General features: G+C 68.9%; 54 protein-coding genes and 2 tRNA genes (1 of these 56 only partly in view). 18 read left to right on the top strand and 38 right to left on the bottom strand.

Annotation, left to right across the window (positions count from 1 at the left end; translation table 11 throughout):
• Positions 1-50: 50 nt before the first annotated feature.
• On the bottom strand, positions 51-1,163 hold the full coding sequence (gene cobC, locus IU449_RS21645) for an Rv2231c family pyridoxal phosphate-dependent protein CobC (RefSeq protein WP_267468383.1): 1,113 nt from the start codon (positions 1,161-1,163) through the stop codon (positions 51-53).
• Here cobC and IU449_RS21640 point away from each other — a divergent pair.
• Positions 1,157-1,657: a low molecular weight protein-tyrosine-phosphatase gene (locus tag IU449_RS21640; RefSeq protein ID WP_195003938.1), complete on the top strand. Its 501-nt coding sequence runs from the start codon at positions 1,157-1,159 to the stop codon at positions 1,655-1,657. The two genes, cobC and IU449_RS21640, sit on opposite strands and share 7 nt — an antisense overlap.
• Positions 1,657-2,616, top strand: a complete 960-nt coding sequence (locus tag IU449_RS21635; protein WP_195003937.1) for an SURF1 family protein — start codon at positions 1,657-1,659, stop codon at positions 2,614-2,616. Before IU449_RS21640 ends, IU449_RS21635 begins: the two co-directional genes overlap by 1 nt.
• A gap of 52 nt (positions 2,617-2,668) precedes the next feature.
• Here the strand turns inward: IU449_RS21635 and IU449_RS21630 are convergent, their stop codons facing one another.
• The gene (locus IU449_RS21630) at positions 2,669-3,595 is read right to left on the bottom strand and encodes a cobalamin biosynthesis protein (protein ID WP_195003936.1); all 927 of its coding nucleotides are present in this window, start codon (positions 3,593-3,595) and stop codon (positions 2,669-2,671) included.
• Positions 3,596-3,753: 158 nt separating this feature from the next.
• Here IU449_RS21630 and sigJ point away from each other — a divergent pair, with 158 nt between their 5' ends.
• Positions 3,754-4,683, top strand: coding sequence for an RNA polymerase sigma factor SigJ (gene sigJ, locus IU449_RS21625; RefSeq protein ID WP_416382208.1), 930 nt, complete (start codon positions 3,754-3,756; stop codon positions 4,681-4,683).
• 15 nt (positions 4,684-4,698) lie between these two features.
• Here sigJ and ald read toward each other — a convergent pair whose 3' ends face one another.
• Positions 4,699-5,814: an alanine dehydrogenase gene (gene ald, locus IU449_RS21620; RefSeq protein WP_195003934.1), complete on the bottom strand. Its 1,116-nt coding sequence runs from the start codon at positions 5,812-5,814 to the stop codon at positions 4,699-4,701.
• A 142-nt stretch (positions 5,815-5,956) separates the two neighbouring features.
• Between ald and IU449_RS21615 the strand changes: the two genes are divergently transcribed.
• The 3 genes from IU449_RS21615 (at position 5,957) to IU449_RS21605 (ending at position 7,656) form a co-directional block, all read left to right on the top strand.
• The gene (locus IU449_RS21615) at positions 5,957-6,472 is read left to right on the top strand and encodes a gamma carbonic anhydrase family protein (protein WP_195003933.1); all 516 of its coding nucleotides are present in this window, start codon (positions 5,957-5,959) and stop codon (positions 6,470-6,472) included.
• Between the two features lie 168 nt (positions 6,473-6,640).
• The gene (locus tag IU449_RS21610) at positions 6,641-6,805 is read left to right on the top strand and encodes a hypothetical protein (protein WP_228805469.1); all 165 of its coding nucleotides are present in this window, start codon (positions 6,641-6,643) and stop codon (positions 6,803-6,805) included.
• Between the two features lie 131 nt (positions 6,806-6,936).
• Positions 6,937-7,656 (top strand): TetR/AcrR family transcriptional regulator, encoded by a 720-nt coding sequence (locus IU449_RS21605; RefSeq protein ID WP_228805468.1) that lies wholly within the window; start codon positions 6,937-6,939, stop codon positions 7,654-7,656.
• Here the strand turns inward: IU449_RS21605 and IU449_RS21600 are convergent.
• Positions 7,611-9,323, bottom strand: coding sequence for an Eco57I restriction-modification methylase domain-containing protein (locus IU449_RS21600; protein ID WP_195003932.1), 1,713 nt, complete (start codon positions 9,321-9,323; stop codon positions 7,611-7,613). The genes IU449_RS21605 and IU449_RS21600 overlap by 46 nt on opposite strands.
• A 141-nt stretch (positions 9,324-9,464) precedes the next feature.
• Between IU449_RS21600 and IU449_RS21595 the strand changes: the two genes are divergently transcribed.
• Positions 9,465-10,157: a nitroreductase gene (locus tag IU449_RS21595; protein ID WP_195003931.1), complete on the top strand. Its 693-nt coding sequence runs from the start codon at positions 9,465-9,467 to the stop codon at positions 10,155-10,157.
• A gap of 48 nt (positions 10,158-10,205) precedes the next feature.
• Here the strand turns inward: IU449_RS21595 and IU449_RS21590 are convergent, their stop codons facing one another.
• The 7 genes from IU449_RS21590 to aceE all read right to left on the bottom strand — a co-directional run bounded on the left by IU449_RS21590 (position 10,206) and on the right by aceE (position 19,411).
• Entirely contained in the window at positions 10,206-10,670 is a 465-nt protein-coding gene (locus tag IU449_RS21590) for a winged helix-turn-helix transcriptional regulator (RefSeq protein ID WP_195003930.1), read from the bottom strand.
• A 146-nt stretch (positions 10,671-10,816) separates the two neighbouring features.
• Entirely contained in the window at positions 10,817-12,250 is a 1,434-nt protein-coding gene (locus IU449_RS21585; protein ID WP_195003929.1) for an acyl-CoA carboxylase subunit beta, read from the bottom strand.
• A 145-nt stretch (positions 12,251-12,395) separates the two neighbouring features.
• Complete coding sequence (locus IU449_RS21580; RefSeq protein ID WP_195003928.1) at positions 12,396-13,646, bottom strand: KasA/KasB family beta-ketoacyl-ACP synthase; 1,251 nt, start codon at positions 13,644-13,646, stop codon at positions 12,396-12,398.
• Positions 13,647-13,656: 10 nt separating this feature from the next.
• Entirely contained in the window at positions 13,657-13,956 is a 300-nt protein-coding gene (acpM, locus tag IU449_RS21575) for a meromycolate extension acyl carrier protein AcpM (protein WP_040795229.1), read from the bottom strand.
• A 156-nt stretch (positions 13,957-14,112) separates the two neighbouring features.
• Complete coding sequence (locus IU449_RS21570) at positions 14,113-15,042, bottom strand: ACP S-malonyltransferase (protein ID WP_195003927.1); 930 nt, start codon at positions 15,040-15,042, stop codon at positions 14,113-14,115.
• 128 nt (positions 15,043-15,170) lie between these two features.
• Positions 15,171-16,502, bottom strand: coding sequence for a PucR family transcriptional regulator (locus IU449_RS21565; RefSeq protein WP_228805466.1), 1,332 nt, complete (start codon positions 16,500-16,502; stop codon positions 15,171-15,173).
• A gap of 11 nt (positions 16,503-16,513) precedes the next feature.
• Positions 16,514-19,411 carry a pyruvate dehydrogenase (acetyl-transferring), homodimeric type gene (aceE, locus tag IU449_RS21560; RefSeq protein ID WP_195003925.1) on the bottom strand — a complete coding sequence of 966 codons (2,898 nt, stop codon included), beginning with the start codon at positions 19,409-19,411 and terminating at the stop codon, positions 16,514-16,516.
• Between the two features lie 261 nt (positions 19,412-19,672).
• Here aceE and IU449_RS21555 point away from each other — a divergent pair, with 261 nt between their 5' ends.
• From IU449_RS21555 to IU449_RS21535, 5 genes are all read left to right on the top strand, one after another.
• Positions 19,673-20,209, top strand: a complete 537-nt coding sequence (locus IU449_RS21555) for a hypothetical protein (RefSeq protein ID WP_195003924.1) — start codon at positions 19,673-19,675, stop codon at positions 20,207-20,209.
• Between the two features lie 134 nt (positions 20,210-20,343).
• A complete protein-coding gene (locus IU449_RS21550; RefSeq protein WP_067859530.1) occupies positions 20,344-20,766 on the top strand; it encodes a DUF3052 domain-containing protein in 423 nt (140 codons plus the stop codon).
• 76 nt (positions 20,767-20,842) lie between these two features.
• Positions 20,843-21,322, top strand: coding sequence for a peroxiredoxin (locus tag IU449_RS21545; protein WP_195003923.1), 480 nt, complete (start codon positions 20,843-20,845; stop codon positions 21,320-21,322).
• 32 nt (positions 21,323-21,354) lie between these two features.
• Positions 21,355-21,426 (top strand) — tRNA-Val (locus tag IU449_RS21540).
• Between the two features lie 269 nt (positions 21,427-21,695).
• The gene (locus tag IU449_RS21535) at positions 21,696-22,541 is read left to right on the top strand and encodes a hypothetical protein (protein ID WP_228805464.1); all 846 of its coding nucleotides are present in this window, start codon (positions 21,696-21,698) and stop codon (positions 22,539-22,541) included.
• Between the two features lie 145 nt (positions 22,542-22,686).
• On the opposite strand, the gene IU449_RS21530 is transcribed toward IU449_RS21535, so the two are convergent.
• From IU449_RS21530 to IU449_RS21510, 5 genes are all read right to left on the bottom strand, one after another.
• Positions 22,687-23,226 (bottom strand): DUF3145 domain-containing protein, encoded by a 540-nt coding sequence (locus tag IU449_RS21530; RefSeq protein ID WP_195003922.1) that lies wholly within the window; start codon positions 23,224-23,226, stop codon positions 22,687-22,689.
• Positions 23,227-23,386: 160 nt separating this feature from the next.
• Positions 23,387-24,202, bottom strand: a complete 816-nt coding sequence (locus IU449_RS21525) for a serine hydrolase domain-containing protein (RefSeq protein ID WP_195003921.1) — start codon at positions 24,200-24,202, stop codon at positions 23,387-23,389.
• Positions 24,203-24,282: 80 nt separating this feature from the next.
• A complete protein-coding gene (locus tag IU449_RS21520) occupies positions 24,283-25,413 on the bottom strand; it encodes an NDMA-dependent alcohol dehydrogenase (protein ID WP_195003920.1) in 1,131 nt (376 codons plus the stop codon).
• A gap of 145 nt (positions 25,414-25,558) precedes the next feature.
• Positions 25,559-26,194 (bottom strand): DinB family protein, encoded by a 636-nt coding sequence (locus IU449_RS21515; RefSeq protein WP_195003919.1) that lies wholly within the window; start codon positions 26,192-26,194, stop codon positions 25,559-25,561.
• 84 nt (positions 26,195-26,278) lie between these two features.
• Entirely contained in the window at positions 26,279-27,343 is a 1,065-nt protein-coding gene (locus IU449_RS21510) for a phosphotransferase family protein (protein ID WP_195003918.1), read from the bottom strand.
• Positions 27,344-27,423: 80 nt separating this feature from the next.
• Between IU449_RS21510 and pabB the strand changes: the two genes are divergently transcribed.
• Positions 27,424-29,694, top strand: a complete 2,271-nt coding sequence (gene pabB / locus IU449_RS21505; RefSeq protein WP_195003917.1) for an aminodeoxychorismate synthase component I — start codon at positions 27,424-27,426, stop codon at positions 29,692-29,694.
• Here pabB and IU449_RS21500 read toward each other — a convergent pair.
• Positions 29,639-30,130, bottom strand: a complete 492-nt coding sequence (locus tag IU449_RS21500; RefSeq protein WP_228805463.1) for a hypothetical protein — start codon at positions 30,128-30,130, stop codon at positions 29,639-29,641. The genes pabB and IU449_RS21500 overlap by 56 nt on opposite strands.
• A 185-nt stretch (positions 30,131-30,315) precedes the next feature.
• Here IU449_RS21500 and IU449_RS29205 point away from each other — a divergent pair, with 185 nt between their 5' ends.
• Complete coding sequence (locus IU449_RS29205; RefSeq protein ID WP_416382207.1) at positions 30,316-32,592, top strand: TerD family protein; 2,277 nt, start codon at positions 30,316-30,318, stop codon at positions 32,590-32,592.
• Positions 32,593-32,613: 21 nt separating this feature from the next.
• Here the strand turns inward: IU449_RS29205 and IU449_RS21485 are convergent, their stop codons facing one another.
• Together IU449_RS21485 and IU449_RS21480 are read right to left on the bottom strand one after the other, a co-directional pair.
• Positions 32,614-33,342, bottom strand: a complete 729-nt coding sequence (locus tag IU449_RS21485; RefSeq protein ID WP_195003916.1) for a TetR/AcrR family transcriptional regulator — start codon at positions 33,340-33,342, stop codon at positions 32,614-32,616.
• Between the two features lie 49 nt (positions 33,343-33,391).
• A complete protein-coding gene (locus tag IU449_RS21480; protein ID WP_195003915.1) occupies positions 33,392-33,685 on the bottom strand; it encodes a hypothetical protein in 294 nt (97 codons plus the stop codon).
• Between the two features lie 193 nt (positions 33,686-33,878).
• Here IU449_RS21480 and IU449_RS21475 point away from each other — a divergent pair, with 193 nt between their 5' ends.
• A complete protein-coding gene (locus IU449_RS21475; protein WP_195004121.1) occupies positions 33,879-34,172 on the top strand; it encodes a hypothetical protein in 294 nt (97 codons plus the stop codon).
• A 42-nt stretch (positions 34,173-34,214) separates the two neighbouring features.
• Here the strand turns inward: IU449_RS21475 and IU449_RS21470 are convergent, their stop codons facing one another.
• The 9 genes from IU449_RS21470 to IU449_RS21430 all read right to left on the bottom strand — a co-directional run bounded on the left by IU449_RS21470 (position 34,215) and on the right by IU449_RS21430 (position 43,104).
• The gene (locus IU449_RS21470) at positions 34,215-35,486 is read right to left on the bottom strand and encodes a vWA domain-containing protein (RefSeq protein ID WP_195003914.1); all 1,272 of its coding nucleotides are present in this window, start codon (positions 35,484-35,486) and stop codon (positions 34,215-34,217) included.
• 149 nt (positions 35,487-35,635) lie between these two features.
• Positions 35,636-36,100: a MarR family winged helix-turn-helix transcriptional regulator gene (locus tag IU449_RS21465; RefSeq protein ID WP_324188367.1), complete on the bottom strand. Its 465-nt coding sequence runs from the start codon at positions 36,098-36,100 to the stop codon at positions 35,636-35,638.
• Positions 36,101-36,201: 101 nt separating this feature from the next.
• Entirely contained in the window at positions 36,202-36,870 is a 669-nt protein-coding gene (locus IU449_RS21460; protein ID WP_195003913.1) for an MspA family porin, read from the bottom strand.
• 90 nt (positions 36,871-36,960) lie between these two features.
• Positions 36,961-37,632: an MspA family porin gene (locus IU449_RS21455; protein ID WP_195003912.1), complete on the bottom strand. Its 672-nt coding sequence runs from the start codon at positions 37,630-37,632 to the stop codon at positions 36,961-36,963.
• A 285-nt stretch (positions 37,633-37,917) separates the two neighbouring features.
• A complete protein-coding gene (locus IU449_RS21450; protein WP_195003911.1) occupies positions 37,918-38,613 on the bottom strand; it encodes a type 1 glutamine amidotransferase domain-containing protein in 696 nt (231 codons plus the stop codon).
• Between the two features lie 210 nt (positions 38,614-38,823).
• Positions 38,824-40,014, bottom strand: coding sequence for a phospholipase D-like domain-containing protein (locus IU449_RS21445; protein WP_195003910.1), 1,191 nt, complete (start codon positions 40,012-40,014; stop codon positions 38,824-38,826).
• Positions 40,015-40,386: 372 nt separating this feature from the next.
• On the bottom strand, positions 40,387-40,755 hold the full coding sequence (locus tag IU449_RS21440) for a VOC family protein (RefSeq protein ID WP_195004119.1): 369 nt from the start codon (positions 40,753-40,755) through the stop codon (positions 40,387-40,389).
• Between the two features lie 148 nt (positions 40,756-40,903).
• Complete coding sequence (locus IU449_RS21435) at positions 40,904-41,140, bottom strand: hypothetical protein (RefSeq protein ID WP_195003909.1); 237 nt, start codon at positions 41,138-41,140, stop codon at positions 40,904-40,906.
• Between the two features lie 743 nt (positions 41,141-41,883).
• The gene (locus IU449_RS21430; RefSeq protein WP_195003908.1) at positions 41,884-43,104 is read right to left on the bottom strand and encodes a cytochrome P450; all 1,221 of its coding nucleotides are present in this window, start codon (positions 43,102-43,104) and stop codon (positions 41,884-41,886) included.
• A gap of 188 nt (positions 43,105-43,292) precedes the next feature.
• On the opposite strand from IU449_RS21430, the gene IU449_RS21425 reads away from it, so the two are divergent.
• Entirely contained in the window at positions 43,293-43,838 is a 546-nt protein-coding gene (locus IU449_RS21425) for a TetR/AcrR family transcriptional regulator (protein ID WP_195003907.1), read from the top strand.
• Between the two features lie 201 nt (positions 43,839-44,039).
• Here the strand turns inward: IU449_RS21425 and IU449_RS21420 are convergent.
• Positions 44,040-44,113, bottom strand: a tRNA-Ile gene (locus IU449_RS21420).
• 981 nt (positions 44,114-45,094) lie between these two features.
• Between IU449_RS21420 and IU449_RS21415 the strand changes: the two genes are divergently transcribed.
• Together IU449_RS21415 and IU449_RS21410 are read left to right on the top strand one after the other, a co-directional pair.
• Positions 45,095-45,655, top strand: coding sequence for a hypothetical protein (locus IU449_RS21415; RefSeq protein WP_416382206.1), 561 nt, complete (start codon positions 45,095-45,097; stop codon positions 45,653-45,655).
• A gap of 9 nt (positions 45,656-45,664) precedes the next feature.
• Positions 45,665-47,107, top strand: a complete 1,443-nt coding sequence (locus IU449_RS21410) for a WS/DGAT/MGAT family O-acyltransferase (RefSeq protein ID WP_195003906.1) — start codon at positions 45,665-45,667, stop codon at positions 47,105-47,107.
• 94 nt (positions 47,108-47,201) lie between these two features.
• On the opposite strand, the gene IU449_RS21405 is transcribed toward IU449_RS21410, so the two are convergent.
• The 9 genes from IU449_RS21405 to IU449_RS21365 form a co-directional block, all read right to left on the bottom strand.
• Positions 47,202-47,513, bottom strand: a complete 312-nt coding sequence (locus IU449_RS21405; RefSeq protein ID WP_195003905.1) for a pyrimidine/purine nucleoside phosphorylase — start codon at positions 47,511-47,513, stop codon at positions 47,202-47,204.
• 83 nt (positions 47,514-47,596) lie between these two features.
• The gene (locus IU449_RS21400; protein ID WP_195003904.1) at positions 47,597-48,277 is read right to left on the bottom strand and encodes a response regulator; all 681 of its coding nucleotides are present in this window, start codon (positions 48,275-48,277) and stop codon (positions 47,597-47,599) included.
• The gene (locus IU449_RS21395) at positions 48,274-50,781 is read right to left on the bottom strand and encodes a DUF4118 domain-containing protein (protein WP_195003903.1); all 2,508 of its coding nucleotides are present in this window, start codon (positions 50,779-50,781) and stop codon (positions 48,274-48,276) included. Before IU449_RS21395 ends, IU449_RS21400 begins: the two co-directional genes overlap by 4 nt.
• 7 nt (positions 50,782-50,788) lie before the next feature.
• Positions 50,789-51,445 (bottom strand): potassium-transporting ATPase subunit C, encoded by a 657-nt coding sequence (locus tag IU449_RS21390; protein ID WP_195003902.1) that lies wholly within the window; start codon positions 51,443-51,445, stop codon positions 50,789-50,791.
• A gap of 5 nt (positions 51,446-51,450) precedes the next feature.
• Positions 51,451-53,538 (bottom strand): potassium-transporting ATPase subunit KdpB, encoded by a 2,088-nt coding sequence (gene kdpB, locus IU449_RS21385; protein WP_195003901.1) that lies wholly within the window; start codon positions 53,536-53,538, stop codon positions 51,451-51,453.
• A complete protein-coding gene (kdpA, locus tag IU449_RS21380; RefSeq protein ID WP_195003900.1) occupies positions 53,535-55,235 on the bottom strand; it encodes a potassium-transporting ATPase subunit KdpA in 1,701 nt (566 codons plus the stop codon). The genes kdpB and kdpA overlap by 4 nt, the downstream gene beginning before the upstream one ends.
• 7 nt (positions 55,236-55,242) lie before the next feature.
• A complete protein-coding gene (gene kdpF, locus IU449_RS21375) occupies positions 55,243-55,341 on the bottom strand; it encodes a K(+)-transporting ATPase subunit F (RefSeq protein WP_195003899.1) in 99 nt (32 codons plus the stop codon).
• Entirely contained in the window at positions 55,338-55,511 is a 174-nt protein-coding gene (locus IU449_RS21370; RefSeq protein ID WP_195003898.1) for a hypothetical protein, read from the bottom strand. Before IU449_RS21370 ends, kdpF begins: the two co-directional genes overlap by 4 nt.
• A gap of 448 nt (positions 55,512-55,959) precedes the next feature.
• Positions 55,960-56,069: the 3' portion of a hypothetical protein gene (locus IU449_RS21365; protein WP_195003897.1), read on the bottom strand. The gene runs 73 nt beyond the window's last position; the window shows 110 of its 183 coding nt (coding positions 74-183); its start codon lies beyond the right edge, outside the window; the stop codon is at positions 55,960-55,962.

Here is a 56,069-nt window from a genome sequence, read left to right as displayed (position 1 = left end):
GGTGCGCACCGGCGTCACCACGCCTGTGCGGTCGAGGCCGGGCTACCCGATCATCCGCGTAAGCCGGGCGCCGACAGCCGCATCGCCGTCCGCAATCCCGCGATCAACAGATCCACCTCGGCGTCACCTCGCACAGCTACGCGCAGATGGTCGGCGCCGAGTCCGGGGAAGGTGTCCGCGCGCCGGACGGCGATGCCCTGCTCGCCGAGCCGGGCACGCACGGCCTCCCCCGCGGGGACGCGCAACAACAGGAACGGGCCCGCCGCGGGGGTGTGCACCTCGACATCGAGGGCGGCGAGACGTTCGATCATGCGGGCGCGGCGGATCGCGAGGGTGTGGGCGCGGGCGTCGGCTTCGGCGAGAGCGTCGGGTGTCGCGGTCGCGCGGATCGCCTCGAGGGGCAGGGTGCCCAGCGGCCAGTGCGGGCGGCCGTGGGCGAGACGGTCGAGCAACGCCGGGTCGCCGAGGAAGTAGCCGCAGCGCAGACCGGCCAGCGCCCAGGTCTTGGTGAGGCTGCGCAACACCAGGATGTCGGGTCCCGCGGTGCCTGCCAGCGACTCGGGTTCGCCGGGGATCGCGTCCATGAAGGCCTCGTCGACGACGATGACGCGGCCGGGACGGCGCAGGGCACGGATGGCCCGCGCCGGGTGCAGGACCGAGGTGGGATTGGTGGGATTGCCGAGGACGACGAGATCGGCGGTCTCGGGCACAGCGGCGGGATCGAGGGCGTAGGGACTGTCGAGGAGCACACGGGTGACCGGGATGCCCGCCTCCCGCAGGGCCAGCTCCGGTTCGGTGAACGAGGGGTGCACCAGCGCGGCCAGGCGCGGGGTCAGGCGCGGCAACAGCGCGAAGCCTTCGGCCGCGCCGGAGAGCAGCAGGACCTCGTCGGCGAGGCGGCCGTGACGTGTGGCGACGGCGGCGCGGGCGGCGTCGTGATCGGCGGCGCTCGGGTAACGGCCGAGGTCGTCGAGGCGAGCGGCCAGACGCGCGCGCAGCCACGGCGGCGGCGCGCTGCCCTGCACGTTCACCGCGAAATCGAGCATTCCCGGCCGCGCGTCGACGTCGCCGTGGTGGCGCAGCAACGCGTGATCGACTGTGTCGGAGGGCACGACCGAACACCCTACGTGGCGGGCTCGGGCAGGCGACGGCCAGAATGGCAGATGTGGGTGAGCTGCACATTTCGTTCGTCTGTACGGGCAACATCTGTCGTTCGCCGATGGCGGAGAAGATGTTCGCCCACCACCTCGACCTGGCCGGGCTCGCCGACCGGGTCCGGGTCAGCAGCGCGGGCATCGAGTCCTGGCACGTCGGGCGCGACGCGGACCGCCGCACCACCGCCACGCTGAACCGATACGGATATCCGATCGGGCACGTGGCCGCTGCCGTCGGCGCGGAGCACCGCGATGCCGACCTGCTCGTCGCCATGGACACCGGCCACGAGCGGGAACTCGCGCGGCTCGGCGTGCCCGTCGAACGCAGGCGGCTGCTGCGCAGCTTCGACCCCGCCGCCGACGGACCGGACGTCCCCGATCCCTACTACGACGACGAGGCCGCGTTCGAACTCGTCCGCGACCAGATCGAGGCCGCCCTGCCCGGACTGCTGGACTGGACGCGGGCAGCACTCGGCGCAATCGGTGTGGACGGGCGGCCGTGATGCGCAAGCTGACGTTCCTGCTGCGGCCGAGCTGGGTGATCCTCGCGGTGGTCGTCGTCGCCTTCGCCTACTTGTGCTTCACCGTGCTCGCTCCCTGGCAGCTGAACAAGAACACCTCGACCGAGGAACGCAACGATCTGATCGCCGAGTCGGTGCGTGCCGACCCGGTGCCGGTGACCGAGGTCCTCGCCGCCTCCACCGACAGCCGGGCGGAATGGCGGCGCGTCGTCGCCTCCGGTGAGTTCGTGCCCGGTTCGACCGTGCTGGTGCGGCTGCGCCATCTCGACGGCGCGCCCGGCTACGCGGTGCTCGCGGGGTTCCGGCTCGACGACGGCCGGATGCTGCTGGTCGACCGTGGACTCGTCGCCGGGGTCGACGGCTCGCGCGCGCCACGGATCGACGAGCCGCCGACCGGTCCACTCCGCCTCGAGGCGAGAGTGCGCAATTCCGAAGGCGTCAGCCCGGACCGGTTCCCGCTGACCGAGGACGGCTACCGCCAGGTCTACTCCATCGACGTCACCCAGGCGGGCACCGTCATGGACCTGCCGCTCACCCCGCTGCCGGTGAGCGACCGCGGTGGCTACCTGCAACTGTCGCAAGACCAGCCGGGCGCCTTCGAGCCCACCCCCCTCCCCCAGCTCGACGCGGGCCCCTACCTGTCCTACGGCCTGCAGTGGCTGGCCTTCGGCATCATGGCACCGCTCGGACTCGGTTATTTCGTCTATGCCGAGATCCGTGAACGCCGCCGGAGCAAGAGCGTCGAAGGGCCGGCCACGCCGACCGAACCCCTGTCGGCGAAGCCCGGGCCACCCGAATCGCGGGCCGAGTCGACGCCCTCCGCATCGCCGAACCCCGGCTCGGACTCGCCTGCGCCCGACACGTCCGACACCACGCGGGCCCGGCCCGCCCCCGCGACCACCGAGGCTCGCCTGGCCGACCGCTACGGCCGCAACCGCTGACCCTCGCTCGCGCCCGACGACAGGTCACCGCGGCCACCTGGCAGGCGTCCCGTCAGCGACGAAACGCCGCGACCGCGGCGGCGCAGACCACGGCCGCGGCCTGGATCGCCTCGGACAACCGCACGGCGCGACGCAGGTCGGCGACCGTGGGCGCGGGGCCCTCACCGAGGGTGGGTCGCAGTTCGGTGCCGTGGCGGTAACGCGTGCGCCCGCCCAGCTGGATGCCGAGCGCACCGGCAGCCGCGGCTTCGACCACCCCGGCATTGGGGCTCGGATGCGCTGCCGCGTCACGTCGCCACGCCCGCCAGGCAGCGCTGGGGCGGCCGCCCACCAGCGGGGCGAGAGCGACGGTGAGCAGCCCGGCGACGCGCGCGGGCACCAGATTCGCCAGGTCGTCGGTGCGGGCGGCGGCCCAGCCGAATCGTTCGTAGCGCGCATTGCGGTAGCCCACCATGGCGTCCAGGGTGTTGATCGCGCGGTAGCCGAGCAGTCCGGGCACTCCGGCGACGGCGCCCCACACCAGCGGCGCGACGGCCGCGTCGGAGGTGTTCTCGGCGATGGATTCCAGCGCGGCGCGGGCCAGACCGTCGGTGTCGAGCACCGACGGGTCGCGACCGCACAGCGAGGGCAACAGTGCGCGGGCGCCGTCGATGTCGTCGTGCTCGAGGCACTGCGCCATCCGGTGACCGGTGCGGGTCAGACTGCGGCCGCCCAGCACGGTCCAGGTGGCCAGTGCCGTCACCGCCACGCCGCCCCCGACGACGCGGCGCAGCGCCACCCCGAGACCGACGACGGCGCCGACCGCCACCGCCTCGTGCAGGACACCGGCGGGGCGATTGTCGGTGTAGGTCACCGACTCCAGGGCGATCGCCGCCGCACCGAATCCGGCGACCGGATGCAGCCGCACCGGATCGGCGAACACTCGGTCCAGCGCGAAGCCGAGCAGCAGACCGGTCGCGGTCGAAATCCCCGTACGCACCGGGCGAGCCTAACGACCGGCCGCGCGCGAACCATCGTGGGCCGGGTCGATGTCACACTGGGTGCCGCAGCGTCGTCGTCCTGGAGAGAAACCAGCACAGCCGAGACCGCCACAGCAGAATTGCCCGGGGTCCAGCTCTCACGAAACGGTGGCACATGATGACCTTCCCCGACTCCGGCGCCGACACCGCCGAACTCGCGCGACGCTTCGAGGAACACCGCCCCTACCTGCGCAGACTCGCCTACAGCACGCTCGGCAGCCTCTCCGACGCCGAGGACGTGGTGCAGGAGGCCTGGCTGCGGCTGCAACGTCAGCCGCGGCCGGAGGAGATCGACAATCTGCGCGCCTGGCTCACCACCGTCACCGGCCGCCTCGCCCTCGATCAGCTCGGTTCCGCGCGCGCCCGTCGCGAGCAGTACGTCGGCGAGTGGCTCCCCGAACCGCAGGTCTCCGCCTGGGACGATCCCGCCGATCGCGTGAGCCAGGACGAACGGGTGACCACCGCGCTGTTGGTCGTGCTCGAATCGCTCTCCCCCGCCGAGCGCACCGCCTTCGTGCTGCAGGACGTGTTCGGCATGAGCGGCCCCGAAGTCGCCGAAGTGGTGGGCCGCACCCCGGCCGCCGTGCGCCAGCTCGCCTCCCGCGCCCGCAAACACGTCGAGCAGGGCACCCCCCGTTTTCCCGCCTCGCTGGACGAGCAGGAGAAGGTGGTCTCGGCGTTCTCGGTCGCGTGGCGCAGCGGCGACCTGAGCGCGCTGCTGAGCGTCCTCGACGCGAACGTCACCCTCACCGCCGACGGCGGCGGCAAGGTGCCCGCCATCCGCAAGGCGGTGTCCGGTGCCGAGATCATCGCCAAGCTGCTGCTCGGCTGGTACAGCGGGCCGTCCTCGGCGAACGCCTGGGGTCGCCCGGTGCTGGTCAACGGCGAACCGGGGCTGCTCGTCTTCGACGGCACGCACACCGGGGTGTGGGCCTTCACCATCGACGCGGGTCGCATCGTGGCCATCGACGTGGTCCGCAACCCCGACAAACTGCGCGACCTGCCCACCGACGGCGAGCCGAACTGGTTCCTGCACAGCGCGCCGTAGGGCCGACGCGGCCGGTCAGCCCGCCAGTCCGACCGGCCGCGTCATGGCGATACCGTGCGCCTCGGCCACCTGCGGCGACAGCAGCAGCCCGTCCTCGGCGGTCAGGCCCGCCGCCAGATCGGGACGCAACGCGCAGGCCTCGCGCCAGCCTTTGTCGGCGATGAGGAGCACGTAGGGCAGGGTGGCGTTGGTCAGGGCGAGCGTCGAGGTGTGCGGCACCGCGCCCGGCATGTTCGCCACGCAGTAGTACAGCGCTTCGGCCACCGGGAAGGTCGGCTCCGCGTGCGTGGTCGGGCGCGAGCCCTCGAAGCAGCCGCCCTGATCGATGGCGATGTCGACGAGCACCGCACCGGGCCGCATCGCCGCGACCATCGCCGCGGTCACCAGTTTCGGCGCACGCGCGCCCGGCACCAGTACCGATCCGATCACCAGGTCCGCGGTCCGCACGGCCCGCTCCACCTCGGCCGCGTTGGACGCCGAGGTGGTGATCCGGCCGTGGAACGCCGCGTCGAGGTGGCGCAGGCGGACGAGGTCGGTATCCAGCACGCTCACCTGGGCGCCCATACCCGCCGCCACGGTGGCGGCGTTGGTGCCCGCGACGCCGCCACCGAGCACCACGACCTGGGCGGGCCGCACCCCCGGTACGCCGCCCAGCAGCACGCCCGCGCCCCCGAGCGGCGCCATCAGGTGATAGGCGCCGACCTGGGCGGCCAGTTTGCCCGCGACCTCGCTCATCGGCGCGAGCAACGGCAGCGAACCGTCGGCCGCGCGCACTGTCTCGTAGGCGATCGCGGTGATGCCGGACCGCAGGATCGCCTCGGTGCACTCACGCGAGGCGGCCAGGTGCAGGTAGGTGAACAGCGCCTGATCACCTCGCATCAGCTCGTACTCCGGCTCGATGGGCTCTTTCACCTTCAAGACCAGTTCGGCCTCGGACCACACCCGGTCGGCGTCGTCGGCCAGCCGCGCGCCCGCGGCCGCGTAGGCGTCGTCGGTGAATCCCGACCCGAGGCCCGCACCGTGCTGCACGAGCACCTGGTGCCCGTGCCGCACCAACTCTCCCGCGCCCGCCGGTGTCAGCGCGACGCGGAACTCCTGTTCCTTGACCTCCCGTGGCACACCGATTCGCATATCGCCATCGTGTACCTCCGGCAGGCGTTTCGCCACGACCACATGCCGGGCCGGCCGGGACGACCTCGGACCCGCCGATCGGCGGAATCTCGATCATCGAGCCGCCGCGCTTCCCACGACGGCGGCCGGTTACCTTCGACCCATGAGGATTGAGGTCGGCGGTTTCGCGCCGGAGATCGACGAGGGTGCCTGGCTGGCGCCGAACGCCACGGTGATCGGGCGGGTGCGCCTGGCCGCCGACGTGAGCATCTGGTACGGCGCGGTGGTGCGCGGCGATCTGGAGCAGATCAGCATCGGCGAGCGCACCAACATCCAGGATGGTTGCGTGTTGCACGCCGATCCCGGCTTCCCGCTGACCATCGGCAGCGGAGTTTCGGTGGGACACAACGCGATCCTGCACGGCTGCACCGTCGGTGACGACGTGCTGGTCGGCATGGGCGCGACAGTGCTCAACGGCGCGGTGATCGGCGCGGGCAGCCTGATCGCGGCCAACGCGCTGATCCCCGAGGGCGCGCAGATTCCGCCTGGATCGCTGGTCGCGGGTGTGCCCGGCAAGATCCGCCGCGAACTCGACGACGCGGGGGTGAACGGCATCCGGCTCAATGCCGCGGTCTACGTGCACAACACCGACACCCACCGCAAGGCCACGATACTGTGACTTTGCGACACTGTGATTGATCGCACAATGATCAAGCGACCAGTTGGTACCGCTGATACCATTTTCCCTGCATGCGTCGCTATTTCGCGACTCGGCGAGTCGTCCGGAATGGCGCGCATGATGCGTTGACGGGCAGGAGGTACCACGGTGTCGTACCAGGATTCGAGTATGCACCGTTCCAAGGGGCGGATCAGCGTGGCCGATATCGCGGCCCAACCGGGGGGAATCGAGGCGTTGCATCGCCGGGTTCACGAATTACGCGCGCGCGGCGTCGATTTCGCCGCGAACGCGATCGAACGAGAGATGGCGGATCTGGACCTTCCGCAGGGCTGAGCGACGCGGGCGTGACCACGGGCCGCGGGTGGGTGAAATAATGATTCTCCATCACCCGCAGCGTCGCGCCGCCGCGCCTGGCCTCGGCCGCGCCGAAGGACTGGAGACCCCGAATGCCTGCCGTACCCCCTATGCTCCAGCGCATTCTCGACAAACCCGTCGCCGACGGGGAGAAGCTGCTCGAGAGCGCGCTCTCGGCGTTTCTGGATTTCGGCATCAAGCGCACCAGCATGGGCGAGATCGCGCGGCGGGCAGGCATCAGCCCCGCCACATTGTATCGGCGTTTCGAATCGAAGAACGATCTGGTGGAAGCGGTCAGCGTCCGTGAGGCGCAGCGGTTCGTCGAGTACATCGACAAGCGGGTCCAGACCGTCGATCCCGGCGAAGACCGACTGGTGGAGATCTTCGTCGCGTTCATCACCGCCATCGCCGGCAACGAACTGCTGCGCAGGCTGTTGCGCACCGAACCCGATCTGATTCTGCCTCGACTGACCACCGAGGCCGGTCCGGTGCTGGCCGTCGGCCGGGTCTATCTGGCCGAGAAGCTGCGCGAACTACGTCCCCGCGAGGTTGACTTCGATGCCGACCTGATCGCGGAGGTGATGGCCAGGCTGGCGCTGTCGCTGGCCTTGACTCCGGACGGGCTGATCCCGCTCGCCGACGCCGAGGCGGGCCGCGACTTCGCCCGTTGCACCCTGCTGCCCATGGTCGGCCTGCCCCCGTCGGATCCGTTGACCGGCGCGGGCGGCCGGCCGAAGCAGGAAGCCGGCCGGCGCACCGCGAACGGAGAGGCGAGCGCGGCCGCTCAGGCGACACCGAATGCGGCGGCGACCAGTTCGTCGAGCAACTGACCGGCCGCGTCGTCGGCTTCGCAGTCGCCGTCGACCAGATCGGCGACGAGTGCGGCGACCCGGCGGGCCGCTTCGCCGTTCGGGTCGGGCAACGGTAGCCGCGAGACGTACTGGGTGATCCACCGCCGCCTGCCCGAATACAGCCGGTTGCCGCAGACGGCGTCGTAGAATCGCAGGCCCAGCGCCGAATTCGCGACTCCCATCAGCAGCCGGGCCACATGCTCGGCCTCACTCGCGGAACCGTCGAGGTCGGCCAGCGAGATCCAGTAGCAGTCTCCGTTGACCACCGCACCGGATCGGTCCAGCGCGAAGCGCGCCCGGTCGCTGATGTCGGGAAAGACGATCTTCGGCGCCCGCCACCGGTCCGGCCGTTGCGGCACCCAGATCTCGAACCAGCGCCTGCCGCTGTCGGTGAGATACGTACGCGCCGAGAGTATGTCGCGATGGGCTCGCAGATACGCTGCCGCGCGGGGGAAATCGTCGAGATCGATCGGCGTGCGCGGTGCGGCCGTCACGTCGTAGGGGTACAGCACGCGGGTGTTCGCCACCCGTTCCACCCGCCAGGGCCGCAGGTCCCGGTGGGTGAGCAGCGCCCGCAGCAGTTCCGGCTCCGGGCACGGCGTGCGGCGCTCCCAGTCCTCGGCGACGAACACCTTGTCGGCGTTGGTCTTGACGCCCACCCGCACCGGGGCGACCTCACCGAACGTCCGCCAGGTCCGGTCGGCGACATCGCCGAGCCAGACCTCCCGGTCCGGATACGACATCCGCCATGACGTCTCGACAGCGACGGGCCGATCCGGCGAGTGCCCGACCTGGTGGGCCGCCGCGGGCGTACCTGCCGCGAGGGTGCCCACCTCGATCGCGTAGGTGCGGCCGTTACGGGCGACCAGCGACGGGGCATCGGCGAGCAGGGCGTCGAACAGATCGGCGGTGCTCGACGGACGTTCGTGCGGGGCCTCGTAGGCGGAGACGTGACGGCAGGAGCCCCCCGTCCCGCTGTGCACGGCGATGGTGACCGCGGGCAGGACCGCGGCGGCGAAGAGCTTGGTGTCGCCGAGATCGTAGATCTCAACCGGTGGCAGATCCCGCGCGAGCACCGCCCGGATGTTGGCGCCCGCCTTGGTGGTCAGGAAACGGTTGGCGCACAGCAAACCGAGCACCCCGCCGGGACGCAGCAGGCGGGGGGCGAGCGCGACGAACGGGTGGGTCAGGTCGATGCGACCGCGCAGGCCGAATTCCCGGCTGAGCAGCCGGGCCGCCTGCGCGCCGAGCTGTTGGACGCGGACGTAGGGCGGGTTGGTGATGACCGCGTCGAAGCGCCGTTCGGCCAGACCCGCCGCCGCGGTGAGGAAGTCCGCGCCGTGCCAGCGGGCGTCGAGATGCTCGTCGGCGGCGCGGGTGCGAGCGCGGTCGAGCGCCTGCCGATCGAGGTCGTAGCCGATGGCGGCGAATCGGAGTCCGGGCGAGATCCGGGCGGCGGCACGATGCAGTGCGAGCAGCAGTTCACCGTCGCCGCAGGCGGGATCGAGCACCCGCAGCACGCCGTCGGGACCGGGGTGCGGAAGATGCGCGAGCACGCGGCGCGCGAGGAAGTCGGCGAGTTCGGGCGGCGTGTAGTGCCTGCCGTGCCGTTTCCGCTCGCCCGTGTCGCGAGCCGGGGCGCCCATCCGCCGATTGTGCCCCGGCGGGGCGCCGCGATGGGGGCGGCGGGAGCCCGGGCGAGTCGCGGCGGCATCCGACGGTTCCCCCGACGCCGATCAACAGCTAGCATCGGTCTCGAAATAGAACTATTTGGAGGAGGCGGGTTCATGACCCGGACCAGTGCGCAGACCGCCGAGCAGACGGCGCTGTCCCGGATTCTCGACGAGCGGTACACCTGCCGGCAGTTTCGCTCCGACCCCGTGCCGCGCGAGACGATCGAAACCCTGCTGCGGATGGCTCAGCGCACCCCCTCGTGGTGCAATACCCAGCCCTGGCACGCCGTGGTCACCGAATCCGCGGCCACCGACCGGTTCCGCAAGGAACTGCTCGACCACATCCAGACCGCCGCGCCCGCCCCCGACCTGACCTTTCCGAACGCCTACCACGGGATCTACCAGGACCGTAGACGCGAATGCGGCAAGCAGCTCTACACCGCCGTCGGCATCGAAAGGGGCGACAACGCCGGTTCGATGCGCCAGATGATGCGCAATTTCGAACTCTTCGACGCCCCGCACGTCGCGATCATCACCACCGAAGCCGAACTCGGCATCTACGGCGCGGTGGACTGCGGCCTCTACATCAACACCTTCCTGCTGGCCGCGCAGAGCCTCGGCCTCGGCGCCGCCCCGCAGGCGGCGCTGGCGAGCTACTCGCCGTTCCTGCACAGTCACTTCGGGATTCCCGAACACCGCCAAGTGGTAGCGGGCATCAGCTTCGGCTACCCCGATGCCGAGCATCCGGTGAATTCGTTCCGCACCCACCGCGGGGATCTCGACGAGGCCGTCACCTTCGTCAGCTGAGGCGTGCTCACACCGACGGCCGCGCCACGCGACCGGCTCGCCGCGCGGTCAATCGGCGGCTTGTTCGCGCAGGATGCCCGGACCGAGTTCCGGGACGATGTCACGCGCGGTGATCTGCTCACCGCACTCGTCGCATGCCAGCTGTATCCCGGCCTCGCCCGCGCAGTCCCGATGGCGGTAGCGCACCGGCGGCCCGTCCGGCGCCATATAGGTGTCACCCCACGCGCGAATCGCCATGAGGATCGGATAGATGTCGTGGCCCTTGCGGGTCAGCCGGTATTCCTCGTAGGCCCCGCCCTCGATCTTCTGCTTGACCAGGATGCCGTGCTCCACGAGCCGGTCCAGCCGATCCTGCAGCCGGCCACGGGAGATGCCCAGCGCGCTCTGGAACGCGTTGAACCGGCGCACCCCCGCGAAAGCGAACTTCAGGATCACCAGAGTCCAGCGATCTCCGAGAACCACCAGCGGGCGCGTGATCGAACACGGCTCGTCGGCAAGCTCCTCGTAACGCATCACTCGATGCTACCCAGGCCCCCGGCGCGTCGCGGACGTGGAAAAGCGAACGGCCCCGGAAGACGCTTCCGAGGCCGTTCGCGGTACCACCGAGATTCGTGCCCGCTCAGTTCACAGCCCTGATCTGAACGTCACGAATCCAGGAGTCACAGCGGGATGTTCTTGTGATGGCTGGGACGCGACGGCGCGGCGGCCAGCGCGGCGGCGATGACACTGCGGGTCTTGGCCGGGTCGATGACCTCGTCCACCACCCCGATCGACAGGGCGCGCTCCACGCCGCCGGCGATCTTCTCGTGCTCGACCGTCAGACGCTCGTGCAGCGCCTCGCGCTCTTCTTCCGGCGCGGCCGCGAGAGCCTTCTTGTGCAGGATGCCGACCGCTGCCTTGGCGCCCATCACGGCCACCTCGGAATCCGGCCAGGCGTAGACCGCGGTCGCGCCCAGCGAGCGGGCGTTCATGGCGATGTAGGCGCCACCGTAGATCTTGCGGGTCACCAGGGTGACGCGCGGCACGCGGGCTTCGGCGAAGGCGTGCAGCAGCTTGGCGCCGCGGCGGACCACGCCGTCCCACTCCTGGCCGACGCCGGGCAGGTAGCCGGGCACATCGGTGATGACGATCAGCGGGATGCCGAACGCGTCGCACAGCCGCACGAAGCGAGAAGCCTTCTCGGCGCTCTCGGAGTTCAGGCAGCCACCGAGGCGCAGCGGGTTGTTGGCCAGCACGCCGACGGTGCGACCGCCGAGGCGACCGAGACCGACCACCATGCTGCGCGCGTAACCGGCCTGCAGTTCCTCGAACGAGGACTCGCCGTCGACATTGTCGAGCAACTCGTGCACCAGCGGCTTCACGTCGTAGGCGCGCTTGGCCGACGCGGGCAGCAGCGCCTTGAGATCGACATTGCCGTGCTCGGCGGCCACCATGTCGAACTCGCCCTGCTCGGCGAACATCGACACCAGCTTGCGGGCGCGATGCATGGCGTCGGCTTCGTCGTCGGCCACGATGTGGCACACACCGGACTTCTTGCCGTGGGTCTCGGGGCCGCCCAGGGTGGCCATGTCGACCTGCTCACCGGTGACCGAACGGACCACGTCGGGGCCGGTCACGAAGACACGCCCCTCGGGCGCCATGATGACGATGTCGGTCAGCGCCGGGCCGTAGGCCGCGCCGCCCGCGGCGAAGCCGAGCACCACCGAGATCTGCGGGACCAGGCCGGAGGCGCGGACCATGGCCTCGAAGACCAGGCCGACCGCGTGCAGTGCCTCGACCCCCTCGGCGAGCCGGGCGCCGCCGGAATGCCAGAGACCGACCACCGGGACGCCGGAGTCGATGGCGGTGTCGATCGCGTCGACGATGTGCTTGCAGCCCTCCACGCCCATCGCGCCACCCATGACCATCGCGTCCGAGCAATAGGCCACGGTGCGCACACCGTCCACCTCGCCGATCGCGGCGAGCACGCCGGACTTGTCACGCGGATGCAGCGGTAGAACCGTTCCGGGATCGAAGAACCGCTGGAGCCGGCCCATCGGGTCACGAGGATCGGTCGCTGTGTCCGGTGTCAACGCGGGTGCCATGATCGTCATCGCGTTTTCTCCTCATCGAAAGAATGTGTGCCGCTGGTCGCGGCGGCATGGTCGTAAGACCGGTGGATTCGAAAAACCCGGTGGGGTCGAGGCCGCTGAGAGCGGCCGACCCCACCGGGGATCGTCGAGCAAATCGGTCGGACGACTATGCGCGACCGAAGGCGAGGGCAACATTGTGCCCACCGAAACCGAACGAATTGTTGATCGCGTATTCGATGTTCTGCTGGCGAGCCTCGCCCTTCACCACATCGAGATCGATCTCCGGATCCTGGTTGTCCAGGTTCAAGGTCGGCGGCACGATGCCGTCGCGGATGCTCATCACGGTGAGGATCGACTCGAGCGCGCCGACGGCGCCGATCGAGTGCCCCAGCGCCGACTTGGGCGCGTACACCGAGGCGTGGTTGCCCACGGCTTTGTTGATCGCGTTCGCCTCGGCCGTGTCACCCACAGGGGTGGCGGTGGCGTGCGCGTTGATGTGAGTGACGTCGCGCTTGGTCAGGCCTGCGGTCTGCATCGCGCGGGTCATCGCGCGGGCGGCGCCGGTGCCCTCCGGATCGGGGGCGACCAGGTGGTAGCCGTCGGAGGTGATACCCGCGCCCAGCAGACGGGCGTGGATGGTCGCGCCGCGGGCCTTCGCGTGCTCCTCGGTCTCGAGCACCATCAGCGCGCCGGCCTCGCCGAAGACGAAGCCGTCACGATCCTTGTCGAACGGCCGCGAGGCCCCCTTGGGATCGTGATTGCGGGTGCTCGTGGCACGCATCATGGAGAACGCGGAGATCGGCAGAGCGTCGATGTAGCCCTCGACGCCGCCGGTGACAACGATGTCGGCGTCACCCATCACGATCATCCGCCACGCGTTCGCGATGGCTTCCGAACCGGACGAACACGCCGAGACCGGAGTGACCACTCCTGCCCTGGCCTTCAACTCGAGACCGACGCAGGCCGACGGACCGTTCGGCATGACCATCTGAACAGCCAGCGGCGAGATCTTGCGATAGCCACCGTTCTTCAGCTTGTCGACCGAGTCGATCAGCGCGTCGCCGCCACCGAGTCCGGTGCCGATCGCAACAGCCAGGCGGTCGGGATCGACCTCGGGGCTGCCCGCGTTCTTCCACACCTCACGACCCATCACGGTCGCGAGTCGCTCGACATAAGCCATGCGACGGATTTCAACCCTGGTGAGCAGGGTGTCGGGGTTCACCTTCAGGTGTCCGCCGATGCGGACCGGAAGGTCGTATTCCTCGATGAAGGAATCCTCGAGAACGTCGATACCGCTCTCGCCGTTGAGGAGTCCCTTCCACGTCGCATCGACGTCGCCCGCGATCGACGTGGTAGCCGCCATGCTCGTCACGACGACGTTGGGGAAATTCCCATTCAAGGTGGAAGGAGTGGTCACTGTTTCGGCCCTACTCGCCGTCGAACTTGGCCTTGAGCTCCGCGGCCGCGTCAGCGTTCTCGGCCTCGAGCTTCTGGATGTAGGAGACAGCGTCTCCGACCGTCTTCAAGCTGGCCAGATCCTCGTCGGGGATCTTCACGCCGTACTTGTCCTCGGTCTGCACAGCGATCTCGACCATGGACAGCGAGTCGATGTCCAGGTCATCGACGAAGGACTTCTCGACGGTCACCTCGGAGGGTTCGATACCCGTAACCTCTTCGATGATCCTGCCGAGTTCCTCGACGATTTGTTCCTGGGTCAGAGCGGCCACTTCGTGGCTCCCTTCTTGTTTCTGGGTAGGGCTTGTCCCCCCGGAGGGGAATTCTGTTCGGGGGGTTCTCTGTGGTTTTCGGACCGCGGCCGCCGGAGGTTACCGGCGATTCGGTCACAACCGGGCGTCGAAACGGCGCACGGTCGCGGTGGAAAGCTAGCCGGAGTGCCCCAGCGCGGCGAACGCGGGGAGGTCTTCGGGGGTTTTCAACGCCAGGGTCGGCGTGCCCTTCAGCTCTCGTTTGGCGATGCCGACCAGCGTCCCCGCGGGCGGCAGCTCCGCCACCGCCGAGACACCGGCGGCGCGGACCGTCTCGGAGCACAGATCCCAGCGCACGGGCCGGGTGACCTGAGCGGCGAGCTTCTCGATCGCGTCGCGCCCCGAAGCCACCGGCTTGCCGTCGAAGTTCGACAGCAGGGTCCTGGTGGGCTCACCGGGCGTGATCCGCGCGATGGCCTCGGCCACCGCGTCCTGAGCCGGAGCCATGAAGGCGGTGTGGAAGGCTCCCGCCACCGGCAGTGCCCGCACCCGCGCCTTCTCCGGCGGATTCGACGCCAGTTCGGCCAGCGCGTCCAGCGTGCCCGCCGCCACGATCTGGCCGACCGCGTTGCGGTTGGCCGGCACCAGGTCGAGTTCGGCGAGACGGGCCAGTACGACGGCCTCGTCGCCGCCGAGCACAGCGGACATGCCGGTCGGTTCCAGCGCGCACGCCTTCGCCATCTCCGTGCCGCGGATCGCGGCGAGAGTGACGGCCTCGTCGGGGGTGATGACCCCGGCGACAGCGGCGGCGGCGAACTCGCCGACCGAATGCCCGGCCACGATGGTATCGGCAGGAAGCGGATTCGTCTCGCTCTCGTCCCCGGCGATTTCCGCGTAGGCGAGCAGCGCGGCCGCGACCACCAGCGGCTGGGTCACCGCGGTGTCGACGATCTCCTCGGCCGTCGCGGTGGTACCGAGACGAACCAGATCGAGGCCCGCGGCCTTCGACCAGAGGGCGAGGCGATCACTCGCACCGGGGAGGTCGAGCCAGGGGGCGAGCATGCCGGGAGTCTGGGACCCCTGTCCAGGGGCGAACAACGCGATCACGTCTCTAAGAAAACACTGTGAGCCCCGCCGCACGAGATGTCGGCGCGAATGAAGCTTTCGGACCGCTTTTGTGGGGGTCCCACAAAAACCCACGTGGACCGCTCGGATCGGACAGCCCACGCCGAACGTTACAACCCTTCGGGATCGTGTGTTGCCACAGAGACATCTGATGCGGATTGTGATGTTTCGTTACGTGTTCGTGTCAAGCGACCCATGGTCGCCGCGATCCTGAGTACGTACGCATCCCGCGCATTGAGCGGATCCCGACCGGTCACCTCGGCGATTCGCTTCAACCGATACCGGACCGTATTTGGATGTACGTACAGCTGTCGTGCGCACGTCTCGACGGCGCCACCGCAGTCGAGATAGGCATCCAGGGTGTCGGCCAGCGCCGAACCGGCAGCTTCCAACGGGAGGACAACATACTCGTTCAGCGCCTCCACCGCACCTCTGTCGCCGAGCAGCACTCGCTCGGGTAACAGTTCGGCCGCGTGCACCGGGCGCGGCGCGCCCCGCCAGCCCACCACGGCCTCCATGCCGGCCAGCGCCTCCACCGCGCTGGTGTGCGCCGCGCCGAGCGTGCGCATGGTCGGACCGATCACCACGGGCCCGTCGGAGAACACCTCGGCCAGCAGGTCGGTCAGGAACGGCCCGGCGTGGCTGTCGCCGAGATGACCGCTGACGACCATCACCAACCGCGCCCCCTGCACCACCGCCAGCGCCGCGCGACCGTGCCTGGCGGCGATGTTGTGCACCGCGCCCACCGCGGACACGCCGTGTCCCCCGGGCGGTGTACCGACCAGCACCGTGGCGGGAGCTGTGGCGTCCCAGTTCAACGTGGCGGCACGGGAGAGCATGTCCGGGCCGGTGTCCCCCCGCACCACGGCGTCGACGACCAGCGCCTCCAGGCGGGTGTCCCAGGCGCCGCGCGACTCGGCGGCGCTGGCGTACACCGAGGCGGCGGCGAATCCGAGCTCGCGCCCGTATCGCAGCACCGCCTCGGTGAGCGCGACCAGCTGGCGATCGTTGCGCGCCAGCGCGGGCAGCCACTGCTCGAAGAACTCCATGGCCACCCTGACCATGTCCACGGTCTGGCGCAGCGTCAGCCGCCGCGCCAGATCCTGCGGAATCACCTGGAAGGTGTCCAAGCTGAACCGGATGTCGCTGTCCGGGTCCTGCAGCCACTCCAGGAAGTTCACCACCGCGGTCTGCACCAGCATCTGCACGCCCGCGCGCTGCGCGGCGTCCAGATCGGTGAAGAACGGCAACCGATCCTGCATCGAGCCCACCGCCTCGGTGGACAGCCGCCCGGAGAATTGCTTCACCCTCTTGAGCAGCGTGTCCGGCAGCGGGTCACGGGTCTGGCGGTTCGGCGAGAGCGCGCCCGTAGGCAGATACACCTCGTGCTCGGAAGAGCCTTCGGAGATCCGTCTCGGCCGCGGCGGTTTACGGTCCACCATCCAATGTTGCGCTATGCCAGATCTTCGTCCGAACTCACGGCAGGCTTCGGTGCGGCGTCCACGTCGGCGATGCGGTACTTGCGTGCCGCTTCGACAGCCGTGGACCGGTCGATCCGCCCGGTCCTGGCCAGCCCGATCAGCGCAGCCACCGCGATGGATTGCGCGTCGACGTTGAACCGCCTGCGCGCGGCCGGACGGGTGTCGGAGAAGCCGAAGCCGTCGGTGCCGAGGGTGATGAACTCACCGGGTACCCACTGACGCACCTGATCGGGCACCGCCCGCATCCAGTCGGTCGCCGCCACGAACGGACCGCTCGCCCGCGACAGCGCCTCGGTGACATAGGGCACAGCGGGCTCGGCGCTCGGATCGCGCAACGCGGCGATCTCCTTGACCAGTGCCTCCTTGCGCAGCTCGCCCCACGAGGTCACCGACCACACATCGGCCTGCACACCCCATTCCTCCGCCAGCAGCGCCTGCGCCCGCAGGCCGTCGGGCACCGTCACGCCGGAGACCAGGATCTGGGCGCGCACATCGCCCTCACCTCCCGCCCGGTAGCGGTAGATGCCCTTCAACAGTCCCGCCACGTCCAGGTCCGCGGGCTCGGCCGGCTGCTGGTAGGGCTCGTTGTAGAGGGTGATGTAGTAGAAGACGTTCTCGCCGCCGAAGGTGTCCTCGGCCCGTTCCACCGGCTCGGTGCCGGGCAGCGCGCCCGGATGCTCGGCCGGGGTGCCGCCGCCGTACATCCGGCGCAGGCCGTCACGCACGATATGGGCGATCTCGAAGGCGAACGCCGGATCGTAGGTCACCACGGCGGGATTGGTGGAGGCCAGCAACAGCGAATGACCGTCGTTGTGCTGCAAGCCCTCACCGGTCAGCGTGGTCCGCCCCGCGGTCGCGCCGAGCACGAAACCGCGGGCCAGCTGATCGGCCGCCGCCCACAGACCGTCGCCGGTGCGCTGGAACCCGAACATCGAATAGAAGATGTAGAGCGGGATCATCGGCTCGCCGTGGGTGGCGTAGGACGTACCCACCGCGGTGAACGACGCCGTCGAGCCCGCCTCGTTGATGCCCTCGTGCAGGATCTGCCCGACAGCGCTCTCCTTGTAGGCGAGCATCAGTTCGGCGTCCACCGAGGTGTACAGCTGCCCGTTGCGGTTGTAGATCTTCAGCGACGGGAACCACGAGTCCATGCCGAAGGTGCGGGCCTCGTCGGGGATGATCGGCACGATGCGCTTGCCGATCTCCTTGTCGCGCAGCAGTTCCTTCATCAGCCGCACCAACGCCATCGTGGTGGCGACGTTCTGCTTGCCCGAACCCTTGCGCACCGACTTGTAGGCCTCGTCGCCCGGCAGCGTCAAAGGCTTCGCCGAACTGCGCCGCTCGGGCAGGAAACCGCCGAGCGCCCGGCGCCGGTCGAGCATGTACTGGATCTCGCGGGCCTGCATGCCGGGGTGGTAGTACGGCGGCAGGTACGGATCCTTCTCCAGCTCAGCGTCGCTGATCGGGATGCGCTGGACATCACGGAAGTCCTTGAGGTCCTGCAAGGTCAGCTTCTTCATCTGGTGCGTGGCGTTGCGGCCCTCGAAGTGCTTGCCGAGGGTGTAGCCCTTGATCGTCTTGGCCAGGATCACCGTCGGCTGGCCCTTGTGCGCCATCGCCGCCGCGTAGGCCGCGTACACCTTGCGGTAGTCGTGGCCACCGCGCTTGAGGTTCCAGATCTCCTGGTCGGACATGTTCTGCACCAGCGCTTTGGTGCGCGGGTCCCGGCCGAAGAAGTGGTCGCGCACATAGGCGCCGTCGTTGGCCTTGTAGGTCTGGTAGTCGCCGTCGGGTGTGGTGTTCATCAGGTTCACGAGCGCGCCGTCGCGGTCGGCGCCGAGCAGCTGATCCCACTCCCGGCCCCAGATCACCTTGATGACGTTCCAGCCCGCGCCGCGGAAGAACGACTCCAGTTCCTGGATGATCTTGCCGTTACCGCGAACGGGTCCGTCCAAGCGCTGCAGGTTGCAGTTCACCACGAAGGTGAGATTGTCCAGACCTTCCATGGCCGCCACGTGCGCCAGACCGCGCGATTCCGGCTCGTCCATCTCGCCGTCGCCGAGGAATGCCCACACATGCTGATCGGAGGTTTCCTTGATGCCCCGATCGTGCAGGTAGTGGTTGAACCGCGCCTGGTAGATCGCGTTCATCGGGCCCAGGCCCATGGACACGGTCGGGAACTCCCAGAAGTTGTCGAGCAGCCGCGGGTGCGGATAGGAGGGCAGGCCACGACCGAGTCCGCCGTGGCTGTACTCCTGCCGGAAACCGTCGAGCTGGTCGGCGCCGAGCCTGCCCTCGAGGAAGGCGCGGGCGTAGATGCCCGGCGAGGCGTGTCCCTGGATGAAGATCTGGTCGCCGCCGCCCGGATGGTCCTTGCCGCGGAAGAAGTGGTTGAAACCCACCTCGTAGAGCGCGGCCGAGGACGCGTAGGTGGAGATGTGGCCGCCGACGCCGATTCCGGGCCGCTGCGCGCGATGCACCATGATCGCGGCGTTCCAGCGGATGAACGCGCGGTACCGGCGCTCGACCTCCTCGTCGCCGGGGAACCACGGCTCGTTCTCGGTCGGGATGGTGTTGACGTAGTCGGTCGAGGTCAGGGCCGGGATCGAGACGTGGCGCTCACCGGCGCGCTCGAGCAGGCGCAGCATCAGGTAGCGGGCACGCTGCGGACCTTCGCGCTCGAGCATCTCGTCGAACGACTCGAGCCATTCCCCGGTCTCCTCGGGGTCGATGTCGGGTAGGTAGGACGCCACTCCTTCACGGATCACCCGCACGCGTTCGCCCGTGGCGGGCGCCGGAGCTCCGTTCGAGCCGGCGGCGTTTGTTCCGGCGGATTTCGCCGGGACGGAAGAGTCGATGAGGTCGGTCAAATCTGCTCCTCGTGCAGGTGTGGAAAAGCTGATGTGCTTCGTGCTCCGTGGACGGGTCCGCTGGTGTGCGGATTCGCCCGATGCGCCAGGTCGGTCGCACCCTCCATCCTTCCCGAAGGTGCGTCCCGAAGCATCATGGCAGCCGGAAATCAAGTACCGTCTGCAGAAAATGGGTTACCGCCCAGTTGCCCCGGCGGCCCTCGCGCGCCGGGCTCCATCAGCCACCATGCGCAGCCGCCACCGTGAGCAGGGGAGACGACGATGAAGCTGTTGAATCCGCACCGGGTGGGACTGGCGTGCTCGGCGCTGGCCGTTCTCGCCGGCACGGTGGTGGCCTGCGGTGAACAGGTTCCCGGCACCGCGCTGCCGAACACCGGCGAAGTCGCGATCTATCAGAGCGAGCAGGCAGCCGCCACGTCCTCTCGCCGGGCCGCCGAGCAGGCCCAGGCGATCACCGACAACTGCTCCCCCTTCGCGAACACCAGCGGCATCGGCGTGCAGCGCTACAACGAGTTCGTCGAAGCCCACGACTCGAACGCCCCCGACTACGACGCCAGGCGTGACGCCGCCGCGACGACTCTCGAGGATGCGGCGAACAAGGTGGAGGCGGGCGTGAACAACGCGGGTGACACATTGCCGCCGGATCTCGCGGGCAAACTCGTCGAGTACGTGGGCGCCGCGCGCCAGCTCGCCGAGGAGACCAGAAAGATGTCCTACCACGCGAATGTCGACCCGCTCAACGCCGCGAGCCAGCGGGTCAACGCCGCCCGCAACACCGTCAGACAGGCCTGCCCGTAACCCCGTTCCGGCGCTCCCCGCGACGCCGTTCCCACGCGACATTCGCCTCGATTTCGTCCGATCAGCTTGCGCTCGGGCCGATAACCATGTTCGCTTGGGACCTACCTGTTGTCGGGATTGAGGAGGACACCACCGTGGTCGCCGCGGCGGACGCGCAGAATTACGCTCAGAAGCTTGGCATTGCACACGGCATGGTTGTCCAAGAGCTCGGCTGGGACGAGGACACGGATGACGACCTGCGTGCGGCCGTGGAGGAAGCCAGCGGCGGCGAGATGGTCGACGAGGATTCCGACGAGGTCGTGGACGCGGTGCTGCTGTGGTGGCGCGACGGCGACGGCGATCTGGCCGACGAACTGATGGAAGTCATCAGTCCCCTCGCCGACGACGGTTTCATCTGGGTGCTCACGCCCAAGACCGGTCAGCCAGGCCATGTGGACCCGAGTGAGATCGCCGAATCGGCACCCACGGCAGGCCTGACCCAGACCTCGGCCATCAGCCTCGGTGGATGGACCGGCAGCCGCCTCGTGCAGCCCAAGGCTCCCTCCAAACAGCGCTGACCTTTTCGCTATGGTTTCGCCGGACGGTGGGTAACCACCGTCCGGACGAAAACCCGTCACGATGGAGGATTCGCGTATGCCTGCCGAGGTCGGCCCGCTGCAAGTCGGCACCGTCGCGCCGGATTTCACCCTCAAGGACCAGAACAACCAGCCCGTCACGCTCTCGGACTACCGGGGCGGCAAGAACGTGCTGCTCGTGTTCTACCCGCTCGCCTTCACCGGCGTGTGCCAGGGCGAGCTGTGCAAGGTCCGCGACGAACTGCCCAAGTTCCAGAACGACGACGCCGAGATCCTCGCGATCTCCGTCGGCCCACCGCCCACCCACAAGATCTGGGCGGCCGAACAGGGCTACACCTTTCCCCTGCTGTCGGACTTCTGGCCGCACGGCGCCGTCGCCCAGACCTACGGCGTCTTCAACGACAAGACCGGCATCGCCAACCGCGGCACCTTCGTGGTCGACAAGGCGGGAATCATCCGCTTCTCGGAGATGAACGGCCCCGGAGAGCCCCGTGACCAGGGAGCTTGGGAGAAAGCGCTCGCCGCGCTAGATTCATAAACCGTCCCCACCGGTTCCGGCCGGCGGGGCACGGGCGTATAGCTCAGCGGTAGAGCACTGGTTTTACACACCAGCGGTCGGGGGTTCGATCCCCTCTGCGCCCACTTCCCCCTCCAGGGCTTCACCACGGCGATCTCCGGCGGTTCCTGGACCAACCAGCTGAATTCCGGCTTCTCGGCGAGCCACCGCAGGTCGTACCAGGGTATGGCTCCCGGCTCACCCAGCAGCGGGATGTGTCGATCGGTTCAGCAACCCCACCATCGATCGCGTGGACATCTTACGAGCGCAGATCCGCCCGCTCTTCTCCCATGAACGGCTGTTGATGGTGATGGTTGCCGCGATGGCATCACTGGCACTCTTCTCCGCTGTCGGCATGGTCGTCGACGACCGCATGCTGCTCGGGGTGTCGATCTGGCTCAAGCCGTTCAAGTTCGCGATCGCCTTCGCCCTGTACGGCACCACCCTCGCGTGGTTGCTGAACCTGCCGCACAGGGGAAGTCGCTGGACTCGCGCACTGGGTGGCGTCTTCGCCCTCGCCGGCCTCGCGGACGTCGGCTTCATCGCGATCCAGGCATCCCGAGGAACATTCAGCCATTTCAACAACTCCGACGACATCATCAACTCGGTGGGGCAGGCGATATTCCTGTACGGCGCGCTGGGGTTGTTCGTCACCAATCTGGTGATCGGCGTGATGCTGTTGCGGCAGAGGCTGACCGACCGTCCGACAGCCCGCGCCATCAACGCGGGGCTGTGGCTGGCGTCGGCTGGAATGGCGATCGCCTACCTGATGGGGTTCCAGGGTGATCAGTCGGCACGCGACGCGAATGGTCGAGTAGTCGATCTCAGCGCAAGGCACACCGTCGGAGCGACCGACGACCATCCGGGCATGCCGATCACGCAGTGGAGCGTCACGGGCGGGGATCTACGTATCCCGCACTTCGTCGGGTTGCATGCCCTGCAGGTCCTGCTGCTCTCCGCTGTGGTTCTCGCAGCGCTTGCCTCGCGCGTGACGTGGCTGCGGGAGGAGAGTGCCCGCGCCTCGGTGATGGGAGTGTTGGCCTGGGGCTACACGGGCGTGCTCGCGCTGCTGACGTGGCAGGCGTTGCGCGGGCAGCCGTTGACCCACCCGGACCCGCTCACTGCCTTCGCGGCAGTCGGGTTGATCGCCGCAACCACGATCAGAGTCTTCGCGGTCCGGTCGGCCTCGCGGGTGCAGTGACCACGGAGGTCCCGCTTGCCCCGCTATTGCGGGGGACTACCTGTCACCGGCGCCCTCTGGTAACTCTCCGAAGCAAGCCTGTCTGGGTGGCGAGTCCGGGACGCTGCTAACGGCTTCGAATCAGTGCGGCCGGGAGTTCGAGCGCTCAGCCGACGTCGCGGCGCAGCCAGGTGACCTCCGCGCCCACCGCGTCGTCGTCCCCGCTGCGGAACGCTTCCAGATCCTCGTCCCACGGCGTCCCCATCGCCCGGTCGATCTCGGCGGCCAGGTCGTACCCCGAACGCTTCCCCTCGCTGCGCGCTGATTGCAGCATCGAGCGCAAGCGGTTCTCTCCGACCATGACATCTCCGTTGGCGCTCACCGCGCCACGCCACAGGCCCAGCACGGGCGAGAAACTGTAGCGCTCGCCGTCGACGCCGTCGCTGGGCTCCTCGGTGACCTCGAAACGCAGAACCGGCCAGGAGCGCAGGGATTGGGCGATGCGGCCCGCCGTGCCGACGGGGCCGATCCAGTCGCTGGACGCGCGCAGGTGGCCGTCGACGGGCTGGGTGGTCCACCTGAGCTTGGCGGGTGAGCTGAGCGCCGAGGTGAGTGCCCATTCGACGTGCGGACACAGCGCGGCAGGGGCTGAGTGGATCCAGACCACACCCGCCGTCGCGTCCGCGAACTGACTCGATGCGCGCACCACTGACACCTCCAGCTCAGACGAGGGACGTCTTCCCCAACGACCTGTCCGCTGCTGGCGTTGCCCGAGTGTACTCGAGTGTACTGAGTTACGAGTGTTACTCGGTTCGTGTGTTGCCCGGCAGTTACCTGCCGCCGGTTCAGGCCCTAGCCCTGGGCGATCACAGCGTCCCTTCGCCTTCGGCGATCACAGCATCACTGAGGACCGGCCAGGCCGCACGCGCCCAGTCGCCGAAATTCTCGTCGGCGAGAGCGCAACACGCCAGACCTCGCCGCGGGTCGACCCACAGAAATGTCCCGGTTTGCCCGAAGTGGCCGAAAGTGCGCGGGGAATTGGTGGTTCCGGTCCAGTGCGGGGACTTGCCGTCGCGGATCTCGAAACCGAGGCCCCAGTCGTTGGGGCGCTGGGAGCCGAAGCCGGGCAACACGCCGTTGAGGCCCGGGAACTGCACGGTGGTCGCCTCGGCGAGGGTCTGCGGCGCGATCAGCCGCGGGTTCAGCAATTCGGCGGCGAAGCGCAGCAGGTCGTCCAGGGTGGAGCGGCAGGCATGGCCCGCCGGACCCGCCAACGCGGAAGATTCCATACCCAGTGGTACGAAAACGGATTCGCGCAGATACGCGTCGAACGCGATGCCGGATTGCTCGGCGACGAAATCGGCCAAGACCTCGAAGCCGGAGCTGGAGTAGATGCGGCGCGCACCGGGCTCGGCCATGACCTCGGTGGTGTCGAAGGCCAGGCCGGAGGCGTGGGCGAGGAGATGGCGCACGGTCGCGCCGGGCGGGCCGGCCGGCTGGTCGAGTTCGATCGCCCCCTCTTCGATCGCGACGAGAACGGCATAGGCGACCAGAGGTTTGGTCACCGAGGCCAGTGCGAACACCCGGTCGGTGTCGCCGCGGGAAGTCGTCGCCACGCCGGACACCACGCCCGCCGCCGCGTGCCGGACCGGCCAGTCGTCGATCTGCTCGAGTGCTCGCACTCCGCGAGCCTACGAGACAACACCCGGCGACCCCAAGGGCGCGGGCCCGCCCGGACGACGGGCGGGCCCGACCACGCGCTCTACCAGTCGTTCTCGGTGTAGCGGATGATGCCCCGCAGATTCTTGCCGTCGAGCATGTCCTGGTAGCCCTGGTTGATCTCCTCCAGCGCGTAGCTGCGGGTGACCATGTCGTCGAGATTGAGCTGGCCGGACTTGTACAGCGAGAGCAGGTGCGGCGCGTCCTGACGGGCGTTGCCGCCGCCGAAGATGCAGCCCTTCACCGTCTTCTGCAGCATCGACAGCAGGAAGGTGTTCATCTTGACCTCACCGGCGTCCATGCGACCCATCGAGGTGACCACGAGAGTGCCACCCTTGCCGGTGAGGATCAGGCCCTCTTCGACGTAGTCGCCGTGCATCTCACCCATGGTGAGGATGACCTTTTCGGCCATGCGCCCCTCGGTGGCCTCCATCAGCGGCACGATGGCCTCGGCCATGCTGGCGTAGGTGTGGGTGGCGCCGAACTTCTGCGCCTGCTCCAACTTCCACGGCACCGGGTCGATCGCGACGATCTTGGACGCACCCGAGAGCACCGCGCCCTGCAGCGCGCTCATGCCGACACCGCCGATACCCGCGACGACCACGGTGTCGCCGGGCATGACGTTGGCGACGTGGGTGGCCGAACCGAAACCGGTCGGCACACCGCAGCCGACCAGGCAGGCGACCTCGAACGGAATGCTGGGGTCGATCTTGACGACCGAGGTGTGGTGCACCGTCATGTACGGGGCGAAGGTGCCCAGCAGGCACATCGGGATGACGTTCTCACCGCGCGCCTGGATGCGGTAGGTGCCGTCGCTGATCGCCTGGCCCATCAGCAGTCCCGCACCGAGGTCGCACAGGGCCATTTTGCCCGACACGCACGCCGGACAGCGGCCGCAGGCGGGGATGAACGACAGGATCACGTGATCGCCGACCTGCAGATCGGAGGGCACGTTCGGGCCGAGCTTGGTGATGACGCCCGCACCCTCGTGTCCGCCCATCACCGGATAGCCCGGCATGGGTGTCGCGCCGGTGACGATGTGATGATCGGAATGGCACATACCCGCGGTTTCCATCCGGATCTGCACCTCGCCGGCCACGGGGTCGCCGACCTCGATCTCTTCCACCGACCACGGCTGGTCGATCCCCCACAGGATCGCGCCCTTCGTCTTCATTCCAGTCGACCTCTCGCGTGCACAGTGCTTCAATGTGACAGCACCCACAGTACGAGAAAAGTGGAACGTGTTCTAGTGGCAAGCCGGAAAATCCGCGCCCAGCGTAAGAACAGTGCCCGAACACGTTCCAGAAGTGGGCCCGCTCTCAGCCCCGCACATCGTGGACGTGGTGGACGAGATCGTGCAGGAAGTATCGCGCCAGGGTCTCCACCGTGAAGGTTGCCCCGCCACCGCGCCGGGCTCGCATAGCGCGGTCGGCGGGCGGGACCGAAGCGAACGCCTCGGCCGCAGCCCCGGCCGCGACCGACAGCTGCGCCGCGACGACAGCGGGATCCTGTTCGTCGTAGCGATCGGCGAGTGCGGTCGCGTCCTGATCCCAGTTCGCGAAGGTCGGCAGATCGGCCGGGACACCGCGTCGCCCGGCACGGGAAAGTTCGTCGCCGGAGGATCTCTCGACATGGGCAGGGCCGCCCCCGACGCCCGGATCGAACGCGGGAACGCCGGGATCGACAGCCGGGCGACGAGTGATCACCGCGACGCGGAACACGAAGATCCGGCACACATCCCGCACGTGCGCCGCGTACTCCGTCGGCGACCACATCTCCGGCCGCGGCCGTTGCCGCGCGCCGGGACGGGCGAGCGCCGCGCGCAACCGATCCACACTCGCCCGAGCCGCGGCGGGCACCGCGTCGTAGTCGACGGTCGCGGCATCGAAGCCGCAGTCCGGACAGGGGCGCTCGAGCACCCAGGTCCAGTCCTTCACATCAGGAACGATCGCCATGTGTCGAAACTAGTCCGGCCGGATATGGTTCACCATCCATATCCGGCCGGACTTCATCGAGATGCCGCCTCAGGCGCGGAGAGCTCAGGCCATCACCCGCTGCGCGCGCTCGAACAGTTCCAGAGTGATCGCGTGCAGGAAGTCGCCGGTCTGCTTGGGCGCCTTGCCCGCGAACGCGCGAGCGTGCGTGCCCTCGAGCACGATGCCGAGCTTGAAGCAGGCCAGCACGGTGTACCAGTCGACGGCGGCCAGGTCGCGGGTGGAGAACTTGCCGTAGTGCTCGATCATCTCCGCCGCCGTGGGCAATCCGCCCGCCGCGCCGAGCTTGCCGATCAGCGCCGCGCCGGTGGTGCCGGGTTCGGGACGGGTGGCGATCTGCCAGCCGAGGTCGAGCAGCGGGTCGCCGATGGTCGACATCTCCCAGTCGACCAGGGCGGCGACCTGGGGACCGTCGTAGCTGAACATGATGTTGGCCAGGTGGCAGTCACCGTGCAGGATGCCGGGGGTCCACTCGGCGGGCCGGTTGCGGTCGAGCCATTCGCCGACCTTCTCGATGCCGGGGATCTGCGGTCCGGGATAGCCCTCGTTGCCCGCGTAGGACTCGAGCTCGGCCATCCAGCGCGGCACCTGGCGCTCCAGGAAGCCCTCGGGCTTGCCGTAGCCCTCCAGGCCGATCGCCTTGTAGTCCACCGAGCCGAGGCGTGCGATGGCCTCCACCGCCGACAAACCCATCTGACGGCGGATCTCGGCGTCACCGGCGTGCAGGGCGGGCAGTTCGGTCTGCGGATTGAAGCCCTCGATGGGTTCCATGAGATAGAAGTACACGCCGATGAGGGACTCGTCGGGGGCGGCGGCGATCACCCGTGGCGCCTTGACATCGGTGCCGTTCAGCGCGCCGAGCAGGCGGGCTTCGCGCTTGATCACCTCGTTGCTCTTCGGACGCAGATGCTTGGGGCCGCGCCGCAGGACGTAGGTGCGACCGCCCCGGACGAAGCGCAGCATGATGTTCTGCGTTCCCCCGCCCAGCGGGGTCACCTCCTCGAATTCGCCACCGGGAAGCCCCTGCTCTTCCATCCACTTCCCGACGATCGCGAAATCGACGACGTCACGATCCACCTCGACCGGCTGCGCTACAGACATGCATGACATTGTGCACCACCGCCCGCAACGAACTGAAGGCATCCGCCGACAGTTGCCGGTCGATGGCCGGGCGTAGGGTTGCCCACACCATGCGCACGTTGTTGATCGATAACTACGATTCATTCACCTATAACCTGTATCAGCTGATCAGCGCGGTGAACGGCACCGAACCGACGGTCGTGCGCAACGACGAGTTCACCGATCCGGCCGAGGTGGGACTGGACGACTACGACAACATCGTCATCTCCCCCGGCCCCGGCAGGCCCGACCGTCCTCGCGATGTCGGCATCTCGGCGGCGGTGATCGCGACGGCGACCCAGCCGCTGCTCGGCGTCTGTCTCGGGCACCAGGGCATCGTGATCGGCGCGGGCGGACGCGTCGACCGCGCGCCCGCTCCCCGGCACGGATACCTCGATCGCGTCGCCCACGACGGCCGCGACCTCTTCGCCGGCCTCCCGCAGGACTTCACCGCCGTGCGCTACCACTCGCTGGCCGCCCTGCGCCCGCTGCCGGACGACTTGGAGATCACCGCCCAGACGCCGGACGGGGTGATCATGGGTGTGCGGCACCGCAACAGGCCGCAGTGGGGCGTGCAGTTCCATCCCGAATCCATCGAGAGCGAGCACGGGGCGGCGCTGCTGCGTAATTTCGCCGCGCTCACGGTATCGCGGCAGACCATACCTCCGATCGCCCGCACTCCTCCCGTGGCGACCGCGCTCCCGGTCACCCCCGCGTCGACCACCATCGACACGCCTGCGATCGTGACCAGACCGCAGGAGATCACCGGGCCGCCGTCCATCACCCCGCCTCCGGCCTCGTCCACCTCCGCGACGACGCCCCTCGCCCCCGGACGACCGGCCGACCGCGCCGCTTGGCAGGTGCATCACGAGGTCATCGACCGCGCCGTGGACACCGAGGCCGCCTTCCTCCGCCTGCACGCCGATTCCCCGACCGCGTTCTGGCTCGACAGCGAGCACGTCGAGCCCGGCCTCGACCGCTTCTCCTTCCTCGGCGATGCGAGCGGACCACTGGCCGAGGTGGTGCGCTACCGCGTCGGCGACGACGAGGTGAGCGTCCGGACGGCCCGCGGTGGCCGGCGCGGCGTGCCCGGCGACGTGCTGAGCTACCTGTCGGCGCAACTGCGGCGACGGCGGCGGATCCAACTCCCGGATCTCCCCTTCGATTTCGGCTGCGGTTACGTCGGCTACCTCGGCTACGAGGTGAAGGCCGACTGCGGTGCGCGCCGCGTACACCGTGCCGCGACCCCGGACGCGCAGTGGATCTTCGCCGACCGCCTCGTCGCCGTCGATCACGTGACGGGACGCACCCACCTGCTCGCCCTCAGCGATCCCACCGACCCGGACGCGAGCAGCGCCCACGCGCAGACCTGGCTCGCCGACACCCGCGCCGCGCTGGAAGCTCTTCCCTCCTGGGCGAATCCGCCCGAGCTGACGATCGACGCCGACCTCGGGACCGTCGCCGGACTGCTGACCCGCGGCCATGCGCGCTACCTCGCCGACATCGCCACCTGCCTCGAGCGCCTGCGCGCGGGCGAGTCCTACGAGATCTGCCTGACCGACGGATTGACCGTCGACGCCGACATCGCCGGTCTGGACTTCTACCGCACCCTGCGCCGCTGCAACCCCGCCCCCTACGCCGCCTATCTGCGGTTCGACGATGTGGAGATCGCCTGCTCCTCCCCCGAACGATTCCTCAAGGTCGGCCGGGACCGGACAGTGGAGAGCAAGCCGATCAAAGGCACCGCCCCGCGTGGCGCGACCCCCGCCGAGGACGACCGGCTGCGCCGGGACCTGGCCGCCGACCCCAAGACGCGCGCCGAGAACCTGATGATCGTGGATCTGCTGCGCAACGATCTCGGCCGGGTGTGCCGCGTCGGCAGCGTGCACGTGCCCGAACTGATGGCGGTGGAGACCTATTCGACTCTGCACCAGTTGGTTTCGACGGTGCGTGGAACACTGCGCCCGGACGTCGACGTGATCGATTGCGTGCGCGCCTGCTTCCCCGGCGGCTCCATGACCGGCGCGCCCAAACTGCGCACCATGGAGATCCTCGACGAGCTCGAAACCGAGGCGCGCGGCGTCTACTCCGGCACCATCGGCTTCCTCGGACTCGGTGGCGCCGCCGATCTCAATATCGTCATCCGCACGGCTGTCCGCCACGACGGGCGCTGGCGGATCGGCGCGGGCGGGGCGATCGTGCTCGACTCCGACCCGGCCGGTGAATACCACGAAATGCTGCTCAAAGCGGCCGCGACCTACCGTGCGGCCACCGCGCGGGACGAGGTCAGCGCCGTCGCTTCGGCGGAGCGGGCGGCTCCTCCTCGCGTCGCGCCCCGGTGACCCGCCCGAGCAGCGACGAGACCCCGGGCAGGCGCGCGAGCGCGCCCAGCACGTCCTCACCCAGCGCGACCATCGCTTCCAGCCGTGGCAACAGCCGGTCGTAGGCGGCGAACGCGGGATCGGCGAGCGCGAGTGTGCGGTCGAGCCGATCGATGGTGGTGTTGAGCCGGTCGATCGCCTGGGTGAGACTCTCCACCAGGTCGGGCAGTTGGGCGGCCAGTTGCGCCGAGGCAGGGGGCAGCCGCACGGCCGCGTCGAAGGCGTGCCCGGCGGTGGCCTGCGCGGATTCCAGGGCCTGCCCGGCCGCCGCCTGCGCCGCCGCGGCAGCCGCCTGCGCCGCCGCGATGACCTCGGCCGGGCCGGGCACCCGCGGCATGCTCGGCCGCGCCGGACCGTCCGCGGGCTTGCCGCGCCCCTTCCCCTTCGGGCTTGTCATACCCTCCACTGTGCCCGACCTCGACGGACTCCCGCCGGATTTCCCCGGCCGCCCGCGCTGTGTCGCCCGCCTCGGCTACCGCGCGGGACCGGCACGCTCGGCGTGTCGGAGGGGCGTGGCAGGATGCCAGCACGATGGAACTCAGCAAGGGCGCTAACGCACCGGTACCGACATCTCTTCTAGCCGTGGCCATTTCATGGCAGACCGAGCACGCCGTCGATGCGCACGCGCTGTTGCTGGACGAGTCCGGCATGGTCCGGACCGACCGCGATCTGGTGTTCTACAACGCCCCTCGGCACGTCTCCCAGGCGGTAACCCTCGACCAGGAACCGGCCCCCGGCACGGCCCGCCTCAGTGTCTCCCTGCCGCGCACCGAGCGCGATGTGGATCGGATCGTGATCGGTGGTTCGCTCGACCAGGGCAATTTCGCCGACGTCACCGGGCTCACCGTCACCGTCCACGCGGCCGAGGGACCGATCGCCCGCTTCGAGATCGACGACCACGAGCGCGTCACGGCCATGATGTTCGGCGAGTTCTACCGCCGCGACGGCCTGTGGCGCCTCCGTGCGATCGGCCAGGGCTGGCACGCCGGCCTGTCCGGCCTGGTCACCGAATTCGGTGTCACCGTCGACGATCCCGACCGCCGCACGAGAACCAGCCGCACCACCGACCCGTTCGCTCGCGGTCGCGCCCTCCGAGCCGCCGAATCCGACCGTCGCGCGGGCCGGGCCCCCGAGCCGGACCCGCCCGCGGACCGGACCTCCGTCTCAGATCGCCCCGCCGCCCGCGGTGCCGAGTCCGACCGCCGCACCGGCCGCGCCGCACCGGACCGGCACCTCGGCCGGACCGCCGACGAGTACGCGCCCGCAGCCCGCGCCTCCGTGCCCGCCCAGGGCGAATCCGCCGCGGGTTCCCGCGTCGACGAGGCTCCCGAGCGCTCCGCCACTGTCGAGGACGGGCGAGGTGATCCCGCACCCGAGCCCACGCCCGGCCCGCCCGAGCCGGACTCCCGCGTGCCCGAATCCGGCGCCGCCGCGGGCACGGATTCCGCCGCCGCCGAGCGGGCCGACCGCGCGCACGCACTGCACCGTCCGACCGGAGCCCCGTTCCCTACCCGTCGCCTGCCCCTGTCCGGGCAGTCCGGCCATCCGGCCGCCGATCCGCAACCGGCTCCCCTGCCCGAGCCGCGCCCGACACCACGGTCGCCACAGGACCCCGGCGACCCGCCCACCGATCCGGGACTCCCCGCTGTCGCACCTTCCGGCCGCGCCGACACCCTCCCGCTGGCTCGTATCGCCGCCGTTCCCGCCGCGTTCCCCGGCCCGGCGCCGCGCCCGTCCACCCGGCCGGTCGACCTGACCCGTCGCCGGGCCGAACCCGCTCCCCCGCCACCACCGCCGAACCACGACCGCGCCGACTGGCACCCCGATCCCGCCGAGCCCGCCCGCATGCGCTGGTGGGACGGCGCTCAGTGGACGTCCGACAGCTACCTGCGCACGCACGACGACCCTCGCGACTGCCCGCGCTGCGGTTCCCCTCGACGCCGCAAGTTCTTCGGCGGCCTTTCTGCGTGCGCCCCCTGCGACCTCGAGATCGAGGAGTTCCTGACCCATTGGCACAGCAGTGCCTGGCGGGTGCTCACCACGTCAGGGCCGATCGGCGAGCCGTGGGAGCACCTCTGGGCATCACTGCGCTACCAGCGCATCGACGAGAGCCGCGGCCGCATCGCCCTGCGCGATCTCGGGCTCAGCTATGTCGAGCGCCTGGTCACCTTCGCCTTCGCCGACGGCGAGATCCAGCAGGCCGAGTTCGACCTGTTCGAACACGCCCTGGTGGAACTGCGCCTGGCGGGACCGCTGGTGGAGGATTTGCGCAGACGCGTGCATCGAGGCCGGTTGCTGTGCCGATTGCGGGAGGGCGACCTGCCGTTGATCCGCACGCCCGACCTGCATCTGGACTCCGAGGAGAAGGTGCATCTGGATCGGCCCGCCACCCAGGTCAGGACGTTGGCGCGCGGCCCGAGGCGCACCGAGGGCAGACTGATCGCCAGTAATAAGAAGCTCCGCTTCGTCGGCACCGGCGCGGGCGTCGAATTGCCCTGGTCGCGAGTGGTTTCGGTACAGAACGACGGCGGCGCGGTGACGGTCGCGGCGACCTCCGCCCGCGGCGGGGCCACTTTCGAGGTCGACGACCCCGACTATGTGACCGCGGCGCTGGAAGGCGCCCTGCGGGTGGCCAAGCGCCTGGTTCTCACGCCAGGGCAGTTGGATTCGCGCAGCATCTCCCAGGAGGTCAAGGCCGAGGTCTGGCAACGCGACGGCGGCCGGTGCGTGGAATGCGGCAGCGGGCACTACCTCGAGTTCGACCACATCATCCCGTTGAGCCGGGGCGGGGCCACCAGCACGACCAACCTGCAGATCCTGTGCCGGGCCTGCAACCGACGCAAGGGCGCTCGGATCTGAGGGCGCCCGGAACAGCGCAGGTCAGTCCTGCGTCAATCCCCAGGAGCGCGCCAAGTCGGCGAGTACCGCGTCGAACATGACCTCCGGTTCCGACAGCGGCAGCGGATAGTTGCCGAACACCTCGAGGGTGACGTGCCCGTACAACCGCGCCCAGATCTGGGTCATCAGGTAGGTCACGCCGAGATCGAGCTTCTCGGCGGGGAACTTCTGCCCCGACTCCGACAGCGCCACCAGCAACTCGGTGCGGAAGTCCAGCAGATCCTCGCGCAGGGCGGGCGGGATGACATCGGTGGCCGGTGTGGTGATCTCGTAGGAGGTCAGCAGCCGGCCCGCCGCCGCGAGGAAGATCCGGCCGAACGGCTCGGTGAACCGCTGCGACACCGAACCGGAGACCGCGCCCGGCGAGGCGAACACCAAGGTGAACTCCTGGGTGTTGGCCAGCGCCCAGCGCCGAAATCCCCGGCAGATGGCGAAGAACTGGACCAGCCCGTTGTCCTCGGCCAGCGCGTCGACCCGCGCGGACAGCTCCGCGGCCAGCTCGTCGCAGCATTCCGAACGCAGCGCGGCGAGTAGATCGTCGCGGGAGTCGTAGTACCGGTACAGCGCGGGTGCGGTGATGCCGAGCGCGCGGGCGATGGCGCGCAGGCTGACCGCGTCGGGTCCGTGGTCGGCGAGCAGGCCACGCGCCTGCTTGCGGATGTCGGCCTCGGCCACCACGGGGGCGCGACCGCGCGGCTTCGACTCGCTCATAGCAGTCGATTCAAACCCATCGGGTGCCCACGCGGGGCGGATCAGCCGATCACGCCCCGATCACCGCGTTCATGATGGTGCCCGCGCTGGTGGCGACCGCGCCGCCGATCATCGCGCTGGCCACCATCTTCGGTGATTGCAGGCCGCTGCCGGACCACTTCTCCCAGGCGAAACGGCCGCCCGCGTAGATGATGCTGAGAATGCCGGACAGGATCGCGAACCAGGTCGCGTAGCGGACGAACAGCATGATCTTGTCCGAGAGCGGAGGCGCTTCCGGAGTCGGATTCCCGACCTGCGCCAAGGTCGAAACCGTGTCCCCGACGGCCATCAGGATGATGCTCACTGTCCCACCTCGCGTTGCAGCAGTACCGATTCGGGCGCAAGGACTTACACGGCGCCCCCACCATGATCGCGACCCGGCGACCATCCCGCAAGGAAGGCGGCGCGTGCGGGAGGTGACTGCGCCGCACGGGATTACCGGATACCATTCCTAGAGCGATTCTCCTTGTCCCGAACCCGGAATGAGTAGCACGACGATGATTCTGGCCACAGCACTCGACACCGCAGCAGCACTCGACACCCTGGCTCAGATCGGTAATCCGACGCCTGAGGCTCCCCCCATGTCCGACAAGATCCTGCAACTCGTGCGGTATCTCACCTGGTTCGTCCTCTTGGCAGGCATCTGCGCCATCATCTACGCGGGCGGTCGTTTCGCCTGGGAGAAGTGGTCCGGCGGCGGCCTCGAGTCGCCGAAGATGGTGGCGGGCGCGATGATCGGCGGCGCGGTCGCCACCAGCGCCGGCACCATCATGAACGCCGTCATCGGCTGAGCCCGCCGGGTCGGCCGAGCCACCACTCGGCCGGCTCCTTCCTCAGCGCACGATCCCTGCCGACTTCGCCGCTCGCCACCATTCCGGGAACTCGCCCAGCACACGCGCGTACAACTGTGCGTCGTCGACCTTGTCGATGTCGTCGAGCGAGAAGAATCCGGCATTGTCCACCACACGTCCGTCCAGGTCGTCGAGTTCGCGCAACAGTCCGTAGTTGGCCTGACCGAGCCCGATGAACTGCCAGAACACCGGCAGCGCGGACGCCTCCCTGATCAGCTCGGCGATCTCGCGTTTGCGGGAGAAGCCGCCATCGGTGAAGAACAGCACCAGCGTCGGCCGCTGATCCGGTCGCAGCGAGTCGATGACCGCGCGCATGACCGGGAGTTCGACATTGCGGCCACCGATCGTCGCGTAGTCATAGCCGCCGTGCCGGCCGGACAGGTGCAAGTAGGTCTGTGACCACTGCTGCGATTCGGCGACGGTGATATCGGGCAGCTTCAGGTAGTCGACGGCGTAGAGGTAGGGCTCCAGGGTGCCGTCGTCGTCGAGCTGGACGGCGATCGGCACCATCCGGTCGACGACCCGGTGCACCACTTCCCGTGCGTACATCTTCGCCATGCTGCCGGTCTTGTCGATCACCAGCACCACCCGCGCCCGCACGCCCACCGCCTGTTCGGTCACCAGTACCTTCGCGACTTCCCGCTTGCGCAGATCGAGCGTGGCGCGTTTCTCGAACGACAGCTTCTCCTCGTCCGGCACGGTGCGCACCGGCAGCGACTCCTCGGCCTGCCCAGCTGTCTCCTCCCACGCGGCCGGTTCCCGCTCGACACGCACGCCGTGATCGGTCACCAGATCGGCGAATCCGCCCGCATATCCCTGCCCGACCGCGCGCACCTTCCAGTCCGCTCCGCGCCGGTACACCTCCAGCGCGATCACCACCGATTCCCCGGTGAGACCCTCGATCCGGTACTCGAACAGCGCCGCGCCGGCCGCATCCGAGACGGTGACCACCGGCGGCGCGAAGTCGCCGAAACGCGCGCCGGGGCCGTCGAGAGTCAGCACCGCGCGCACCTGGTCGATCTCCGCGGGCAACTGCGCGGTCCGGATCTCCAGAGCAGCGGGGTTTCCCGCCCCGAGCCGGACCCCCGGCGCGGCAGGCTGGTTGAAGAACACGAAGTCGGCGTCGGTGCGAACCGTGCCCGCCTCGGTCACCAGCAGAGCCGAGACATCCACGGCCACATCGGTGCGCACCGACACCACCACACCGTCGACCGCCAGCGGACCGTTCTGTCCCTTGACCAACGCAGTGACCATCGTCGAAACTCCCGCCATCCGATTCGCGGAGCCGCGCGCGCCCATACGAGCCGAGCGCGCCCGCGGTCAGCGTAGCCGCGAGCGCATCGAGACGCACCCGCTGGGGACGAACCGGCAACATCGCGGCATGTCGTCTCGGCGTGTGGGTTTCACCCGATCGCGCCGAACTCGAAGGACTTGCGCAGCGCGGCGCCGAGCTTGCGGCCTGCCGCGTTCGCCTTCGCGCCGAACAGTCGCTCATCGACCTCGGCGAGCACGTCCTGTGCCTCGTCCAGCAGTCTGCGGCCCTGCGCGGTCAGCTCGATGGTCGAGGCCGCTCCCGGTTTGGCGGTGCGGTCGCGCACCAGTCCCGCGGCGGTCAGCGACTTCATCGTGGCGTGCACGCTCTGCACGCTCACTCCCGCCATCCGGGCCAGCTCGCTGAACGAGACCCCCGGCATCTGGTCGATGTGGCCCAGCAACCCGAGTCTGCGGACGGTGAGATCGAGGTGGGCCAGCGCGGCGTTGAGCTCGCCCTCGACGCGACGGGCGAGCGAGAGCGCCACGATGGAGGCGCTGAGGACGGGCGGCTGGGGGCGCTCGGGCTGCGTGGTCACCGCTTCAGTGTCACCCACGGGCGAACCTCCGGCTAAGCGCGTGCTCCCGGCAAACGACAGCGGGTCCGGCGATGACGCCGAACCCGCTGTCACAGAATCTGTTTCGGTCTGTGCGTCGATCAGCCGATGCTGAACGGCTGACCCCACAGCGTGACCGAGGAGATCACGTTGTCGGTCTCGACCTTCACACGCACGAACGCGCGCGCCTGGGCGTAGCCACCGCAGCCGGACAGGCCGATGGTCGAGTCGGCCCAGGTGACCGAGCCGCTGTTGCCCTTGAACTTGTTGCGCTTGGCGTGATCCTCGTTGCCGTAGTCGTCGGCTTCCTCGAGGTCGAGGAGGTAGAAGGACTTGGCCTGGCCGGGGCCGAGGGTCAGCTCGGCGCCGGACTCGGCGCCGAGGCTACCCGCGCCGTCCTCGAACTCGACGCCGCCCTCGACGCCGCCCTCGACGCCGCCACCGTCGATGTTGACCTGGCAACCCACCACGTAACCGGGGTAGATGGCGCCACCGATCTTCTCGCCGCCGGACAGCTCGACCTGCGCGCTGCCCGAGACCCACGCGTTGCGGTGGACCGGGGTCGAGCCCATCGACGGGCTGATGGTGGCCGACTCGCCGACGAGGCGAACGGTCACGACGGTGCCGTCGGACAAGGTCTTGGTGATCTCGCCACCGGGCAGCGGGACGAAGGTGTCGGCGTTGGCCGCACCCGCGGACAGCATGCCGAACGCGACGGACGCCGCGGCGACAACGCCGGCTGCCCGCATGGAGTTCTTACGGATCTTCATATTTGGTGCATCCCCTCCGGGATCGAGTTCTTCCTCAGCTGCGCCGTGTGCGTGCGGCAGCTGTGACTGGTGTGTGCAGCGGACCCGGAATCAGCCGATGCTGAACGGCGCCCCGTAGAGGGTGGTCTTCGAGTAGTGGTCGCCGATGATCTCGACCACGGTGTAGGCACGCGCCTGGGCGTAGCCCGCGCAACCCTGGATCTGGATCTCGTAGTCCTGGTACTCGACCGAGTAGACGCCCGGTTCGGTGATGTCCTTGTGTTCGATCTGGACGAACTTCACATCGCCGGGGCCCAGCTCCAGGCCGATCGAGCCACCCAGGGAGCCGCTCTCGAGGTCGATGCCGCCGGACAGGCCGAGCGCGATCGCGTCGTCGCCGATGGCGACCTGGCAGCCGACGATGTAGCCGGTGTTCAGCTGCGAAGTGCCGTGCGTCGAGGAATTGTTGGTGCCGGGCGCGTTGGCCGGACCGTTGTTCGGGCCCTCTTCACCCTCGGGGGTGACGGTCACGTCGGCGGTGGCGTTACCCGACACCCAGGCCACGCGGCCCGCGCCGTTGGCGGCCAGCGACGGCGAGATGACGGCGTGCTCACCGGTACGAGTGATGGTGACGCCGGGTCCCAGCTTCTCACCGTCGGGCAGCGGCACGAACGTGTCGGCATTGGCGGCGCCGGCCGAGAACAGGCCGACAGCGATGGTAGCAGCGGCGCCGATGCCGACGACGCGACCACCGCGCAACCCACTGGTGCGGTTGTAGCTCATACTTCCCCTCATCAGGTTCAAGCGGTCGCCCCCGTCCAGGGGCGGTAGAAATACCCCTCGCGAGGCCGCTCCAGAGTTTCGCCGCCTCTGCTGTCCACCAAGTGAATGGACGTCCGACTACCTGATGAACGCTTCCGGGCCGGAATATGTCCAAAATATTTCTGTTCGATAACGACAGACCGCGAATACCCTGCGCGAACTGGGAATTCGCTGTCACCGTTCTGTTATCCGACCGGAAAAGACCGCCGTCACCACGAAACGGCGACGGCGGTCTCGGCAACCGAACTACCGCACGGTAGCGAGCATTTCCTCCGCCAGCGGCCGTGCGGAGGCCGGATTCTGCCCCGTGTACACAGTGCGATCGACCTCGACATGCGCCTCCCACGGTGCGCCCTCGCGATACTCCAGGCCCATCCCCACCAGCCGATCCTGCAGCAGCCACGCCGCCTTGTCCGCCAATCCGGCCTGCGTCTCCTCGGCATTCGAGAACGCGGTCACGCGGTAGCCCGCGAACGGCGACTCGCCGTCGTCGTTCGCCGTGGCAAGCAGCGCGGCAGGCCCGTGACACACCACGCCGACGGGCATTCCCGCAGCCAGCGCGTCGTTGAGCAGCCTGCCCGAATCAGCGTCGACGGCCAGATCCTCCATCGGCCCGTGACCGCCGGGAACGAATACCGCGGCGAACTCGGTGAGGTCGACCCGCGCGACCGCCCGCGGATGCCGCAACGGCTCCGCCGCATCCAGCACCCGCCGAATCCGTTGCACCTCTTCGGGACCGCCGTTCACTTCCTCGGCCAAACTCCCCTGATCCACGGTCGGCGGCACCGCACCCGGAGTAGCCACCACAACCTCGTGGCCCGCCGCGGAGAACACCTCGTAAGGCGAGGTGAATTCCTCGGCCCAATAGCCGGTCGGATGCTTCGTGCCGTCAGCGAGCGTCCAGTGATCGGCCGCCGACATCAAGAACAGAATCTTCGACATTGCGCCTCCTGCGGGTTGGGGAAATTCCTCGGATCCCTGGAGGCATATCCGGCGCGGCGACAATCATGCAGACCGCGACGGCCCGTCGGACGAAGCTCACTCCGTCGGTCCACCGCTGTGAGCCGCGCAGGACCCTCGCGTCGGTGGAATTCGCTGCCCGTCGATGGATTCGACCGGCGGGACAGGCGAATCAGCCGTGCGATGCGGGGTTCACAGGAAGCGGCGAATGGGCTGCACGGCGAGTTCCCTGGCGCGTTGCAGCGCCGAACGCCGTTTCCACCGGCCGGACTCGATCAGCACCGACGACTCGAGGTCCTCGTCGAAATGGCCGTCGAGGGTGGCGGTGAACGGCTCGTCGAGCACGGCGAGCATGACCTCTTCGTCGTGGTCGAGCGAGCGGCGATTGACATTCGTCGAACCGACCAGGGCCGCGACGCCGTCCACGGTGATGATCTTCGCGTGCATCATGGTGGGCTGATACTGGTAGACGCGCACGCCGCAGGCCAGCAATTGCTCGTAGAAGTGCTGGCCCGCGAGCTGGCAGACCCGCTGGTCGGTGTGCGGCCCGGGCAACAGGATCTCCACCTCGACCCCGCGCCGCGCGGCCGCGCACAGCAGGTCGACGAAGAACGCGTCGGGTGCGAAATACGCGGTCGCCAGCCGTAGCCGTTTCTGCGCGGACTCGATCACCACGCGAAGCAAGGTCTGCATGTCCTGCCAGCCGACACTGGCCGAGCCGCGCACCACCTGGACCACGGCCTCGCCGGGCCGGGAGTGCTCGACGAACCGGTCCCGCTCGTCGAAGAGTTCGTCGTGACACTCCGCCCAGCCCTGGGCGAACGCCGCCGCGATTCCGTCGACCGCCGGTCCGCGCACCTGCACATGGGTGTCGCGCCATTCGTCCTCGTTGCGAGCATCGCCACACCACTCCTTCGCGATGCCGACTCCGCCGGTGTAAGCGACCTCCTCGTCGACCACCAGCACCTTGCGATGACAGCGATGGTTCTGTTTGAACGGGGAGATATAGGCGGGCTTGCGGAACCAGGCGACCCGCACCCCGGCCTCGTCCATGAGCTCCAGCAGATCCTTCTCGATCAGCCTGCTGCCGAACCCGTCCAGCAGCAGCCGCACCCGCACCCCCGCCCTGGCCCGCTCGGCCAGCGCGTACGCGAATCGCCGGGCGATATCGCCCTGCCAGTAGACGAACGTCATCATGTCGACGGTGTGCTCGGCGCCCTCGATACTCGCCAGCATGGCCGGGAAGATCTCGTCGCCGTTGCGCAGCGCGACCAGCGCGTTGCCCTCCGACGCCGCGATCCCGATCAGCCGTTCCAGCCGCCTGCGCAGCCGCACGGCCGCATCCCCGGTGCCCGGCTCGGTTAGGTCGACAGCGTCCGGCATGGGTAGCTCCTCTGATGGCGCGAAAGACGATCACAGCCGCCTCGACCAGGCCGTGAACGCTCGTTCGGACACTGTAGAGGCAGTGCGAGCGCCTGGGGCAACGAGCGCCCGCCCGCTGTGGCCCGCACCACCCGGCGCCGAGCTGTTCCGCGTGGACAGCGCCGTGGTCGCAGGCCCGACGCGATACGCTCCGCCCGCTGAGCAGTCCGGAAACTCCAGGTTCGCCGAGGTGTACCTCGCATCGATCCTGGTGGCCCGAGGGGTGCCCGCCTTACACGGCTGAGCCGAAGCCGGACGTCTCCTCGGCCGCGCCGAGAGCGATCACCGCCGAGTCCTCAGGCACCGGCGCTCAAACCGCAGCGACGCGCTCCCCTATTGCCATTCCAGGCAGAAGGTGTGCCCAACCGGATCCCGGTACACCCGGAAGGTGTCGTGCTTCTCCACGAGCGTGGCCCCCAGAGCCAGGACCGCGGGCTCGGCAACCTCGATATCACGCACTCGAATGTCCAGGTGGACCTGCTGGGAAGCCCTCGGATCGGGGAAATCGGGTGGCTTGTACTCGGGCGCGAGCTGGCAGGCCAGCCGCCTGCCCTGCGGGTCCAGCAGGGCGACCCAGGCCCGGTCGCTCTCCTCGTTCAAAATTTCGCCACCGAGCAGCGCCACGTAGAACTCGGCCAGCTTCCGGGGGTCAGGACAGTCCAGGACGATCGTCCGCACCCCTTCGACACCTTCGGCGGCCATAGTGGCCCCCCTCTCCTTCAGGTGGGCATTTCCGGCGCGCGTGGTCGCGTCGCCGATCGTCACGGGCGTACCCGGCGGCGATGGGCAGGAAACGCCCACAGCTGTCGCGATCGCTACCGGCGGGACGCTGTTGCCGCCTGTCGTGGAATCAGTGCTTCTTCGACGTCTTGATCGGCTTCTTCTTCGACTTCGGCTTGTCGTGGTCGGGCTCCCACTCGTAGCCCGGCTCGTTGTTCTCACAGTGATAGTTCTCGACGAGCACATCGCCGCGATCGAGTTCACACCAGCGCTCGGTCTTGCTGCATGCGGACACGCCCACTGTCGCGGCGAGCGCGAAGCCGAGCGCGACTGCCGTGACCCTGGTCCGGTGGCGACGAATCGTCATCGACCTTGCTCCTTCGGATAGCTACCACGAGTTCCCGCCGACACTTCGGCGCACGAACAGCATTCGGGCAATCAGCCGGAATGTCCAGCCGTTGCCGATCAGCGGCCGGACGCGAGTTCCCTCACGCCGGGTGAAGTGCGCGTCGTTCGCAAGCATCATGGTCGAAGCCGCTGTCACTGCGCCATCGAAAGGGGCCCGAAGGTGACACCGTCGACTGTCTCGGACCACCGACCGGAGGCGACCGTCCCTCCGCCTCGGACGGTGGGGCGCAGCCATGATCACGGTGATCGGTGACCTGCTCCGCCTGCGATCGGCGTAGCGCTCTCGTCCATCCCGATCGTGGCGATCGTCTCGATGGTGATGTCGCACAACGCCGCTGCCACCGCACCGCTTTCGCCATCGGCTGGATCCCGGCCGTCACGACCGTGACCGTGCTGCTCGCCGACGCGATCGGTTCCGGCGACGACGGCCCGTCACCCGTGGTGGCCTGGTTTCAGATCGCGCTCGGTGTCCTTCTACTGATGCCGGCAACCACGCGGTCATGGCCATGTCCTGCTGCTCCAGGCCGACTCGGTGCTGGGCAAAGGTCTGGGCCCGCTGTGACGAGCGCGGCCGATGCGTTCACCGGCCATGCCGGACTGGCGCATGACCGAGGTGACCCCAGTTCCCTCGCACAATGCTGGGCCCGGCGGTGAGCGCCGTGATCCCGCATGCGAGGCACTCGGACGCACTTGTCTGGCCGATCATCCGATGTTCAGGTGCAGGTGGTCCAGGCGTCTGACGAGCAGGCTCGGCAACCACCGTCCTGCGTCGTCGGCTCGGAGGGTGGTGGTTCGATCCAGCAGTCCGCCGATTACGATCCGGGCTTCGAGTCGCGCCAGAGCAGCGCCGACGCAGAAGTGCGGTCCCCGGCCGAAACTCAGGTGGTTCTTGGCCGCTACCCGATCGAGCCGGAATTCGGCGGGGTCGTCGAAGTACGCGGGATCTCGGTTGGCCGCACCCCACAACAGGAACAGCCGCGAGCCTTCACGAATCCGCACTCCGCACAGTTCGGTGTCACTCATGACATGCCGGTAGTGGCCTCGGAAGGGCGGTTCGTAACGCAGAACCTCTTCGAGGAAGACGCTCAGGAGTTCGGGATGTTCACGGACTCGCCGCTGGATGTCGAGATCGGTCGCGAGTATCCAAGCCGCGGAACCGATCAGCGAAGCCGTGGATTCTCCACCGGCACTGAACAAGGTGATCATCATGGCCAGCGCCGCGATGTCATCGAGTTCGCCGATGGCACAGGCTCTGGCGAGGTCACCGAGAAGATCCTCGCACCGGCCGGTCGCGGCCTGCCGAAATCGGTCGGCGATATAGGCGGCAAGTTCCAGCGTTGCGACTCCCGCGTCCCGCATCTGGTCATCGGAGACCAGCCCCGCGACCACCTGCGTCGCGGAGTAACTCCAGCGGATCAGTGTGTCGACGTCGCTGTCGGGCACACCGATGATCTTCGCGACGATCGTCATCGGCAGGTTGTTCGCCATCGCCGACATCCACTCGATCCCGCCGTTATCGACGGCGAGGTCCCACAGCCGGTCGAAGGTCTCGGTGATGAACGGTTCACAGGCCAGAATGCGTTTGGCGGCCAGGTGCGGAAGCAGAGCTCTGCGGTGCATTCCGTGGGTCGGCTCGTCCGCGGTTGCCAATGCCTGCGTGGGACCGCCGAGTTCACCCATCGGGAACGTGGTGATCGTGCCCGCGGGCCCATACATCATCGCGGCGGTCAGGTTGGAGGAGAAATCGCCGCAGCGGGTGACCGCCTCGTTTACCGCCTCCCAACCGCTCACGGCATAGAAATCGGAGTCTCCGATCCTGTGCACCGGACCTGTCCGGTGCATCCGCTCGTAGAGCGGATACGGATTCTGGATGTTGTGGTCCTCGAACAGCGCGAGGCCGAGGCCACCATCGAGCGAAGTCATCGCTCCACCGTGGCCGGACGCCGAGATCACGTCAATGACCTGCGACAAAGCTGCGATCGGTGAATTGCGGGCCGCCACTTGGCCGTCTCACCGAGATTCCTGGCACCTGCCAGAATGGTGAAACGTTCCGCGCTCGGCGTCTCAGATTCGAGAAGTCCTGCGGAAACGACTCACGGACGGAGACGGCAATGGTTCGCGATGACTGGGTGGTCGGGGATAGTCGGCGGGAGGCAGCGGCCGAGCGCATCCACGCGGCAGCCGCCGACCTCATCGTCACGCACGGATTGGACGCCTTCGACATCGAAACACTGGCCGCGCGGGTGCATTGCTCGAGAGCCACCATCTACCGCTACGCCGGTGGCAAAGCCCAGATCCGCGACGCCGTCCTCATGCGCCTGGCCTCCGGCATCGTCGACACCGTCCGAGACGCCGTGGAGGGACTCAGCGGCGCCGAACGAGTCGTCACCGCCATCACCGTGGCCCTCGAACAGATCAGATCCAACCCGCTACGACCGGCGATACTCAACTCACGCGCGATGGACCTCGACCAAATCCACACTTCACCACTTCTGAGCAGTCTTGCAGCGGAACTCACCGGAATCGCCGACGACAACTCCCACGCGGCGCAGTGGATCGTGCGCGTGGTCATGTCCTTCGCACACTGGCCGCTACCGGACAACGACATCGAACAGCAAATGATTCGCAGCTACGTCGTACCGGCATTCACTTCGTGAGCAGGCCATCCACCCCCGTCAGCAGACTCACTGCCGCTGCACAGCGAACCACCCGCACCGGCACGGCGGCGCCGGGCGTATTGCGACCGAGCGCCGACGAGTGGCCGGGGGTGATTCCAGTGCGGAAATACATTGGTGTCAGTGCGCTGTGGACCGAAACCGCTGTCGCATTCTCCATAACCGCAGGTAGAATGCTATTTGTGGGGCGGGCGGGGCTCGAACCCGCGACCAATGGATTATGAGTCCACGGCTCTAACCGACTGAGCTACCGCCCCGCTTCCGCGACGCTTCCGCGGCGTCTGGATGTTACCGGCTGCGGCAGGGCGGGCACCAGTCGGCCACCGGGTGACGCGGGTACGCCGGGGTGCGGGGAATGGCGTACGGCGGCATTGACGTACGCGCTCGGCGCTGGGGAAGGTGGCGAGGAAGGTCGCCCGGGTGCCGGTGCGGCGGGGATGCCGGGAAACATTGCGCGGGAGAAGTTTCCGGCTGCCGACCCCTGATCAGAAGGAGTGGGCGGCGGGAAGCGTATGTTCCGGCGGGTACTTCGTCAGGGTCGGTCGGTGCTTTCGCCCCAACTTCCGCCGGTGCGGGAAGCTGCGGCGCTGTAACGACTCTGGTCTCTCGGGGGACGGCTGGCGAATTGGACGACGGCGACTACGAGCGCGAGGACGACGGCGACTACGCCGACAACGATCAGGATTTGCACGCAGAGACCATAACCTCACTCACGTCGGAGAGCGCTGTGATGCGGGTCAAGTCACAGTTTACGTGTGGTTGAAACTTGAACAGCTCCAAAACCATTGGGGGGCAGCGCTGGTCGAATTGGGCTATAGCGGGTGCAAATGTCGATCTTTCAGCTGGTCAGGAGCCGCCGCCGCACCCACCGCCGCCGCCACAGCTGCTCCCCCCGCCGCAGCTGCTTCCCCCGCCGCAACCGCTCGAGCCGCCGGAACAGCTCGACCCTCCCGAGCATCCCCCGTCACCAGCCGGGGCGCCGCCACCCCCTGCGGAGTCGTCGTGGTGGTGATGATGGCCGCCTGCCCCGCTCGCGTCGGCCGCCGACCACAGCGACGGGTCGTATCCGCCGCCGCTGCCGTGAGGAGGCGGCGGGAGTTGCGCGTTGATCGAATATGATAATTCCGACGACGAACGCGGCGATACCCCCGCCGACGAGGAGAACGAGAATGAGGATCAACAGGATAACGGCCACTGTCATCGGTGAATCGTAGCGGCGCAGCGCCGTACAGTGAATCGTGCGGATTTTCCCCTTCCGGGCACGGCAGGCCGCTCCGATCGATCTACGCGATGTGGAGCAGGCGGTGGCCGCGCTCGAACTGCCCGAGGCGGTGTTCAAGACCTGCCCGTGGCAGCCGCGGGAACTGGTCGAATCGGGGCTTCGCCAGTGGTTGCGCTGCTGCGGCGCGGCCATGCGCGACGATCAGGTGATCGGCATGCCCTCGCACGCGGTCGACGAGGCATGGCACGGGCTGATCCTGTGCACGCAGCGGTACGCGGATTTCTGCGACAAGGCCTATGGACGGTTTCTGCACCACTATCCGGACGGCGGGGCTCCGGCCGGCGTCTCGCACGGAACGATGGCCGAGCAATTGGGGCGGACGGTGGTCGCCTGGTCGATGGTGGCGCGGCCGGGCGAGCGATGTGTGCTGTGGGATCTGGACCGCGCGGTCGGGGTGGAGCAGCCCTGGGGCATCCCGGCGGAACGGGTCGCGGCGATCGAAACCGAGATCCACCAGATGGCGGCACCCGGCGCCGCCACGGACCGAAAAACCGAGCAGCAGCACTCGTCCCAGTAGCATGTCGCTATGGAACGCCTGACGGGATTGGATGCCAGCTTCCTGTATCTCGAGACGGGGACGCAGCATCTGCACGTGTGCGCGCTGATCATCCTCGATCCGACGGCCGAGGGCTGCGCCTACTCGTTCGACTCCTTCAAGGCCGAGCTGGGTCGGCGCATCGCACATGTGCCGCAGATGCGCAGGCGGCTACGGCAGGTGCCGTTGAACCTCGATCATCCGCTGTGGGTGGAGGACGCGGACTTCGATCTCGACTACCACATCCGCCGCTACGGGCTGCCGCGGCCCGGCGGGCGCAAGGAACTGGCCGACCTTGTCGGTGACATCGCGGGCACGCCGATGGACCGCGACAAGCCGCTGTGGCAGATGCGGGTGGTGGAGGGCGTCGACGGCGACAAGATCGCGGTGATCGCGAAGTACCATCACGCGGCCGTCGACGGGATCACCGGCGCCGACATGCTGATGCACCTGTGCGACCTGGAGCCGGGCGGCCGGAAGTCCGAGCAGGCCACCCGCCGGCGCGCCGATGCCGAGCCGAGCGATCTTCGGCTGATGGCCGACGCCGTGGTGCGGTTCCCCGCACGGGTGGGCGTGCTGGGCATGGTGCCGAAGACACTCGGGATGTTGGCCGGGTTCGCGCGCAGGCGGCGCCACAACGAGTCGGGCATGGCGGTGCCGTTGACCGCGCCGCGCACGCCGTTCAACAGGACCATCACCCCGCATCGTGCGGTGGCGTTCACCGAGGTCGACCTGGACATCGTCCGGGAGATCAAGGACGCGTTCGGGGTGAAGGTCAACGATGTGGTCCTCGCGGTGGTCGGCGACGCGCTGCGCGAGTATCTGATCGCCCACGAGGCGCTGCCGGACCGCTCGCTGCTGGCCGCGGTGCCGGTCTCGGTACACGAATCGACCAGGCACACCGAGGGCACGAACAAGGTCTCCTCGCTGTTCTGCGCGCTGGGCACCGATATCGCCGATCCCGTCGAGCGGCTGGCCGCGGTCGCGGAGGCGAACAAGGACGCCAAGGACGAGCACGAGTTGATCGGAGCCGACTTCCTGCAGGACTGGGCGAAGTACGTGCCGCCGAACACCTTCCGCCTCGCGATGCGGCTGTATTCGTCATTCGAGCTGGCCGAACACACCCCGGTGGTGCACAACCTGGTCGTCTCCAACGTGCCGGGACCGCCGATGCCGTTGTACTTCCTCGGCGTGAAGATGGTGAGCATGTTCCCGTTCGGGCCGGTCTTCCACGGCGCGGGGCTGACCGTCACGGCGCTGTCGATCACCGGACGTCTCGACTTCGGGTTGATCGCCTGCCGGGAGCTGGTGCCGGATGTGGACGCGCTGGCGAACGCGATTCCGGAGGCGGTGCGGCGGTTGCGCGAGGCGGCAACTCAGCACTCCCGAGCGCGCACTCCTGCCGACCAGCGGGAAGCAGCGGGCCCCGCGTGACAGGGCGGACGGGGTCGGTGACCACACGGCCCGTCGCACACAGTCCCGGCCCGGACTCGATCGAGTCCGGGCCGGGACCGCACGGCGTGCGTGATCAGCCGTAGTGGCAGACGTAATGCAGGGTGTCGAGCACCTCGATGTCGAAGGAGCTGTCCCCCGGCACACTGAAGGACTGGCCGCCGCTGTAGGTGACCGGCTCGGTCTCGCCCGCGAGCGTCACCCGGCAGCTGCCCGCGACGAGTTCCATGACCTCCGGGGCGGCGGTGGAGAAGGTCAGGCTCGCGGGCTGGATGACGCCCACGGACTTGGATGTGCCGTCGGGCAGCTCGAGGCTGTAGCTGACGCACTTGCCGTCGAAGTAGACATTGGCCTTCTTCGCGACGCTGACATTCTCGAACTTCGACATGCGCCTTCTTTCTGTTCGCCGAACCGGGGATTCGCAGCGTACTCCGAGGGCGGGCCGAGACCGGGATCACAGGTCGGTGGACCTCATGGCTCGAACCGGTAGCCGCGGCCTGCCTCGGTGATGAGGTAGCGGGGACGGGAGGGTTCGGGCTCGAGCTTGTGGCGCAGCTGAGTCAGGTAGACCCGAAGATAGTGGGTCTGCTCGACGTAGGCGGGGCCCCAGACCTCGGTGAGCAGTTCCCGCTGACCGACGAGCTTGCCCTGGTTGCGCACCAGCATGGCCAGCATCCCCCATTCCGTCGGGGTCAGATGCACGTCGACGCCGTCGCGGGTGACCTTCTTGGCGACGAGGTCCACGACGAAGGCGTCGGTCGCGACACGGGGCTCGGACAATTCGGGTGTGGTGGCCGCGCGCCGGACGGCGGCGCGGATGCGGGCGAGGAATTCCTCCATCCCGAACGGTTTGGTGACGTAGTCGTCGGCGCCGGTATCGAGTGCGGCGATCTTGTCGGCGGCGTCGGTGCGGGCGGACAGCACGATGACCGGCGCCGTACACCAGCCGTGCAGGCCCGCGAGCACTTCGATGCCGTCGATGTCGGGCAGGCCGAGGTCGAGCACGATGACGTCGGGGTGGTGCTGTGCGGCGACGCGCAGGGCGGTGCGGCCGTCGGGAGCGGTGACGACCTCGTAGCCGCGCGCGGTGAGGTTGATGCGTAGGGCGCGCAGCATCTGGGGTTCGTCGTCGACGACGAGGATGCGGGTCATCGTCGGGCTCCCTCCGGCGCGGGCAGATCGATCACCATCGTGACACCTCCGCCGGGAGTCTCGGCGGCGGTCAGGGTGCCACCCATCGCCTCGACGAAGCCGCGGGCGACGGTGAGACCCAGGCCCGCTCCCCCGGTGCGCTGGTCACCGGAGCGGGGGAAGGCGGCGAAGACGTCCTCACTGCCGCCGTCGGCGCGGAGGCCGGGGCCGTGGTCGGCGACGGTGATGACGGTGCGCTCGCCGGAGGTGGTGGCGCACAAGCGGATCCGGCCGGTCGGGGCGTAGCGGAGGGCGTTGTCGAGCAGGTTGGCCAGGACGCGTTCGAGGAGTGCGCCGTCGGCGGTGACGAGGGTGTCGTCGGCGTCGAGTTCGATGCGGTCCCGGCAGGCGGTGTCGGTGAGGGTCAGCACGGCGGACTGGGCGATCTCGTCGACGTAGACCGGGCGCCGGTCGGGGGTGACCACGCCCGCGGCCAGCCGCGAGGAGTCGAGCAGGTTCGACACCAGCCGGGTGAGCTGATCGGTGGATTCCTCGATGGTGGCGAGCAGTTCGGCGGTGTCCTGCTGGGAGAAGGTGACATCGGCGCTGCGCAGGCTCGATGCGGCGACCTTGACCGCGGCCAGCGGTGTGCGCAGATCGTGGCCGACCGCGGAGAGCAGCAGTCTGCGCAGCCGGTCCTTCTCGGTGAGGTCGCGGGCGTGGGCGGCTTCGGCGGCGAGTTCGTTCTCCCGCACGAGCGCGGCGGCCTGACCGGCGACGGCGGTGAGAATACGCCGGTCGCGAGGCCGCAGCCGGGGGCCGGTGAGCAGCAGGGCATAGGGGCTGCCGTCGAGTTCGCCTACGGTAGCGGCGGACTCGACGGTGAGCGGCGGCGTCGATCCGGCCGTGCCGAGCACCTCGGTGCCGTCGCCGTTCTCGCGCACCAGACTCACGCCACGCTGGCCGTAGGTCTCGCGAACCTTCTCGAGCAGGGCGGGGACATCCGCGCCGCGCAGGATCGCTTCGGCGAACACGGTGAGCAGTTCGGCTTCGCGCGCGGCGAGGCGTGCCTCGCGGGTGCGCGCGGCGGCGGCGTCGACCAGTGCCGCCACCGCGACCGCCACCACGAGCAGGACGACCGTGGTGACGAAGTTGGCGGGTTCGGCGATGGTGAGGCTGTAGCGCGGTTCTGTGAAGAAGTAGTTCAGCAGCAGGCCGGAGAACAGGGCTGCCATGATCGCGGGGCCGACGCCGCCGAACAGCGCCACGGCGAGCACCACGACGAAGAACAGGGCGGTCAGGCCGGCGGTGCCGGTGAGGTGGTCGACGACGGCCATGACACCCGTTGCCACGCAGGGGATGACGACGGCGGCGACCCAGGCCGCGATCCGGCGTTCGTGGCGGCCGAGCAGGGCCGGGCGCGGCCCCCGCACGCTGTGCTCGTGGGTGACCATGTGCACATCGATGCGACCGGAGAGGCGCACCACAGCCGCGCCGATGCCCTCGTCGAGCATTCGCGCCCACCGGGAGCGCCGCGAGGTGCCGAGGACGAGCTGGGTGGCGTTCACCTGCCGGGCGAAGTCGAGCAGGGTGGCGGGCACGTCGTCGCCGACGACCGTGTGCAGGCTCGACCCCAGAGCGGCGGCGAGGTCGCGCACCTTGCCCAGCTCCGGCGCGGCCAGGCCGTCGCCGCGCACCACATGCACCACCAGCAGTTCGGCGCCCGCCTTGGCCGCGATGCGGCTGCCGCGGCGCACCAGCGTCTCCGATTCGGGGCCGCCGGTCACCGCGACCACGACCCGTTCGCGCGCTTCCCAGGTGTCGGTGATGGCGTGTTCGCCGCGGTACTTCGCCAGCGCCAGGTCCACCTGGTCGGCGAGCCACAGCAGGGCTATCTCGCGCAGGGCGGTGAGATTGCCCTCGCGGAAGTAGTTGCTCAGTGCGGCGTCGACCTTGTCCGGGGCGTAGACGTTGCCGTGGGCGAGACGGCGGCGCAGCGCCTGCGGGGTGATGTCGACGAGTTCGATCTGGTCGGCGCGGCGGACGACGGCGTCGGGGATCTTCTCGCGCTGCACCACCCCGGTGATCTGTTCGACGACGTCGACGATCGATTCGAGGTGCTGGATGTTGACGGTGGACAGCACGTCGATGCCTGCCGCGAGCAGTTCCTCCACGTCTTGCCAGCGTTTGGCGTGCCTGCTGCCGGGGATGTTGCTGTGGGCGAGTTCGTCGACCAGGGCGACGGCCGGTCGGCGGGCGAGCACGGCGTCGAGGTCGAGTTCGTCGAAGTCCGCGCCGCGGTAGGTGAGACGGCGCGGCGGAACGATCTCGAGACCGGCGAGCTGTTCCTCGGTGCGTGGCCTGCCGTGGGTGTTCACGATGGCGACCACCACGTCACCGCCGCGGGCCAGACGGCGATGCGCCTCACCGAGCATGGCGTAGGTCTTGCCCGCACCCGGCGCGGCGCCGAGGTAGATCCTCAGCCGGCCGCGCCGTGCGGACGCCTCCCCGACAGTGCTGCTCACCAGGCCATCATCCACCCTGGCCGCCGTCGCAGGCGGGAGCGGTGAGGCCGAGGGCCGCGTTCAGGGCGGGGACCTCGACGCGCTCTTCGCCCAGGAAACCGGCCTGCCGGCCCGCCGTGTGCTCGGCGACGAGTTCACGCACTCGCTGCTCGCCGAGCCCGGTCACCCGTGCCACACGCGGCACCTGCACGGCGGCGTAGGCCGGTGAGATGTGCGGGTCGACGCCCGAGCCCGAGCCGGTGACAGCGTCCACCGGCACCCGGTCCGGGGACACGCCTTCGCGTTCGGCGACGGCGGCGCGGCGCTGCTCGATCCAGCCGGCCAGCAGTTCACTGCTGGGGCCCTGGTTCGAGGGCAGGGCGGCGGCCGGATCGCCAGGGGCGAAGGCGTCGTCGTCGGCCACCGAGCCGGCCGAACGCTGATGGAAGAACGGGTCGGGTCTGCCCACCTGCACCGCCGGGTCGACGCCGATCAGTTCGCTGCCGATCACACAGCCGCGGCTGTCGGTGAGCGGCGAGCCCTCGGCGGAGGCGGTGTCCAGGCGAGAGACCGCCCACACGGCCGCCGGATACCCGGCGCCGACCACCGCTGTCAGCAGCAGCAACACCACCAGACCCGCCCTGGTCTGCCTGGCCAGATCCCGCACTACCGTGCCTGCGCGCATGGCTTTCACCCGATTCCCGGAACGAGGCGCACCACGAGGTCGATCAGCCAGATCCCGAGGAACGGCGTGATCACCCCGCCGACGCCGTAGACGAGCAGATTGCGGCCCAGCAGGGTGGCGGCGTCGGCGGGCCGGTACCGCACACCCCGCAATGCCAGCGGGATCAGCGCCACGATCACCAGCGCGTTGAAGATCACCGACGACAGGATCGCCGACTGCGGCGTGGCCAGGCCGAGGATGTTCAGCGCCGACAGCTGCGGGTAGAGGCCGCTGAACAGCGCGGGCAGGATGGCGAAGTACTTCGCCAGGTCGTTGGCCAGCGAGAAGGTGGTCAACGCGCCGCGCGTGATCAGCAGTTGCTTGCCGATCTCGACGACCTCTATCAGCTTGGTCGGGTCGGAATCGAGGTCGACCATGTTGCCCGCCTCCTTGGCGGCCGACGTGCCGGTGTTCATCGCCACGCCGACGTCGGCCTGGGCCAGGGCCGGCGCGTCGTTGGTGCCGTCGCCGGTCATGGCGACCAGCCGGCCCTGCCGCTGTTCGGCGCGGATGAGCGCGAGCTTGTCCTCCGGGGTGGCCTCGGCGAGGAAATCGTCCACCCCCGCTTCGGCGGCGATGGCCTTGGCGGTCAGCGGATTGTCGCCGGTAACCATGACGGTGCGGATGCCCATCGCCCGCAGACGGCCGAACCGCTGCGCCATTCCGGGCTTCACCACGTCGGACAGCTCGATCACTCCGAGGACGCGGGTGCCCGCCGCGTCGGCGCGCGCCACCACCAGCGGGGTGCCACCGATGCGGGCGATGCGGTCGACCAGGTCGGAGAGCTGTTCGGGAACCGGCCCGCCCCGGTCGCGCACCCAGACACGCACGGCATCGGCGGCGCCCTTGCGGACCAGCACCGGCCCCGCGTCGGCGCTGTCGATGTGGGTGTCGGGGCCGATGTCGAGGCCGCTCATCCTGGTGTGCGCGCTGAACGGCACGAACTCCGCATGTCGCTGCGTGGTGTCCAGCTCTGCGACGAGACCGAAACGCGCCGAGCACAATTCGACGATGCTGCGTCCTTCCGGCGTGCCGTCGGACAGGCTCGACAGCCGGGCCGCGGCGGCCAGTTCGGCCTCGGTGACGCCGGGCACGACGTGCAGGGTGGTGGCGCGGCGGTTGCCGAAGGTGATCGTGCCGGTCTTGTCCAGCAGCAGCGTGTCGATGTCACCCGCGGCCTCCACGGCGCGACCGGACTTGGCCAGCACATTGCGCTGCACCAGCCGGTCCATGCCCGCGATGCCGATGGCCGAGAGCAACGCGCCGATGGTGGTCGGGATGAGGCACACCAGCAGCGCGATCAATTCGACCGGGCCCTGTTCGACGCCCGCGTAGGTGCTCATCGGGCCGAGCGCGACGACGGCGAGCAGGAAGATGACCGTGAGTGCGGCGAGCAGGATGTTCAGCGCGATCTCATTGGGCGTCTTCTGCCTGGCCGCGCCCTCGACGAGCGCGATCATGCGGTCGACGAAGGTCTGGCCCGGCTGCGCGGTGATCCGCACGACAATCCGGTCCGAGAGCACGGTGGTGCCGCCGGTGACCGCGCACCGGTCGCCGCCGGATTCGCGGATCACCGGCGCGGATTCGCCGGTGATGGCGGATTCGTCGACGGTGGCGATGCCCTCGATCACATCGCCGTCGCCGGGAACGAGCTCCCCCGCCTCGACCACGACCAGGTCGCCGACCCGCAGGTCGGTGGCGGCCACCAGGTCCTCGCCGTGGTCGGTGACGCGGCGAGCGGTCATCTCCCGCTTGGTTTTTCGCAGCGTCTCCGCCTGCGCCTTGCCGCGCCCCTCAGCTACCGACTCGGCAAGGTTGGCGAACAGGACGGTGAACCACAGCCAGGCCGCGACGGACCAGGCGAACGCACTCGGCTCGACAGCCGCGGCCGCGGTGGTGATCACCGAGCCGACGAGCACGACGAACATCACCGGATTGCGCGCCATCCGGCGCGGATCCAGTTTGCCTACGGCGCCCGGCAGCGCCTCGGCGAGCTGTCGCGGCTCGAACCCTTGACGGCCCGCGCGGTGCGGCCGTTCGAGTAGCGATGTCATTGCAGTGCCTCCGCGATCGGTCCCAGAGCGAGGACGGGGAAGAAGGTGAGCGCCGCGACGAGGACGGTGGTGCCGGTGAGCAGACCACCGAAGCCCACGCCCGCGGTGGGAAGGGTGCCCGCGCTCGCGGGCGTGCGCTGCTGCGCGGCCAGTGAACCGGCCAGGGCGAGCACGAACAGGATCGGCAGGAATCGGCCGAGCAGCATGCAGATGCCCAGCGAGGACTGGAACCAGTCGCTGGTCACCGTGAGCCCGCCGAACGCGCTGCCGTTGTTGTTCGACGCCGAGGCGTAGGCGTAGAGCACTTCGGTGAAGCCGTGGATCGCGCCAGGCGTGCCGGGGTCACCGGAGTTGCCGAGGGCGCTCGCCGTCGCGGGCATGATCACCGTGATCGCGGTACCGACCAGTACCAGCGCCGGCATCACCAGCACCGACAGCGCGGCCAGGGTGATCTCGCGGCGGCGCAGCTTCTTGCCGAGGAATTCCGGGGTGCGCCCCACCAGCAGGCCGCCGACGAACACCGCGATCACCGCGAGGACCAGCATCCCGTACAGACCGCTGCCCACACCACCGGGCGCGATCTCGCCGAACAGCATGTTCGCCAGCACCGCGCCGCCGCCGAGCGGGGACATCGAGTCGTGCGCGGAGTTCACCGCGCCGGTACTGGTGCCGGTGGTGGTCACCGCGAACAGCGCCGACCCTGGGATGCCGAAGCGGACCTCCTTGCCCTCCATCATGGCTCCGGCGGCGGTCGCGGACGCTCCGCGCGCGCCGGATTCGGCGGCGAGAGTGACCGCGAGGACGCTGCCATAGATCACGGCCATCACCGCGAGGACCGTCAGGCCCTGGCGGCGGTTGCCGATCAGGGTTCCGAAGGTCCGGGTCAACGCGACAGGGATGAGCAGGATCGCGAGGATCTCGACGATATTGCTGACCGGCGTGGGATTTTCGAACGGGTGCGCGGAGTTGGCGGCGAGAATGCCGCCGCCGTTGGTGCCGAGCTCCTTGATCGCCTCCTGGGACGCGACCGGGCCGAGGGCCACCGACAGCGGCTGCCCGTCCAGGCCGGTGGCGGTGAAGCCGCTGCGATAGGACTGCACCACGCCCTGGCTCAACAGGATCAGCGCGACGACGAACGACAGCGGCAGCAGAACGCGCAACGTGCCGCGAGTGAGGTCGACCCAGAAGTTGCCGACCTCCCCGCCGCGCGCGCTGCGGGCGAAGCCCCGGATCAACGCGACGGCGACGCCCATGCCGACGGCCGCGGAGACGAAGTTCTGCACGGCCAGCCCGGCGGATTGGGTGAGCGGGCTCATCGTCGTCTCGGGGACGTAGGACTGCCAGTTGGTATTGGTGACGAAGGAGATCGCGGTGTTGAACGCGACCGCCGGGCTCACCGCGTCCAGCCCGTTGTTCAGCGGCAGCACGCCCTGAATCCGTTGCAGGACATACAGCAGCAGCACGCCGGCCAGCGAGAAGCCGAGCACGCTGCCCGCGTACCCGTACCAGGTCTGCTCGGCCCGCGGGTCGATGCGGGCCAGCCGGTAGAACAGCGACTCGACCCGCAGATCCTTCGACCGCAGATCGGTATCGGTGGTGTACACCCGGGCCAGATAGTCACCGAGGGGCACATAGACGAGCGCGAGGACTGCCACGACGAGCGCGATCTGCAGTCCCGCGGCGAGAGCGGGTGACATCGCGACCTCAGAACCTCTCCGGGTCGAGCAGCGCTGTCAGCAGGTAGACCACCAGTCCGAGCCCGATGAGCACCAAGGCCACACTCGTGACCCCCGCCCAGGTCATCGGCCCACCCCTTCGTCACCACCGGGCGCACGGTCGCCGGGACCGCGCGCGTCGTCGAGAACGTGGGCCGTCACGTCCCCGCTCGCGGCTCGCCCGTTGAGCGCGCGCAACACCAGCGCGCAGGCGAGGAAGCCCGCGAAGATCAACACCACGTAGGCGGCGTCACCCATCTGTAGTTCCTTGCGTCGAGACACGGACGCCGGTCGGCGTCCCGATGACACGATGCGGCGGAACCGACGGGGGATCGCCGATCCTGGCGGAATCTTGACGGGTGCTCGGGCAGTCCTTACGCGATCTTTACGGTCGAGGACGATTCGGGTCGGTTTCCCCTGTTGCGGGGGATCGCAACTTCGAGCGCGAGGGAACAATTGCCGGGCGATGGTAACCGGCGGCCATATCCGCCACACCGGATACGCACACTCCGACCGAATTCGGGGGCAGACATCCGTGGCGCTCGACCGTTTGTTTTCGATTTTTCCCGGGCGTCGAATCGGCAACTGTGTGCTGATTCCTCCGAGGTGAACCCCGGCCGCGGGCCGATGACCGAACCGACGATACGATTTCCGCTTATCGGTGGGTCTCGGCACCACAGGCCGGGGCTCGGTCGGTAGTCACCCCTCAGCCGATGCCCAGATCGATGCCGAACGTGAGCTGAAGCCACTTCGCGAATACCTCCAGGCCGGCTCCGAAGTCGAGACCGAAGGAACCCATAGCGCTCATCTCCTCGA

Source organism: Nocardia higoensis (assembly GCF_015477835.1).
In the GTDB taxonomy this organism is placed as follows: domain Bacteria; phylum Actinomycetota; class Actinomycetes; order Mycobacteriales; family Mycobacteriaceae; genus Nocardia; species Nocardia higoensis_A.
This window is presented reverse-complemented; position numbering and strand designations above follow the sequence as displayed.

What these genes read in the sequence shown, in the direction of transcription:
- kdpB (WP_195003901.1), bottom strand. Translation starts at nt 53,538, where the DNA reads ATGACATCGCTACTCGAACGGCCGCACCGCGCGGGCCGTCAAGGGTTC.
- IU449_RS21640 (WP_195003938.1), top strand. Translation starts at nt 1,157, where the DNA reads ATGGCAGATGTGGGTGAGCTGCACATTTCGTTCGTCTGTACGGGCAAC.
- IU449_RS21600 (WP_195003932.1), bottom strand. Translation starts at nt 9,323, where the DNA reads ATGGGCGCCCCGGCTCGCGACACGGGCGAGCGGAAACGGCACGGCAGG.
- IU449_RS21455 (WP_195003912.1), bottom strand. Translation starts at nt 37,632, where the DNA reads ATGAGCTACAACCGCACCAGTGGGTTGCGCGGTGGTCGCGTCGTCGGC.
- IU449_RS21370 (WP_195003898.1), bottom strand. Translation starts at nt 55,511, where the DNA reads ATGGGTGACGCCGCCTACGTGGTGTTGATCTTCGCGGGCTTCCTCGCC.
- IU449_RS21440 (WP_195004119.1), bottom strand. Translation starts at nt 40,755, where the DNA reads ATGGCCGCCGAAGGTGTCGAAGGGGTGCGGACGATCGTCCTGGACTGT.
- IU449_RS21510 (WP_195003918.1), bottom strand. Translation starts at nt 27,343, where the DNA reads ATGTCATGCATGTCTGTAGCGCAGCCGGTCGAGGTGGATCGTGACGTC.
- IU449_RS21425 (WP_195003907.1), top strand. Translation starts at nt 43,293, where the DNA reads ATGGTTCGCGATGACTGGGTGGTCGGGGATAGTCGGCGGGAGGCAGCG.
- ald (WP_195003934.1), bottom strand. Translation starts at nt 5,814, where the DNA reads ATGCGAATCGGTGTGCCACGGGAGGTCAAGGAACAGGAGTTCCGCGTC.
- IU449_RS21615 (WP_195003933.1), top strand. Translation starts at nt 5,957, where the DNA reads ATGAGGATTGAGGTCGGCGGTTTCGCGCCGGAGATCGACGAGGGTGCC.
- IU449_RS21445 (WP_195003910.1), bottom strand. Translation starts at nt 40,014, where the DNA reads ATGCCGGACGCTGTCGACCTAACCGAGCCGGGCACCGGGGATGCGGCC.
- IU449_RS21410 (WP_195003906.1), top strand. Translation starts at nt 45,665, where the DNA reads ATGGAACGCCTGACGGGATTGGATGCCAGCTTCCTGTATCTCGAGACG.
- IU449_RS21460 (WP_195003913.1), bottom strand. Translation starts at nt 36,870, where the DNA reads ATGAAGATCCGTAAGAACTCCATGCGGGCAGCCGGCGTTGTCGCCGCG.
- IU449_RS21500 (WP_228805463.1), bottom strand. Translation starts at nt 30,130, where the DNA reads ATGACAAGCCCGAAGGGGAAGGGGCGCGGCAAGCCCGCGGACGGTCCG.
- IU449_RS21435 (WP_195003909.1), bottom strand. Translation starts at nt 41,140, where the DNA reads ATGACGATTCGTCGCCACCGGACCAGGGTCACGGCAGTCGCGCTCGGC.
- IU449_RS21585 (WP_195003929.1), bottom strand. Translation starts at nt 12,250, where the DNA reads ATGACGATCATGGCACCCGCGTTGACACCGGACACAGCGACCGATCCT.
- IU449_RS21595 (WP_195003931.1), top strand. Translation starts at nt 9,465, where the DNA reads ATGACCCGGACCAGTGCGCAGACCGCCGAGCAGACGGCGCTGTCCCGG.
- IU449_RS21545 (WP_195003923.1), top strand. Translation starts at nt 20,843, where the DNA reads ATGCCTGCCGAGGTCGGCCCGCTGCAAGTCGGCACCGTCGCGCCGGAT.
- IU449_RS21610 (WP_228805469.1), top strand. Translation starts at nt 6,641, where the DNA reads ATGCACCGTTCCAAGGGGCGGATCAGCGTGGCCGATATCGCGGCCCAA.
- IU449_RS21485 (WP_195003916.1), bottom strand. Translation starts at nt 33,342, where the DNA reads ATGAGCGAGTCGAAGCCGCGCGGTCGCGCCCCCGTGGTGGCCGAGGCC.
- IU449_RS21520 (WP_195003920.1), bottom strand. Translation starts at nt 25,413, where the DNA reads ATGAAGACGAAGGGCGCGATCCTGTGGGGGATCGACCAGCCGTGGTCG.
- IU449_RS21535 (WP_228805464.1), top strand. Translation starts at nt 21,696, where the DNA reads ATGGTCGTCGACGACCGCATGCTGCTCGGGGTGTCGATCTGGCTCAAG.
- IU449_RS21475 (WP_195004121.1), top strand. Translation starts at nt 33,879, where the DNA reads ATGATTCTGGCCACAGCACTCGACACCGCAGCAGCACTCGACACCCTG.
- IU449_RS21450 (WP_195003911.1), bottom strand. Translation starts at nt 38,613, where the DNA reads ATGTCGAAGATTCTGTTCTTGATGTCGGCGGCCGATCACTGGACGCTC.
- IU449_RS21605 (WP_228805468.1), top strand. Translation starts at nt 6,937, where the DNA reads ATGCTCCAGCGCATTCTCGACAAACCCGTCGCCGACGGGGAGAAGCTG.
- IU449_RS21405 (WP_195003905.1), bottom strand. Translation starts at nt 47,513, where the DNA reads ATGTCGAAGTTCGAGAATGTCAGCGTCGCGAAGAAGGCCAATGTCTAC.
- IU449_RS21515 (WP_195003919.1), bottom strand. Translation starts at nt 26,194, where the DNA reads ATGGCGATCGTTCCTGATGTGAAGGACTGGACCTGGGTGCTCGAGCGC.
- kdpA (WP_195003900.1), bottom strand. Translation starts at nt 55,235, where the DNA reads ATGTCACCCGCTCTCGCCGCGGGACTGCAGATCGCGCTCGTCGTGGCA.
- IU449_RS21390 (WP_195003902.1), bottom strand. Translation starts at nt 51,445, where the DNA reads ATGCGCGCAGGCACGGTAGTGCGGGATCTGGCCAGGCAGACCAGGGCG.
- IU449_RS21635 (WP_195003937.1), top strand. Translation starts at nt 1,657, where the DNA reads ATGCGCAAGCTGACGTTCCTGCTGCGGCCGAGCTGGGTGATCCTCGCG.
- IU449_RS21555 (WP_195003924.1), top strand. Translation starts at nt 19,673, where the DNA reads ATGAAGCTGTTGAATCCGCACCGGGTGGGACTGGCGTGCTCGGCGCTG.
- IU449_RS21590 (WP_195003930.1), bottom strand. Translation starts at nt 10,670, where the DNA reads ATGCGTTACGAGGAGCTTGCCGACGAGCCGTGTTCGATCACGCGCCCG.
- IU449_RS21565 (WP_228805466.1), bottom strand. Translation starts at nt 16,502, where the DNA reads ATGGTGGACCGTAAACCGCCGCGGCCGAGACGGATCTCCGAAGGCTCT.
- IU449_RS21400 (WP_195003904.1), bottom strand. Translation starts at nt 48,277, where the DNA reads ATGACCCGCATCCTCGTCGTCGACGACGAACCCCAGATGCTGCGCGCC.
- kdpF (WP_195003899.1), bottom strand. Translation starts at nt 55,341, where the DNA reads ATGACCTGGGCGGGGGTCACGAGTGTGGCCTTGGTGCTCATCGGGCTC.
- IU449_RS21470 (WP_195003914.1), bottom strand. Translation starts at nt 35,486, where the DNA reads ATGGTCACTGCGTTGGTCAAGGGACAGAACGGTCCGCTGGCGGTCGAC.
- pabB (WP_195003917.1), top strand. Translation starts at nt 27,424, where the DNA reads ATGCGCACGTTGTTGATCGATAACTACGATTCATTCACCTATAACCTG.
- IU449_RS21430 (WP_195003908.1), bottom strand. Translation starts at nt 43,104, where the DNA reads ATGACTTCGCTCGATGGTGGCCTCGGCCTCGCGCTGTTCGAGGACCAC.
- sigJ (WP_416382208.1), top strand. Translation starts at nt 3,754, where the DNA reads ATGACCTTCCCCGACTCCGGCGCCGACACCGCCGAACTCGCGCGACGC.